The organism is Pseudomonas sp. LBUM1668 (genome assembly GCF_059695715.1).
The window spans coordinates 5184045-5241715 of record NZ_CP166787.1; the positions used below are offsets into that span (position 1 = coordinate 5184045).

52 protein-coding genes (2 of these 52 cut by a window edge) are annotated in these 57671 nt (G+C 59.7%); 25 read left to right on the forward strand and 27 right to left on the reverse strand.

Features of this window, described 5'->3' with window-relative positions:
- On the reverse strand, nucleotides 1-2178 hold the 5' portion of the coding sequence (locus tag ACA061_RS23325) for a hybrid sensor histidine kinase/response regulator (protein WP_497300114.1). The gene continues 177 nt to the left of window position 1, outside the view; 2178 of the gene's 2355 nt are visible here — the first part of the coding sequence; its start codon is at nucleotides 2176-2178; its stop codon lies beyond the left edge, outside the window.
- A 361-nt stretch (nucleotides 2179-2539) separates the two neighbouring features.
- On the opposite strand from ACA061_RS23325, the gene ACA061_RS23330 reads away from it, so the two are divergent.
- The 4 genes from ACA061_RS23330 to ACA061_RS23345 all read left to right on the forward strand — a co-directional run bounded on the left by ACA061_RS23330 (nucleotide 2540) and on the right by ACA061_RS23345 (nucleotide 6059).
- Nucleotides 2540-3337, forward strand: coding sequence for a hydroxymethylpyrimidine/phosphomethylpyrimidine kinase (locus ACA061_RS23330; protein ID WP_047303578.1), 798 nt, complete (start codon nucleotides 2540-2542; stop codon nucleotides 3335-3337).
- Nucleotides 3338-3355: 18 nt separating this feature from the next.
- Nucleotides 3356-3979: a thiamine phosphate synthase gene (gene thiE, locus ACA061_RS23335; protein WP_497300115.1), complete on the forward strand. Its 624-nt coding sequence runs from the start codon at nucleotides 3356-3358 to the stop codon at nucleotides 3977-3979.
- A gap of 17 nt (nucleotides 3980-3996) precedes the next feature.
- Nucleotides 3997-5280, forward strand: a complete 1284-nt coding sequence (gene hemL / locus ACA061_RS23340; protein ID WP_210554860.1) for a glutamate-1-semialdehyde 2,1-aminomutase — start codon at nucleotides 3997-3999, stop codon at nucleotides 5278-5280.
- Between the two features lie 224 nt (nucleotides 5281-5504).
- Complete coding sequence (locus tag ACA061_RS23345) at nucleotides 5505-6059, forward strand: tetratricopeptide repeat protein (RefSeq protein ID WP_042561233.1); 555 nt, start codon at nucleotides 5505-5507, stop codon at nucleotides 6057-6059.
- A gap of 262 nt (nucleotides 6060-6321) precedes the next feature.
- On the opposite strand, the gene ACA061_RS23350 is transcribed toward ACA061_RS23345, so the two are convergent.
- Complete coding sequence (locus ACA061_RS23350) at nucleotides 6322-6651, reverse strand: DUF1820 family protein (RefSeq protein ID WP_042561234.1); 330 nt, start codon at nucleotides 6649-6651, stop codon at nucleotides 6322-6324.
- A gap of 133 nt (nucleotides 6652-6784) precedes the next feature.
- Between ACA061_RS23350 and miaB the strand changes: the two genes are divergently transcribed.
- The 5 genes from miaB to lnt all read left to right on the forward strand — a co-directional run bounded on the left by miaB (nucleotide 6785) and on the right by lnt (nucleotide 12270).
- On the forward strand, nucleotides 6785-8113 hold the full coding sequence (miaB, locus tag ACA061_RS23355; RefSeq protein ID WP_150602134.1) for a tRNA (N6-isopentenyl adenosine(37)-C2)-methylthiotransferase MiaB: 1329 nt from the start codon (nucleotides 6785-6787) through the stop codon (nucleotides 8111-8113).
- A 288-nt stretch (nucleotides 8114-8401) separates the two neighbouring features.
- Nucleotides 8402-9400 (forward strand): PhoH family protein, encoded by a 999-nt coding sequence (locus ACA061_RS23360; RefSeq protein ID WP_150617312.1) that lies wholly within the window; start codon nucleotides 8402-8404, stop codon nucleotides 9398-9400.
- A complete protein-coding gene (gene ybeY / locus ACA061_RS23365; RefSeq protein ID WP_497300116.1) occupies nucleotides 9393-9887 on the forward strand; it encodes an rRNA maturation RNase YbeY in 495 nt (164 codons plus the stop codon). The genes ACA061_RS23360 and ybeY overlap by 8 nt, the downstream gene beginning before the upstream one ends.
- A gap of 5 nt (nucleotides 9888-9892) precedes the next feature.
- Complete coding sequence (locus tag ACA061_RS23370; RefSeq protein ID WP_150602131.1) at nucleotides 9893-10732, forward strand: CorC family transporter; 840 nt, start codon at nucleotides 9893-9895, stop codon at nucleotides 10730-10732.
- A gap of 14 nt (nucleotides 10733-10746) precedes the next feature.
- Nucleotides 10747-12270, forward strand: a complete 1524-nt coding sequence (gene lnt / locus ACA061_RS23375; protein WP_042561238.1) for an apolipoprotein N-acyltransferase — start codon at nucleotides 10747-10749, stop codon at nucleotides 12268-12270.
- 86 nt (nucleotides 12271-12356) lie between these two features.
- Here the strand turns inward: lnt and ACA061_RS23380 are convergent, their stop codons facing one another.
- Both ACA061_RS23380 and ACA061_RS23385 read right to left on the reverse strand, forming a co-directional pair.
- Nucleotides 12357-13118: a YdcF family protein gene (locus tag ACA061_RS23380; RefSeq protein WP_150617309.1), complete on the reverse strand. Its 762-nt coding sequence runs from the start codon at nucleotides 13116-13118 to the stop codon at nucleotides 12357-12359.
- 105 nt (nucleotides 13119-13223) lie between these two features.
- Complete coding sequence (locus ACA061_RS23385; protein ID WP_150602128.1) at nucleotides 13224-13547, reverse strand: hypothetical protein; 324 nt, start codon at nucleotides 13545-13547, stop codon at nucleotides 13224-13226.
- A gap of 254 nt (nucleotides 13548-13801) precedes the next feature.
- Here ACA061_RS23385 and leuS point away from each other — a divergent pair, with 254 nt between their 5' ends.
- The 5 genes from leuS to ACA061_RS23410 all read left to right on the forward strand — a co-directional run bounded on the left by leuS (nucleotide 13802) and on the right by ACA061_RS23410 (nucleotide 19903).
- The gene (gene leuS, locus ACA061_RS23390; protein WP_497300117.1) at nucleotides 13802-16408 is read left to right on the forward strand and encodes a leucine--tRNA ligase; all 2607 of its coding nucleotides are present in this window, start codon (nucleotides 13802-13804) and stop codon (nucleotides 16406-16408) included.
- Nucleotides 16409-16496: 88 nt separating this feature from the next.
- Nucleotides 16497-17102, forward strand: a complete 606-nt coding sequence (locus ACA061_RS23395; RefSeq protein WP_210554857.1) for an LPS-assembly lipoprotein LptE — start codon at nucleotides 16497-16499, stop codon at nucleotides 17100-17102.
- 39 nt (nucleotides 17103-17141) lie between these two features.
- Nucleotides 17142-18179: a DNA polymerase III subunit delta gene (gene holA / locus ACA061_RS23400; RefSeq protein WP_150602125.1), complete on the forward strand. Its 1038-nt coding sequence runs from the start codon at nucleotides 17142-17144 to the stop codon at nucleotides 18177-18179.
- Nucleotides 18180-18354: 175 nt separating this feature from the next.
- Nucleotides 18355-18519: an alternative ribosome rescue factor ArfA gene (gene arfA, locus ACA061_RS23405; RefSeq protein WP_007960579.1), complete on the forward strand. Its 165-nt coding sequence runs from the start codon at nucleotides 18355-18357 to the stop codon at nucleotides 18517-18519.
- Nucleotides 18520-18580: 61 nt separating this feature from the next.
- Complete coding sequence (locus tag ACA061_RS23410; protein WP_042561245.1) at nucleotides 18581-19903, forward strand: lytic murein transglycosylase; 1323 nt, start codon at nucleotides 18581-18583, stop codon at nucleotides 19901-19903.
- 101 nt (nucleotides 19904-20004) lie between these two features.
- Here ACA061_RS23410 and ACA061_RS23415 read toward each other — a convergent pair whose 3' ends face one another.
- From ACA061_RS23415 to ACA061_RS23475, 13 genes are all read right to left on the reverse strand, one after another.
- Nucleotides 20005-20955: a S66 peptidase family protein gene (locus ACA061_RS23415; RefSeq protein WP_497300118.1), complete on the reverse strand. Its 951-nt coding sequence runs from the start codon at nucleotides 20953-20955 to the stop codon at nucleotides 20005-20007.
- A gap of 172 nt (nucleotides 20956-21127) precedes the next feature.
- Nucleotides 21128-22126 carry a lipoyl synthase gene (gene lipA / locus ACA061_RS23420; RefSeq protein ID WP_426235045.1) on the reverse strand — a complete coding sequence of 333 codons (999 nt, stop codon included), beginning with the start codon at nucleotides 22124-22126 and terminating at the stop codon, nucleotides 21128-21130.
- Nucleotides 22127-22151: 25 nt separating this feature from the next.
- A complete protein-coding gene (gene lipB / locus ACA061_RS23425) occupies nucleotides 22152-22799 on the reverse strand; it encodes a lipoyl(octanoyl) transferase LipB (protein ID WP_150602122.1) in 648 nt (215 codons plus the stop codon).
- The gene (locus tag ACA061_RS23430; protein ID WP_042561249.1) at nucleotides 22799-23074 is read right to left on the reverse strand and encodes a DUF493 domain-containing protein; all 276 of its coding nucleotides are present in this window, start codon (nucleotides 23072-23074) and stop codon (nucleotides 22799-22801) included. Before ACA061_RS23430 ends, lipB begins: the two co-directional genes overlap by 1 nt.
- A gap of 85 nt (nucleotides 23075-23159) precedes the next feature.
- Entirely contained in the window at nucleotides 23160-24317 is a 1158-nt protein-coding gene (locus ACA061_RS23435) for a D-alanyl-D-alanine carboxypeptidase family protein (RefSeq protein ID WP_042561250.1), read from the reverse strand.
- A 170-nt stretch (nucleotides 24318-24487) separates the two neighbouring features.
- Nucleotides 24488-25498: a septal ring lytic transglycosylase RlpA family protein gene (locus tag ACA061_RS23440; protein WP_150602120.1), complete on the reverse strand. Its 1011-nt coding sequence runs from the start codon at nucleotides 25496-25498 to the stop codon at nucleotides 24488-24490.
- Nucleotides 25498-26508: a lytic murein transglycosylase B gene (gene mltB / locus ACA061_RS23445; RefSeq protein ID WP_150602119.1), complete on the reverse strand. Its 1011-nt coding sequence runs from the start codon at nucleotides 26506-26508 to the stop codon at nucleotides 25498-25500. Before mltB ends, ACA061_RS23440 begins: the two co-directional genes overlap by 1 nt.
- Before the next feature lie 17 nt (nucleotides 26509-26525).
- Nucleotides 26526-27629 (reverse strand): rod shape-determining protein RodA, encoded by a 1104-nt coding sequence (gene rodA, locus ACA061_RS23450; RefSeq protein ID WP_191627703.1) that lies wholly within the window; start codon nucleotides 27627-27629, stop codon nucleotides 26526-26528.
- 31 nt (nucleotides 27630-27660) lie between these two features.
- The gene (gene mrdA, locus ACA061_RS23455; protein ID WP_150602118.1) at nucleotides 27661-29556 is read right to left on the reverse strand and encodes a penicillin-binding protein 2; all 1896 of its coding nucleotides are present in this window, start codon (nucleotides 29554-29556) and stop codon (nucleotides 27661-27663) included.
- A 10-nt stretch (nucleotides 29557-29566) separates the two neighbouring features.
- Nucleotides 29567-30034 carry a 23S rRNA (pseudouridine(1915)-N(3))-methyltransferase RlmH gene (gene rlmH, locus ACA061_RS23460; protein WP_007937439.1) on the reverse strand — a complete coding sequence of 156 codons (468 nt, stop codon included), beginning with the start codon at nucleotides 30032-30034 and terminating at the stop codon, nucleotides 29567-29569.
- A gap of 9 nt (nucleotides 30035-30043) precedes the next feature.
- Nucleotides 30044-30538, reverse strand: a complete 495-nt coding sequence (rsfS, locus tag ACA061_RS23465; RefSeq protein WP_042561254.1) for a ribosome silencing factor — start codon at nucleotides 30536-30538, stop codon at nucleotides 30044-30046.
- Between the two features lie 72 nt (nucleotides 30539-30610).
- A complete protein-coding gene (nadD, locus tag ACA061_RS23470) occupies nucleotides 30611-31333 on the reverse strand; it encodes a nicotinate-nucleotide adenylyltransferase (RefSeq protein WP_224450915.1) in 723 nt (240 codons plus the stop codon).
- Nucleotides 31302-32573, reverse strand: coding sequence for a glutamate-5-semialdehyde dehydrogenase (locus ACA061_RS23475; protein WP_497300119.1), 1272 nt, complete (start codon nucleotides 32571-32573; stop codon nucleotides 31302-31304). The genes nadD and ACA061_RS23475 overlap by 32 nt, the downstream gene beginning before the upstream one ends.
- A gap of 177 nt (nucleotides 32574-32750) precedes the next feature.
- On the opposite strand from ACA061_RS23475, the gene ACA061_RS23480 reads away from it, so the two are divergent.
- On the forward strand, nucleotides 32751-33446 hold the full coding sequence (locus ACA061_RS23480; protein ID WP_497300120.1) for a DNA-3-methyladenine glycosylase: 696 nt from the start codon (nucleotides 32751-32753) through the stop codon (nucleotides 33444-33446).
- A 113-nt stretch (nucleotides 33447-33559) separates the two neighbouring features.
- Nucleotides 33560-34876, forward strand: a complete 1317-nt coding sequence (locus tag ACA061_RS23485; RefSeq protein WP_150602114.1) for a bifunctional DedA family/phosphatase PAP2 family protein — start codon at nucleotides 33560-33562, stop codon at nucleotides 34874-34876.
- 535 nt (nucleotides 34877-35411) lie between these two features.
- Here the strand turns inward: ACA061_RS23485 and ACA061_RS23490 are convergent.
- Nucleotides 35412-35612 carry a hypothetical protein gene (locus ACA061_RS23490; protein ID WP_497300121.1) on the reverse strand — a complete coding sequence of 67 codons (201 nt, stop codon included), beginning with the start codon at nucleotides 35610-35612 and terminating at the stop codon, nucleotides 35412-35414.
- Between ACA061_RS23490 and ACA061_RS23495 the strand changes: the two genes are divergently transcribed.
- The 3 genes from ACA061_RS23495 to ACA061_RS23505 all read left to right on the forward strand — a co-directional run bounded on the left by ACA061_RS23495 (nucleotide 35598) and on the right by ACA061_RS23505 (nucleotide 42935).
- Entirely contained in the window at nucleotides 35598-37247 is a 1650-nt protein-coding gene (locus ACA061_RS23495; protein ID WP_497300122.1) for a hypothetical protein, read from the forward strand. The genes ACA061_RS23490 and ACA061_RS23495 overlap by 15 nt on opposite strands.
- 110 nt (nucleotides 37248-37357) lie before the next feature.
- Nucleotides 37358-40840, forward strand: coding sequence for a calcium-binding protein (locus tag ACA061_RS23500; protein ID WP_497300123.1), 3483 nt, complete (start codon nucleotides 37358-37360; stop codon nucleotides 40838-40840).
- Between the two features lie 118 nt (nucleotides 40841-40958).
- Nucleotides 40959-42935, forward strand: coding sequence for a hypothetical protein (locus ACA061_RS23505; RefSeq protein ID WP_497300124.1), 1977 nt, complete (start codon nucleotides 40959-40961; stop codon nucleotides 42933-42935).
- A 55-nt stretch (nucleotides 42936-42990) separates the two neighbouring features.
- On the opposite strand, the gene ACA061_RS23510 is transcribed toward ACA061_RS23505, so the two are convergent.
- The 5 genes from ACA061_RS23510 to ACA061_RS23530 all read right to left on the reverse strand — a co-directional run bounded on the left by ACA061_RS23510 (nucleotide 42991) and on the right by ACA061_RS23530 (nucleotide 45668).
- On the reverse strand, nucleotides 42991-43569 hold the full coding sequence (locus ACA061_RS23510) for a hypothetical protein (protein ID WP_210554849.1): 579 nt from the start codon (nucleotides 43567-43569) through the stop codon (nucleotides 42991-42993).
- Nucleotides 43570-43643: 74 nt separating this feature from the next.
- A complete protein-coding gene (locus ACA061_RS23515; RefSeq protein WP_150602109.1) occupies nucleotides 43644-43874 on the reverse strand; it encodes a hypothetical protein in 231 nt (76 codons plus the stop codon).
- Nucleotides 43875-43988: 114 nt separating this feature from the next.
- A complete protein-coding gene (locus ACA061_RS23520; RefSeq protein ID WP_497300125.1) occupies nucleotides 43989-44579 on the reverse strand; it encodes an LON peptidase substrate-binding domain-containing protein in 591 nt (196 codons plus the stop codon).
- A gap of 10 nt (nucleotides 44580-44589) precedes the next feature.
- Nucleotides 44590-45306 (reverse strand): LrgB family protein, encoded by a 717-nt coding sequence (locus ACA061_RS23525; RefSeq protein WP_210554848.1) that lies wholly within the window; start codon nucleotides 45304-45306, stop codon nucleotides 44590-44592.
- Nucleotides 45306-45668: a CidA/LrgA family protein gene (locus ACA061_RS23530; protein WP_150602106.1), complete on the reverse strand. Its 363-nt coding sequence runs from the start codon at nucleotides 45666-45668 to the stop codon at nucleotides 45306-45308. Before ACA061_RS23530 ends, ACA061_RS23525 begins: the two co-directional genes overlap by 1 nt.
- 180 nt (nucleotides 45669-45848) lie before the next feature.
- On the opposite strand from ACA061_RS23530, the gene ACA061_RS23535 reads away from it, so the two are divergent.
- The 3 genes from ACA061_RS23535 (at nucleotide 45849) to ACA061_RS23545 (ending at nucleotide 48811) form a co-directional block, all read left to right on the forward strand.
- On the forward strand, nucleotides 45849-46304 hold the full coding sequence (locus tag ACA061_RS23535) for a MaoC family dehydratase (protein WP_150602105.1): 456 nt from the start codon (nucleotides 45849-45851) through the stop codon (nucleotides 46302-46304).
- A gap of 110 nt (nucleotides 46305-46414) precedes the next feature.
- Nucleotides 46415-48142, forward strand: coding sequence for a C13 family peptidase (locus ACA061_RS23540; protein WP_150602104.1), 1728 nt, complete (start codon nucleotides 46415-46417; stop codon nucleotides 48140-48142).
- A 27-nt stretch (nucleotides 48143-48169) separates the two neighbouring features.
- The gene (locus ACA061_RS23545) at nucleotides 48170-48811 is read left to right on the forward strand and encodes an oxidoreductase (RefSeq protein ID WP_150602103.1); all 642 of its coding nucleotides are present in this window, start codon (nucleotides 48170-48172) and stop codon (nucleotides 48809-48811) included.
- A 126-nt stretch (nucleotides 48812-48937) separates the two neighbouring features.
- On the opposite strand, the gene ACA061_RS23550 is transcribed toward ACA061_RS23545, so the two are convergent.
- From ACA061_RS23550 to ACA061_RS23565, 4 genes are all read right to left on the reverse strand, one after another.
- Nucleotides 48938-49222, reverse strand: a complete 285-nt coding sequence (locus ACA061_RS23550; RefSeq protein ID WP_497300126.1) for a YceK/YidQ family lipoprotein — start codon at nucleotides 49220-49222, stop codon at nucleotides 48938-48940.
- Entirely contained in the window at nucleotides 49215-49862 is a 648-nt protein-coding gene (gene ubiX, locus ACA061_RS23555) for a flavin prenyltransferase UbiX (RefSeq protein WP_150595227.1), read from the reverse strand. Before ubiX ends, ACA061_RS23550 begins: the two co-directional genes overlap by 8 nt.
- Nucleotides 49859-51208 carry a UDP-N-acetylmuramate:L-alanyl-gamma-D-glutamyl-meso-diaminopimelate ligase gene (gene mpl, locus ACA061_RS23560; protein ID WP_497300127.1) on the reverse strand — a complete coding sequence of 450 codons (1350 nt, stop codon included), beginning with the start codon at nucleotides 51206-51208 and terminating at the stop codon, nucleotides 49859-49861. Before mpl ends, ubiX begins: the two co-directional genes overlap by 4 nt.
- 162 nt (nucleotides 51209-51370) lie before the next feature.
- Nucleotides 51371-53287 (reverse strand): sigma-54-dependent Fis family transcriptional regulator, encoded by a 1917-nt coding sequence (locus tag ACA061_RS23565; protein WP_497300128.1) that lies wholly within the window; start codon nucleotides 53285-53287, stop codon nucleotides 51371-51373.
- A gap of 412 nt (nucleotides 53288-53699) precedes the next feature.
- Between ACA061_RS23565 and exaC the strand changes: the two genes are divergently transcribed.
- The 3 genes from exaC to ACA061_RS23580 form a co-directional block, all read left to right on the forward strand.
- Complete coding sequence (exaC, locus tag ACA061_RS23570; RefSeq protein ID WP_042561269.1) at nucleotides 53700-55220, forward strand: acetaldehyde dehydrogenase ExaC; 1521 nt, start codon at nucleotides 53700-53702, stop codon at nucleotides 55218-55220.
- 211 nt (nucleotides 55221-55431) lie between these two features.
- Entirely contained in the window at nucleotides 55432-56883 is a 1452-nt protein-coding gene (gene eat, locus ACA061_RS23575; RefSeq protein ID WP_497300129.1) for an ethanolamine permease, read from the forward strand.
- A 53-nt stretch (nucleotides 56884-56936) separates the two neighbouring features.
- Nucleotides 56937-57671: the 5' portion of an ethanolamine ammonia-lyase subunit EutB gene (locus tag ACA061_RS23580; RefSeq protein ID WP_150595224.1), read on the forward strand. 660 nt of this gene lie beyond the right edge of the window; the window shows 735 of its 1395 coding nt (coding positions 1-735); the start codon lies at nucleotides 56937-56939; the stop codon falls past the right edge of the window.

A 57671-nucleotide genomic window follows, 5' to 3' on the forward strand; every position in this document is an offset into this window, starting at 1 on the left:
CGCGCCGTCATGAGCAGGCAACTGGCAATCGATCAGCACCGCGTCGAAGCTTTCGCGCCGCAGGTAATCGAGCGCTGCCGGACCGTTGTCGGCGGTGCGCACGCGGAAACCGAGCTTGAGCAGCATGCCGCGCATCACCAGTTGATTGACGCTGTTGTTATCGACCAGCAGCACCGTGCAGTCCTGTGGTGCGCGCATGCAATCGCGGGCAGGCGTCGCTATTGGCGCAGGTTCGACCACCGGCAGTTCGAACTCCACGTCCAGTTGAAAGCGGCTGCCACTTCCCGGCTCGGAACGGTGGGTGAGCTTGCCGCCGAGCAACTCCACCAATTGTCGGCAAATCGCCAGCCCGACGCCCAGCCCGCCGTACTCACGGGTCATCGAACCGTCGAGCTGGAAGAAGCGCTGATACATCGTCGCCTCGCCCAGATCGGTGAAGCCGATGCCGGTGTCGATCACCGCAAACGACAGTGCCATACGATTGTCCGTCGACGGTTTGCCGGTAACGCGCAGCGCCAGACCGCCCACGCGGGTGAACTTGATCGCGTTATCCAGCAAGCATTCCAGACATTGCGCCAGTTTCGTGCTGTCGCCGTTCAGGCGATCCGGCAGGGTCGGCAGCACGTCGACCTTGAAGTCCAGCGACTTGCTCGCCGCATTACTTTCAAATTGCAGGCGTAATGCCTCGACCACGCCGCGCAGGCTGAAAGTGCCCGGTGTCGCCTTGAGCTTGCCGGCCTGCAACTCGGTAAGGGTGAGGATGCCATTGACCATGCGCATCATGTCCCGGGCAGAACTGGCAGCAGTTTGCTGGTACTGCTCAAGTTCCGGGTCCAGGTCGACGGTCTGCATCAGCTCCAGCGAGCCGATAACACCGTTCATCGGCGTGCGCAGTTCGTGGGTCAGGGTTGCGAGGAATTCATCCTTGAGCTTGTTGCTGTGGGCGAGTTGCTGGTTGAGGACTTCGAGTTTCTGCCCGGCATCGAACAGAGTCTGCGCCTGTTGCTCGCGCATCGCGTTGATGCGGTCGGCCAGCGCCAGCGACAAAAGCGCCACCTCGATGGCCGAGCCGATCTGGCTGGCGTACATGGTCAGGAATACGTTCGGCAGCAAACCGAGCACCATCAGCGTGTTGACGATGCCGCCGAGCAAGAACGCCGACCAGGCGATGATGAAGTAACGCGCCACCCGCAGGCCGCGGCACCAGGCCAGAATCCCGGCGGCGAAAATCACCACGGTGAAGGTCAGCGCCAACGTTGTTGCGAGGCGCAAGGCCAAGGCGTAACTGGCCATCAACGACAGACCGACCACCAGCGCACCGAATGCGATCAAGGCGATCAGCAAGCGGTCGAGCCAGCGGCTGTGCATCCTGGTCTGCAAAAAGCTGCGGGCGAACTGGCTGCCGAACAGCCCCGCGCAACCGATGAAGAACGGGGTGGCGGCATTGGCCCACCACGGATTGTTCGGCCAGAAATACTCGACCGCCGCGCCATTCACCGACAGTTGATAGAGGCCGAACGAGGCAATGTAGAAGATGTAATAGAGGTAGCTGGTGTCTCGCACACTCAGGTAAATGAACAGGTTGTAGACCACCATCCCCAGCAGTACGCCATAAATGATGCCCAGCACGTACAGGCGCACCGGCTGATCTTCGAGGTACGCAGTGCTCGACCACAATGTCACCGGCGCCTGGATCGAACCTTCGCTGGCGAGTCGCAGGTACACGGTCTGCTGTTGATCGGGCGCGAACGTCAGGTCGAACAGATAGTTGTTCTGGCGGATCTCACGACTGGCGAACGGCAAGGCATCGCCGGTTTGCCGGATCAGGCGAAAGTCGCCATGGGCGTCGGGCAGATACAGGTCGAGATGGTCGAGCGGCGGATACGCCAACTCCAGCAGCCAGGTGCGCTGGGCGGCCGGATTGCTCGGGCGGTAATGCAGGTCGATCTTCAGCCAGAACGCCGAGCGCGAGTACCCGGCATTGAGCGTGGCTTTGTCGTGGGTTTTGAAATTGCCGGCAGCGGCCTGCGCACGGACATCGGCAATGCTCGCCTGACCGCTCGGGTCTTCGAACACTTGCAGTGACCGGCCCAGAGGGAGGCTCTGGGTGAATTCGTCGAACTCGACAGCGCTCGCCATGAGGGGCAAGCAGAACAGCAACATCAGCAGATAGCGCATTGAAGCCCCAGCGTGGCTCGTCCGGTTGTGTCAGGAAGCCCCCCCATTCCTTTTGAGTAGACGTAAAACCGGTATTACCTGTTATTGGTTTGGATCCAGACTAGCATAGCCGTTGATGGCCATTGAGCACCATCGGAATTTTTCCTACAAAGGCTCTAGAACGGGCGTTCTAGAGCAAAGCACCGCGCTAGAGCTGTTGGGTTGGTCAGGTAGATCAAAAGATCGTACGAACGCGGCCCGAGCCTCCGGCAGCCCCTACACTGGAATGCGTTCCCTGTAGGAGCTGCCCAAGGCTGCGATCTTTTGATCTTGCTACGCCAGCCACACCCGAAAATCAGCTTTGGTGGTAAGCTCGCGCACCATGAATATCTACAGCTCCCGCCCCGTTGTCCTCTGTCTCTCCGGCCACGACCCCAGTGGTGGCGCCGGCTTGCAGGCAGATATCGAAGCCCTGCTCGCGCAGGGTTGCCATGCGGCTCCGGCCGTCACCGCCCTGACCGTGCAAGACACCGTCAACGTCACTGACTTCCGCGTCCTCGACCGTGAGTGGGTGTTGGCCCAGGCCAATGCCGTGCTCAACGATTCCGAAGTCGCTGCGGTCAAACTGGGCATGCTCGGTTCGCTGGAAATGGTCGACACCGTTGTCGAACTGCTGTCCGCGCACCCGCACTTGCCGGTGGTCTGCGACCCGGTGCTGCGCGCCGGCGGCGGCGGACGTCTGGGCAAGGACGAAGTCGGCTATGCGATGCGCGAGCGTCTGCTGCCACTGTCGATCATTGCCACCCCCAACCTTCCCGAAGCACGCATCCTCGCCGAACTGCCCGAAGGCACTGCGGACGAGTGCGCTGAAAAACTTTTGCCGTTCGTCAAGAACCTGCTGATTACCGGTGGCCACGGCGACGAAACTGAAATCCACAATCGCCTGTACAGCCGCGACGGCCTGCGTGAAACCTTTTACTGCCAGCGTTTGCCGGGCAGTTATCACGGTTCTGGCTGCACTCTCGCCAGTGCCTTGGCCGGTCGCCTGGCGCAAGGTGAAAACCTCGCCAGCGCCGTGCGCAGTGCACTGGATTACACCTGGCGCACCCTGCGCGATGCCGAACAACTGGGCAAAGGCCAGTTCGTCCCGCGTCGCCTGCCGCTGGATTTCTGTTCGTAAAGTCGTGAGGTCTGCCTGATGAAACTACGTGGCCTGTACGCCATTACCGACAGCCAGTTGCTGGCCGGTAAGTTCCTGTCGTATGTGGAGGCGGCGCTGGAAGGCGGCGTCACCCTGCTGCAATACCGCGACAAGAGCAGCGACGAGGCCCGCCGTCTGCGCGAGGCCGAGGCGCTGCGCGATCTGTGCGAACGCTACAAGACGCAGCTGATCATCAACGATGACGCCGAACTGGCTGCGCGCCTGAACGTCGGTGTGCATCTGGGCCAGACCGACGGCCCGCTGTCACCGACCCGCGCCCTGCTCGGCTCGAAAGCCATCATCGGCTCGACTTGCCACGCGCAAATCGAACTGGCCCAACAGGCTGCCAAGGAAGGTGCGAGTTACGTCGCCTTCGGTCGTTTCTTCAATTCCAGCACCAAACCCGGCGCGCCGACTTGCAGCCTCGATCTGCTCGACGAAGCCAAACATGCGCTGCATCTACCGATCTGCGCGATTGGCGGCATCACCCTCGACAACGCGGCGCCGCTGGTGGCCCACGGCGTCGACTTGCTTGCTGTGGTCCACGGTTTGTTCGGTGCCGACAGCACCGCCGAAGTGACCCGCCGCGCCCGCGCATTCAATGAATTGTTCAAATCCTGATTTTTGAGAGCCCGATCATGTCTCGTTCCGAAACCCTGTTTGCCAATGCCCAGAAACACATTCCCGGTGGCGTGAACTCGCCGGTTCGCGCGTTCAAGAGCGTGGGTGGCACGCCGTTGTTCTTCAAACACGCCGAAGGCGCCTACGTCACTGACGAAGACGACAAGCGTTATGTCGATTACGTTGGCTCGTGGGGCCCGATGATTCTTGGCCACAGCCACCCGGACGTGCTGGACGCGGTGCGCAATCAACTGCAACACGGCTTGTCGTACGGCGCGCCGACCGCAATGGAAACCGAGATGGCCGACCTGGTCTGCTCGCTGGTGCCGTCGATGGACATGGTGCGCATGGTCAGCTCCGGCACCGAAGCGACCATGAGTGCGATTCGTCTGGCCCGTGGTTTCACCGGCCGCGACAGCATCATCAAATTCGAAGGCTGCTACCACGGCCACTCCGACAGCCTGCTGGTCAAGGCCGGTTCCGGCGCACTCACCCAAGGCGTTCCGAGTTCGGCGGGTGTACCGGCAGCGTTCGCCAAACACACGCTGACCCTGCCGTTCAACGACATCGACGCGGTAGAAAAAATGCTTGGCGAAGTCGGCCAGGAAGTCGCGTGCATTATCGTTGAGCCAGTGGCCGGCAACATGAATTGCGTGCCGCCAGCGTCGGGCTTCCTCGAAGGTCTGCGCTCGCTGTGCGACAAGCATGGCGTTGTGCTGATTTTCGACGAAGTGATGACCGGTTTCCGCGTGGCCCTCGGTGGCGCACAGGCTTACTACGGCGTGAAGCCAGACCTGACGACCTTCGGCAAGATCATCGGTGGCGGTATGCCGGTCGGCTGTTTCGGCGGCAAGCGTGAAATCATGGAGCGCATCGCGCCGCTGGGCCCGGTTTACCAGGCCGGCACACTGTCGGGTAACCCGCTGGCCATGGCTGCCGGTTTGACCACTCTGCGCTTGATCAGCCGTCCGGGTTTCCACGACGAACTGACCGATTACACCACTCGCCTGCTCGACGGCCTGCAACAACGCGCCGATGCAGCAGGTATTCCGTTCGTGACCACTCAGGCCGGCGGCATGTTCGGCCTGTACTTCAGCGGTGCCGACGACATCGTCACCTTTGAAGACGTGATGGCCAGCGACGCTGCCCTCTTCGGTCGCTTCTTCCACCTGATGCTGGAAGGCGGCGTGTACCTGGCGCCGAGTGCATTCGAAGCCGGTTTCACCTCTATCGCCCACGGCGAAGCCGAGTTGAAGTTGACGCTGGATGCAGCCGAGCGCGCCTTCGCCAAACTGAAATAATCGCCGAACCGCTGACGTTGGCCATTGCCAGCGTCAGCTTTCACCTACACCCGAGCTGTTTTTCCGACGCCTCTGCTAAATATCCGCCTAAAGTGGGCGATATATTCCCCGCGCAGCAGAAAAACGAGTAAAGACTTTGTAAGGTTGGCCCTGCTTATTTCATAATGCGCGCTTATTGGATCCCTCGATGGGTCCGCGTGCCCTTCAGAGGTAAGTCGATTCCCATGAACCGCACCGGCCGCACCCTTGCCTTGGGCTGCCTGTTGCTCCTTCAGCCCCTGCTCGCGCATGCACAAGCAGGCGGCAACTCGTTGTTGATCCCGGCGATGGGTCGTTGCACCCTCAATACTCAGCCGCAAGACGTCACGCAGGCACTGGCTGCCTGCCAAAAGGCTGCGGATGAAGGGGATGCGCAAGCGCAATATGAGTTGGGTGAGTTCTACTACGACGGCAAGAATGCGCCGCGCGACCTCAATCAAGCCCTGAGCTATTTTGAAAAGGCCTCGCTGCAAGGCCACGCCCAGGCGCAATTCAAGCTCGGCACCATGTTTTTCCACGGTGAAGGCGTTCAGGCCAATAACATTCAGGCGTACATCGTGCTGAAGATGGCTGCGGTCAACGGCGCCGAAGAGGCGCTGGACACTGCCGACGAAGTCTCTGAAAAAATGTCCCGCGAAGACCTCGAAACTGCCACGCAGGTGCTCGGGCAAATTTTCCGTAAATACCTGATGGAATTGCAGAGCGCCGATGGGCGTACGCCGTTTTCGCCACTGCCCTGAGTTCTGCTGACCTCTAGGGTTCATATGGCTGATGGGATTTTGTGGCGAGGGGATTTATCCCCGATCGGCTGCGCAGCAGTCGCAAACCATTCGCTGCGGTGTGTCAGAAAGAGTTTGATTGCAGGTTTTGGGGCCGCTTCGCAGCCCATCGGGGATAAATCCCCTCGCCACAAATAAAACCTGTTCAGCCACTCAACTAAATCCTATTCAGCCACTGAATCCTGTTCAGCCACTAAATCTTCTTCAGCCACAGAAAAGGGTTTTACTTCTCAGGCATCGGCATCGGAAACGGCATCACATTGCCGACCGTGCCACGGGCTTCGCTGATTTTCGGTGTACCCAGACGCTCGACCTCGTCGATGCGCACGATCGAATGCATCGGCACAAAGCTGCGCACCACGCCTTCGAATTGTGCCTTGAGCTTTTCTTCGCTCGGATCGACGACCATCTGCGTGCGCTCGCCAAAGACGAACTCTTCCACTTCCAGGAAGCCCCACAGATCACTTTGATAGATCTGCTTGGCGTACATTTCGAACACCTGGCCCTGGTTGAGGAAAATCACCTTGTAGATTGGAGCTTCGCGTTTGGTCATGGCGGGCGGATAACATCGGGGATAAAAATGAGGGCGCGAACTATAGCATAGCCACCGGACGCACAACGGTAGGAACATGGAGACATGTTCCCTATAATGCGCGGTTCTTTGAATCACGTGACGATCCTAATCCATGGCCAAGAAGCTTTACATCGAAACCCACGGTTGCCAGATGAACGAGTACGACAGCTCGCGCATGGTCGATCTGCTGGGTGAACATCAGGCCCTGGAAGTCACTGCTCGCGCCGAAGATGCCGACGTGATTCTGCTCAATACCTGCTCGATCCGCGAGCGCGCCCAGGACCGGGTCTACTCGCAACTGGGCCGCTGGCGCGAACTGAAACTGGCCAACCCGGACATGGTGATTGCCGTCGGCGGTTGCGTGGCCAGCCAGGAAGGCGCGGCGATCCGTGATCGCGCACCGTACGTCGACGTGGTGTTCGGCCCGCAGACCCTGCACCGCCTGCCGGAAATGATCGACGCCGCACGCATCACCAAATTGCCGCAAGTCGACGTCTCGTTCCCGGAAATCGAAAAGTTCGACCACTTGCCCGAGCCGCGCATCGACGGCCCGAGTGCTTACGTGTCGGTGATGGAGGGTTGCAGCAAGTACTGCACGTTCTGCGTGGTGCCTTATACCCGCGGCGAAGAGGTCAGCCGCCCCTTCGACGACGTGCTCGCCGAGATCATTCATCTGGCCGAAAACGGCGTGCGTGAAGTGACTTTGCTGGGGCAGAACGTCAACGGCTATCGCGGCACCACCCATGACGGTCGTCTGGCCGATCTTGCCGAATTGATCCGCGTAGTCGCCGCCGTCGATGGCATCGATCGCATTCGCTACACCACCTCGCATCCGCTGGAGTTCTCCGACAGCCTGATCCAGGCCCACGCCGAAGTACCGGAACTGGTGAAGCACCTGCACTTGCCGGTGCAATCGGGGTCCGACCGGATTCTGGCGGCAATGAAACGCAACCACACGGCGCTGGAGTACAAATCCAAATTGCGCAAACTGCGCGCGGCGGTGCCGGGAATTTGCATCAGCTCGGACTTCATCGTCGGCTTCCCGGGCGAAACCGAAAAAGACTTCGAACAGACCATGAAGCTGATCGAAGACGTCGGTTTCGACTTTTCCTACTCGTTCGTTTACAGCCAGCGCCCGGGCACACCGGCCGCCGATTTGACCGACGACACGCCGGAAGCGCTGAAGAAAGAACGCCTGAACGCGCTTCAGCACCGCCTGAATCAGCAAGGTTTCGAAATCAGCCGACAAATGGTCGGCTCGACCCAGCGCATTCTGGTGACCGATTACTCGAAGAAAGACCCGGGCGAACTGCAAGGGCGCACCGAGAATAATCGGATCGTCAACTTCCGCTGCGACAATCCAACCCTGATCGGCCAGTTCGCAGATGTGCACATCGACGCGGCGCAACCGCACTCGTTGCGCGGCTCGCTGATCCAGTAACAACATATCTCCTCTGTGGGAGAAGGTTTTTGTGGCGAGGGGATTTATCCCCGATGGGGTGCGAAGCGCCCCCAAAACCTGCAACTGCGGTGCATCTGATATGCCGCACTGGATGGTTTTACGACGGCTGCGCCGCCGATCGGGGATAAATCCCCTCGCCACAGATGAATTCTTCAGCCATAGAGAAAGCGCTCGAGAGCGGCAGCGATATTTAAGAGCTTTCGCACCCAGGCCACTGGCGTTATCCTTGATTTCATCTTAATTGCCCCAGGGCGGCTAAATACGACCTTGAACGCTCCCATAGAACCACATCGTTTTATTCTCGAGCCCTTTGAGGCTCATCGCTTCGCCAATCTGTGCGGGCAGTTCGACGAGCATTTGCGCTTGATCGAACAGCGCCTGAGCATCGAGATCCGTAACCGCGGAAACCAGTTCGAGCTGATCGGCGACCCCAAGCACACCACGTCTGCGGAAAATCTGATTCGCCGCCTGTACCGCGAAACCAAGGGTACGGAGTTGTCGCCAGATATGGTTCACCTGTTCCTGCAGGAATCAGCCGTCGTCGAGCTGGACAACCACGCCCCCGCGGAAGCCTCCGTCGCCCTGCGCACCAAAAAAGGCATGATTCGCCCTCGCGGCTTGAATCAGTTGCGCTACGTGAAGGAAATTCTCGGTAACGACATCAACTTCGGCATAGGCCCGGCCGGTACCGGCAAGACCTATCTGGCCGTGGCCTGCGCGGTCGATGCACTGGAGCGCGAGCAGATCCGGCGCATCCTGCTGGTGCGTCCGGCGGTTGAGGCGGGTGAAAAGCTCGGTTTCCTGCCCGGTGATCTGTCGCAGAAGATCGACCCCTACCTGCGCCCGCTCTATGACGCTCTCTACGAAATGCTCGGCTTCGAATACGTGGCCAAGCTGATCGAACGTCAGGTGATCGAAGTCGCGCCGCTGGCCTACATGCGCGGTCGCACGCTGAACAACAGCTTCATCATTCTCGACGAAAGCCAGAACACCACCGTCGAACAGATGAAGATGTTCCTGACGCGTATCGGTTTCGGCTCTACCGCAGTTATCACCGGTGACATCACCCAGGTCGATCTGCCGAAAGGCACCAAGTCGGGCCTGCACCACGTGATCGAAGTGCTCAAAGACGTGCCGGGTATCAGCTTCACACACTTCATGCCTAAAGACGTTGTGCGCCATCCGCTGGTGCAGCGGATCGTTGAAGCCTACGAGCGCTTCGAAAACCGTGACGACGCGCCCAAGGACACTTCGCGAAATGCTTGAACTAGACCTGCAAATCGCTACCGAAGCGAGCGCCCCGAGTGAAGCCGACTTCCGTCAATGGTGCGAACTGGCCCTGCGCCAGCGCACCGCTGACTCGGAAATGACCATTCGTCTGGTCGACGAGGAAGAAGGTCGTGAGCTCAATCACACCTGGCGCCAGAAGGATTACGCGACCAACGTCCTGTCGTTCCCGGCTGACGTGCCCGACGAGTTTCTCGACATCCCGCTGCTCGGCGATCTGGTGATCTGCGTGGCCGTGGTTGAGCGCGAAGCTGCTGAACAAGGCAAGGAACTAAAGGCCCATTGGGCACATCTGGTCATTCACGGCTGCTTGCATCTGCTTGGTTACGACCATATAGATGACGAAGAAGCCGAAGAAATGGAAGCACTGGAACGCGAGTTGCTTGCTGAACTGGGCTATCCCGATCCGTACGCGGACGACGAAACCGAACCATCCCCTATCGTTATAACAAAGGATTCAGAGTAATCGCTATGAGCGAAGATCGATCGAGCAACGGGCAGAAGTCATGGCTGGGTAAACTGACCCAGGCTTTTGCCCACGAGCCGAAGAACCGCCAGGAGCTCCTTGAGCTGCTGCGCGATGCACATCAGAACAAACTGCTGGACAGCGAAGCGCTGGCCATCGTCGAAGGCGCCATTCAGGTGGCTGACCTGCAAGTTCGCGACATCATGGTGCCGCGTTCGCAGATGATCAGCATCAAGGCGACCCAGACACCGCGTGAATTCCTCCCGGCCGTGGTCGATTCCGCCCACTCGCGCTATCCGGTCATCGGCGAAAGCCATGACGACGTGATGGGCGTGCTGCTGGCCAAGGATCTGCTGCCGCTGATCCTCAAGGAAAACGGCGACAGCTTCAACATCAAGGATCTGCTGCGCCCGGCCACCTTCGTGCCGGAGTCCAAGCGTCTGAACGTGTTGCTGCGTGAGTTTCGCGCCAACCACAACCACATGGCCATCGTCATCGACGAATACGGCGGCGTGGCCGGTCTGGTGACCATCGAAGACGTGCTGGAACAAATCGTCGGCGACATCGAAGACGAGCACGACGTCGAAGAAGACAGCTACATCAAGCCGCTGCCCAGCGGTGACTTCCTGATCAAGGCACTGACGCCGATCGAGAACTTCAACGAGTTCTTCGACAGCGAGTTCTCCGACGACGAGTTCGACACCGTCGGCGGCCTGGTGATGAGCGCGTTCGGGCACTTGCCAAAACGCAACGAAACCACTGAAATCGGCGCCTATCGTTTCCGCATCCTGAACGCCGACAGCCGTCGGATTCACTTGCTGCGACTGTCGCCGATCGCTCGTTAATTCTAAGGACTGAAATGCGCTGGACAACCCGCCCCGGCTGGCCCGGTAACCTGCTGGCCGTGGCGGCCGGTGCAATCACCACGTTCGCTCTGGCACCCTTCGATATCTGGCCGCTGGCTCTGCTGGCGGTCGGTTTGTTCTATGCCGGTCTGCGCGAGCTGAGCCCGCGCCAGGCGCTAGGACGTGGCTGGTGCTTCGGTTTCGGCCTGTTCGGCGCCGGTACCAGTTGGATCTATTACAGCATTCATCATTTCGGCGGCGCTTCGGTGCTGTTGGCCGGATTCCTGATGCTGCTGTTCACCGCGGCGATTGCGTTTTTCTTCGCCCTGCCCGCTTGGCTCTGGGCACGCTGGCTGCGCCGTAACGAGGCACCGCTCGCCGATGCCTTGGCATTTGCTGCGTTGTGGGTCGGTCAGGAAGCCTTTCGTGGCTGGTTCCTCACTGGCTTCCCGTGGCTTTATTCCGGTTACAGCCAGCTCGACGGTCCATTGGCCGGTCTCGCGCCGGTGGGCGGGATGTGGCTGGTGTCGTTCGTTCTGGCATTGACGGCTGCGCTGATCTACAACGCGCCGCGTCTGCTGCAATCCGGTCGCAAGGCTTTTGTTGCGGTTGGCCTGCTATTGCTGGTCGGGCCTTGGGTGGCGGGGATTGCACTCAAGGGCCACGCCTGGACCAGCCCGTCAGGCGAGCCGCTGACCGTTGCTGCCATTCAGGGTAACGTCGAACAAAGCATGAAGTGGGACCCGGCGCAGCTCAACGCGCAACTGGCGCTGTACCGCGATCTGAGTTTTCGCTCCAAACCCGTGGATCTGCTGATCTGGCCGGAAACAGCGGTACCGGTACTCAAGGAGTCCGCCGAGGGCTACCTGAGCATGATGGGTAACTTCGCCGCCGAGCGTAAATCGGCGCTGATCACCGGCGTGCCGATCCGCGAGACGGTGCATCACGAAAGACGCTTTTACAACGGCATCACTGTGGTGGGCGAAGGCGATGGCACTTACCTGAAGCAGAAACTGGTGCCGTTCGGTGAATACGTGCCGTTGCAGGATGTGCTGCGCGGACTGATCGCATTCTTCGACCTGCCGATGTCGGACTTCGCCCGCGGCCCCGCTGATCAGCCGATGCTGCAAGCCAAGGGCTATCAGATCGCGCCGTTCATCTGCTACGAAGTGGTGTATCCGGAGTTCGCCGCCAGCTTGTCGGCGCGCAGCGACCTGCTGCTGACGATCAGCAACGACACGTGGTTCGGCACCTCGATCGGCCCGCTGCAACATTTGCAGATGGCGCAGATGCGCGCGCTGGAAGCCGGACGCTGGATGATCCGCGCCACCAACAATGGCGTGACCGGCCTGATCAACCCGTTCGGGCAGATCACCGAGCAGATTCCGCAGTTCGAACAGGGCATTTTGTATGGAGAAGTCGTGCCGATGCACAACCTGACGCCGTATCTGCAATGGCGTTCGTGGCCGCTGATCGTCCTGTGTCTGGGGCTGTTCGGTTGGGCGTTGATGGCTAGCCGGATGTCCAAAACCCTCTAAGCAAAAAGATCGCAGCCTGCGGCAGCTCCTACATGGGATTTGTATTCCCCCTGTAGGAGCTGCCGCAGGCTGCGATCTTTTGATCTTCAGCGATAGAAAAGCGAATACCCCACCTGCCCCACCGCTTCATTCAGCAACTGCCCGCTCTGCCAGATCGACTTGAACTCCGGCAGCCAGCCACCAAACGGCCGAGCGTTGTCTGTACCCAGGAAGCCCACTGGCGCTGGCACCACTTCAAATCCTGCCTGTTCAAAACTCCACACCGATCGCGGCATGTGCCAGGCCTGCGTCACCACAACTACGCGTTTGATCCCCTGCGGCAACAGCATATCGGCGCTGAATTTGGCGTTTTCCCAGGTGGTGCGGCTTGCCCCTTCCTGCCAACGCACGCTCACACCGAAATCGTCCAGCAATGAATCGGCCATCAACTTCGCTTCGGTCGGCGGCGTGCCGTAATGCAACCCGCCACTGGTCAGAATCGGCAGTCCCGACGCCTTCGCCAACCGCGCCGCATAGCGTTGACGCTCAAGCCCCACGCCGGTCGGCTGATCGTCGCCCCAGGCCAGATCACCCCGCTCACGCCCGGAACCCAGCACCACAATCGCATCGGCACGTTGCGCCAGTGTCGCCCACTCTTCGCGGGCCAGCGGGGGCTCGCGTTCGAGGGCTTTGGCGCCCCATTGCACCACCACCGGCAGGCTCATCAGCCAGAATCCGCCAAAACCGAGGGCAAAACACAATCCAGCCAGTCGCGGCCGTGAGCGGCGCAGCCACCACGCGGCCAGCAACAGCAGCAAAAGAATGCCGGGCGGCAATAGAAGTTGTTTGATGAAATAACGAAAAGGCATCGGGCATCTCCAAAGATGCCCGAAGCCTAAGTGGGTTAATACAACGCGACAACCGATAGGGTGGGATCCTGTTGAAAAAGATCCGTTTCTTGACCTGCCATGCGCTTACTTGGCCCGTAAAGCACGCACCTTGACGGTGTCTTTGCGGGGCGCCTTGTCCTTGAGCCAGATGACCTTGGCCGAATGTGTTGCATCGAGCTGCTTCACTGCTTGCGACAAGCATCCGTGCGTTTCACGTTCACTGCGATCCAGATAGGCCTTGACCAGTTTGAACTCGGCGGGGCTCAAGCCACGCAATTCCAGTTCCAGGGGGCGCTCGTCGCGCAGCCGGTCTGCGGTTTTTGCAGCGTCCAGGGCCATACCCAGACGGTCCATCAACCGCTCGTACAACTCAGGTTTCGTGATGTTTCTTTGCTGTTGCTCCACCATCCCTCACCTCATTGAAGATAAGACTCACTCCCCAGTTAGAGCTTAGCTTCGCTGCACAAACCGGCTGGATGCCGCGACCAACGGCCCTCGCCACCCACTGCGTGGGTCAAACAGCTGTAATCAGGGTTTCCCTAGGCCAAGCACGGTCATGTATGCTACGGCGCTTCCTGTCATTCCACTTCCAGCTCGTCCGGGCCGTCCCGAATGCCGCGTTGAAGAGGATTAGGCCACCCCTATCCAGTACAAAAGTAGCCATGCACGAACAATATCAGCCCCGTGAAATCGAAGCCGCCGCCCAGTCGTTCTGGGATGAGCAAAAGTCCTTTGAAGTCAGTGAACAGCCAGGCAAGGAGACTTTCTACTGCCTGTCGATGTTCCCTTACCCCAGCGGCAAGCTACACATGGGGCACGTGCGCAACTACACCATCGGCGACGTGATCTCCCGCTACCAGCGCATGCAAGGCAAGAATGTCCTGCAACCAATGGGTTGGGACGCCTTCGGCATGCCGGCGGAAAACGCCGCGATGAAGAACAACGTAGCGCCCGCCAAGTGGACCTACGAAAACATCGCCTACATGAAAACCCAGCTGCGCAGCCTGGGCCTGGCGGTGGACTGGTCGCGTGAAGTCACCACCTGCAAACCTGATTACTACCGCTGGGAACAATGGCTGTTCACTCGCCTGTTCGAAAAAGGCGTGATTTACAAAAAAAGCGGCACCGTCAACTGGGACCCGATCGATCAGACCGTTCTGGCCAACGAGCAGGTGATCGACGGTCGCGGCTGGCGTTCCGGCGCGCTGATCGAAAAGCGCGAAATTCCGATGTACTACTTCAAGATCACCGCTTATGCGGATGAACTGCTGGAGAGCCTCGACGAACTGACTGGCTGGCCTGAACAGGTCAAGACCATGCAGCGCAACTGGATCGGCAAATCCCGCGGCATGGAAGTGCAGTTCCCGTACAACGTCGACTCGATCGGCGCAGCTGGCACCCTGAAAGTCTTCACCACCCGTCCGGACACCCTGATGGGCGCGACCTACGTTGCCGTCGCCGCTGAACACCCGCTGGCCACCCAGGCCGCGCAGAACAACCCTGAGCTGCAAGCGTTCATCGCTGAGTGCAAGGGCGGCAGCGTCGCTGAAGCCGACGTCGCCACTCAAGAGAAAAAAGGCCTGCCGACCGGCCTGTTCGTCGAGCACCCGCTGACCGGTGAAAAACTCCCGGTCTGGGTCGCCAACTATGTGCTGATGCACTACGGCGACGGCGCGGTCATGGCTGTGCCGGCGCACGACGAGCGTGATTTCGAATTCGCCCACAAGTACGACCTGCCGATCAAGTCGGTGGTACGCACCAGCTCCGGCGAGTCCAACCTGGCCCCATGGCAAGACGCCTACGGCGAGCACGGCACGCTGATCAACTCCGGCGAGTTCGATGGTCTGGATTTCGCTGGCGCGTTCGATGCAATCGAAGTGGCGCTGATCAAAAAAGAACTGGGCGCCTCGCGCACCCAGTTCCGCCTGCGCGACTGGGGCATCAGCCGCCAGCGCTATTGGGGCTGCCCGATCCCGATCATCCACTGCGATGCTTGCGGTGACGTGCCGGTACCGGAAGATCAACTGCCCGTCGTACTGCCGGAAGACGTGGTGCCGGATGGCGCCGGTTCGCCGCTGGCACGCATGCCAGAGTTTTACGAGTGCAGCTGCCCGAAATGCGGCCAGCCTGCCAAGCGTGAAACCGACACCATGGACACCTTCGTCGAGTCTTCGTGGTACTACGCCCGTTACGCCTCGCCGCACTTTGAAGGTGGCCTGGTCGAGAAATCCGCGGCTGACCACTGGCTGCCGGTGGATCAGTACATCGGCGGTATCGAACACGCGATTCTGCACCTGCTGTACGCACGTTTCTTCCACAAGCTGATGCGTGACGAAGGTCTGGTGAGCTCCAACGAGCCGTTCAAGAACCTGCTGACCCAAGGCATGGTAATCGCCGAAACCTACTACCGTCGCGAAGCCAACGGTGCCTACACCTGGTTCAACCCGGCGGACGTAGAACTGGAGCGCGACAGCAAAGCCAAGGTCATCAGCGCCAAGTTGATCGCCGACGGCCTGCCGGTGGAAATCGGCGGTACCGAGAAAATGGCCAAGTCGAAGAACAACGGCGTCGACCCACAGTCGATGATTGATCAGTTCGGCGCAGACACCTGCCGCCTGTTCATGATGTTCGCCTCGCCACCTGACATGAGCGCCGAATGGTCCGACTCCGGCGTGGAAGGCTCGCATCGCTTCCTCAAGCGCGTCTGGCGTCTGGCGCAAGCCCACGTTACCCAGGGCCTGCCGGGCAAGCTCGACGTTGCCAGCCTGAACGACGAGCAGAAAGCCGTTCGCCGCTCGATCCACCTGGCCATCAAGCAGGCCAGCCACGACGTCGGCCAGAACCACAAATTCAACACCGCCATCGCTCAGGTCATGACGCTGATGAACGTGCTGGAAAAAGCCGCGCAAGGCACCGAGCAGGATCGTGCGCTGGTGCACGAAGGCCTGGAAGCCGTGACTTTGCTGCTGGCTCCGATCACACCGCACATCAGCCATGAGCTGTGGAATCAACTGGGCCACGCCGATGCCGTGATCGACGCCGGCTGGCCTGCTGTGGACGAAAGCGCACTGGTGCAGGACAGCCTGACCCTGGTCATCCAGGTCAACGGCAAGCTGCGTGGCCAGATCGAAATGCCGGCGAGCGCGACGCGCGAAGAAGTCGAAGCCGCCGCTCGCGTCAACGAAAACGTGCTGCGTTTCGTCGACGGTCTGACCATTCGCAAAGTGATCGTTGTGCCAGGAAAACTGGTCAACATCGTCGCCAGCTAAATTGGATTGGGCGTCAGGTTTGCCTGACGCACTGTAAAACCTTTCGGGCCGCCAGGTCGGCCCACATGGTTTCAAGGGGAGCAACACAATGATCAAACGCAATCTGCTGGTGATGGGCCTCGCTGTTCTGCTGAGCGCCTGCGGTTTCCAGCTGCGTGGCACTGGCAGCAACGAACTGACGATCAAGGAACTCGATCTGAGCGCCCGTAACGCCTACGGCGAGACCGTCACTCAAATGCGTCAGGTGCTGGAGTCCAGCGGCGTCAAGGTTTACAGCGGCGCGCCTTACAAGCTGTACCTGGCTGACGAACAGGAAAGCCAGCGTATCCTCAGCTATGCAGGTGCCGGTCGCACGGGCGAGTATCAGCTCAGCACTGTCCTGAGCTACGACATCCGCGGTGAAAAAAACCTGTCCCTGCTCAGCGACAAGCTTGAAGTGCAGAAAGTCTTCATCCACGACGGCAACAACCTCGTCGGCTCCGATCAGGAAGCCAACGACGCCCGTCGCGATATCCGTCGCGATCTGGTTCAGCGCATGATGCTGCGTCTGCAACAGCTGACCCCGGGTCAACTGGAGCAACTGCAGCAGGCCGCCAACGACCGCGCCAAGGCAGAAGCCGATGCGCTGGAAGCGGCGCAAAAGATTGAGGCGGAAACCCCGCGTCAGTCGCCGCTCGAAATCCCGCAGCAGTAAGAAGTTCGGGGCGCTCAGGCGCCCCGTTCGACCTCTCTTATGAAGCTAGCTCCCGCGCAACTCGGCAAACACCTGCAAGGCGCCCTCGCGCCCGTCTATATCATCAGCGGTGATGACCCGCTGCTGTGTCAGGAAGCCGCCGACGCCATCCGCAGTGCTGCCCGCCAGCAAGGTTTCGACGAACGCCAGGTGTTTGCCGCCGACGCCAATTTCGATTGGGGTACGTTGTTGCAGGCCGGCGCCAGCATGTCGTTGTTTGCTGAAAAGCGTCTGCTGGAACTGCGTTTGCCATCGGGCAAACCCGGTGACAAGGGGGCTGCCGCATTCATCGAGTACTGCTCGCGTCCCGCTGAAGACACGGTGCTGCTGATCAGCCTGCCCAAGCTTGATGGCAGCGCGCAGAAGACCAAGTGGGGCAAGGCGCTGGTTGAAGGTCAGCAGACGCAGTTCATCCAGATCTGGCCAGTGGATGCCAATCAGCTGCCGAGCTGGATTCGTCAGCGTCTGTCGCAGGCCGGGTTGTCGGCCAGCCAGGACGCCGTCGAACTGATTGCTGCACGTGTGGAGGGCAACCTGCTCGCCGCCGCGCAGGAAATCGAGAAGCTCAAGCTGATGGCCGAAGGTGGGCAGATCACTGTCGAAACCGTGCAGGCCGCTGTGGCGGACAGTGCACGATTCGACGTGTTTGGCTTGACCGACGCGGTCCTTAACGGTGAACCGGCCCACGCCCTGCGCATGCTCGAAGGGTTGCGTGGTGAGGGTGTCGAACCGCCAGTGATCCTCTGGGCGTTGGCGCGGGAGTTGCGCCAACTGGCCAATATCGCGCTGCAGTACAGCCAGGGCACACCGCTGGACAAGTGCTTCAGTTCAGCGAAACCGCCGGTGTGGGACAAGCGCAAACCCTTGATGAGCAAAGCCCTGCAACGATACTCGGCGCAACGCTGGGCGCAGTTGCTGCTCGAAGCTCAGCGCATCGATGCACAGATCAAGGGCCAGGCGGCCGGGTCGCCGTGGATGAGTTTGAGCCGCTTGGCACTGTTAATGGCTGGCCAACGTTTGTCATTGCCTGCCGAATAAAATCAAAAGATCGCAGCCTTCGGCAGCTCCTACACCAATCCCTGTAGGAGCTGCCGAAGGCTGCGATCTTTTGATCTTGCTTTCCTACAAAACGACCTGCATTTGCCCTATAGACAGACGCCCGACATCGGCAGATTATTTCCCCCGCAAAACCCACTCACTCGAGAGAACCCTCATGAGCAAAAAGCCATCGAAACATGGCCCGAACAAGGCCAAATCCATCATCGCCCAACCCCTGTTCCGCAGCCGCCAGGAACAACCAGCCAAGGGTAAAGGCAGCTACCGCCGCGAAGCCTTCCAGTCTAATAGCTGGGAGGCTTCTTACTTTCTGGCAGCTTAAAGCGCAGCACCCCCCGGTCATGTTAAGGTCTGCACCTGATTCGTATCCTCTGGAACTGTGCATGCCCTTTAGTCTTTCCCGTCGTTGGCCTGTTCGCCAATTGATCGCTGCCTCCAGCTTCATTCTGCTTGTCGCCTGTGCGGAAAAACCTACCGCCGCCGATGCGCAACCTCTTCAAGCCGCCCCTGTCGCCACGGCCCCAGCGATTATTCCGCCGGTAGTGCCGTCCGCCGACCCACTTGATCTTCAGCCGACCCAGACCTTTGCCGAATGGCAGGCAGGTTTTCGCAAGGATGCCTTGGCCGCTGGTATTCGCGCCGAGCTGTTCGACCGTGCGTTCGCCAATATCAGTTTCGACGCCAGCGTGATTCGCGCCGACCGCAGCCAGCCGGAGTTCTCCCGCCCGGTGTGGGAATACCTCGACGGCGCACTGTCGCCGCTGCGCGTGCGCAAGGGCCAGGCGTTGATCATTCAATACGCCGATATCCTGCAAAGCATCGAGCAGCGTTATGGCGTTGATCGCCAAGCGCTGGTGTCGGTTTGGGGCATGGAAAGCAACTTCGGGCAGTTCCAGGGCAGCAAATCGGTGATCAACTCGCTGGCCACCCTCGCCTACGAAGGTCGTCGCCCAGGCTTTGCCCACGCGCAACTGATCGCCGCCCTGCAGATTCTGCAACAGGGCGACATCACGCCGGAGAAGATGCTCGGTTCCTGGGCTGGCGCCATGGGCCAGACGCAGTTCATCCCGACCACCTACAACACCCATGCCGTGGATTTCGACGGTGACGGGCGCCGCGACATCTGGGGCAGCCCGGCCGACGCACTGGCCTCGACCGCACACTATCTGCAAAGCTCCGGCTGGCAGCGCGGCCAGCCGTGGGGCTTTGAAGTGCAGTTGCCCGGCAACTTCGACTACACGCTGGCGGATGGCACCCTGCGCAAAAGCGTCGCCGAATGGCGTCAGCTGGGCGTGATGCTGCCCAATGGGGCCCAGGCGCCCGCCGGAACCGAACAATTGTCCGCCGCCCTGTTGCTGCCGGCCGGTTATCGTGGCCCGGCGTTCCTGGTCCTCGACAATTTCCGGGCGATCCTCAAGTACAACAATTCTTCGTCGTACGCGCTGGCCGTGAGCCTGCTGTCCGAGCGCTTTGGCGGCGCTGGCTTGATCAATGGCTCTTGGCCTAAAGATGATCTGCCGCTGAGCCGCACCGAGCGAATCGAGCTGCAGACCTTGCTGAGTGCACGCAACTACGATGCCGGCACGGCAGACGGGATCATCGGCGCCAATACACGCAAGGCGATTCGCAGTGCACAGCAGTCGTTTGGCTGGCCGGCGGATGGGTATCCGACGCATAAGCTGCTGGAAAGCCTGCGTAACCAATAAAGCAAAATCAAAAGATCGCAGCCTGCGGCGGCTCCTACAGGGTTTACGTTAATCCCGTGTAGGAGCTGCCGCAGGCTGCGATCTTTTTGCATCACCCGCAATTATCGGCGGGTGACCACATCCTGCTCCAGCATCAGTTCCTGCTTCCCCGCATCCAGTCGAACCAATGCCCCCATCGGCAATGTCAGGTTCGGATCGCAATGCCCGCTGCGCCATCCTGAAAGCACCGGAATCCGTAACGGCTCAAACGTCTGCTTGAGCAGCCGGTTCAAAGCTTCGACGTCCACCCCCGCGACATCCCCAACCAGAACTCCGCGCAATTTGGCCAGTTTGCCGGCCAGGCGCATCTGGGTCAGCAGTCGGTCGATCCGATACAGGGGCTCGTTGATATCCTCGATGAGCAGAATCACCCCCTCCACATCGATTTCGTAAGGCGTCCCCAGAGTCGCAGCGATCATCGCCAGATTGCCGCCGAGCAAACGCCCGTGGGCGATGCCGGGCTCGACCGTCGTCAACGGATAAGCCGCCGGGTGGCTTAGCACACTGCCGCTCTTCAGTTGGCCACGCAGCATGGCGAAGAACGAAGTGACGGTTGGCGGCTCCTTGTCGCCCAACAGGTCAGCGTTGAGCAGCGGCCCGTGAAAGGTCACGAAGCCTGCGTATCGGCTGATGGCCAGGTGCAGCGCGGTGATGTCGCTGTAGCCAACGAATGGCTTGGCATGGCGGCTCAGCAGGTCGTAATCGATCCGGTCAAGCAGCCGTGGCGTGCCGTAGCCGCCACGCAGGCAAATAATTGCATCGACTTCGGGATCAGCGAACGCCGCATGAAGATCGCGCAAGCGCACGTCGTCGCTGCCGGCCAGATAGCCATCCTTTTCATAAACGCCGGGGAACACCTTAAGCCCATAACCCCGCGCGCGCATCCATTGCACCGCCTTATCGGTGTCCAATACACCCGGGCCGGCTGGTGCAATGACGCCGATCAGCCCTTCTGAGGGCAACGCGGGCACGGCTTTGTGCGGGCAAAGTGTGTGGGTTGGTCGAACGGTCATCCTTGGATCTCCCTGTGAGTCATGCACACACAGTAGTCAGGAACGGCGGTAAACAGAAGAGGCTCGGCCACGCCGCAGGTTGCAGGAAAAATCAGCATTGAATGTAAGACAGGCAAAAAAATGCCCGCCGGGCGTTAAAGCCTCGGCGGGCATTTTTTCATTCAGCGCCGGATCAAGAACCCATCAGCTCAGCCTTGACCAGCTTCGCCTGCTCATCGGCATGGTACGAAGAACGCACCAACGGCCCGGACGCGACGTTCTTGAAGCCCATCTTGTAACCTTCCTCGGCGAACCAGGCGAAGGTGTCCGGGTGCACGAAACGCTGCACCGGCAAGTGGCTGCGCGACGGTTGCAGGTACTGGCCGAGAGTCAGCATGTCGATGTCGTGTTCGCGCATGCGCTTCATGACTTCGATGACTTCTTCGTCAGTCTCGCCCAGACCCAGCATCAGGCCGGATTTGGTCGGAATGTGCGGCATCATCTGCTTGAAACGTTGCAGCAGAGTCAGCGACCACTGGTAATCCGAACCCGGACGCGCAGCCTTGTACAGACGCGGCACGGTTTCCAGGTTGTGGTTGAAGACATCTGGCGGCTCGGCGGCGGTGATTTCCAGGGCGACGTCCATGCGGCCACGGTAGTCCGGAACCAGGGTCTCCAGCTGCACGTTCGGCGACAACTTGCGGATTTCGCGGATGCAGTCGGCAAAGTGCTGGGCACCACCGTCACGCAGGTCGTCGCGGTCAACCGAGGTGATCACCACGTACTTGAGCTTGAGGTCGGCGATGGCGATAGCCAGGCTTGCCGGCTCGTTGACGTCCAGCGGCTTCGGACGACCGTGGCCCACGTCGCAGAACGGGCAGCGTCGGGTGCAGATGTCGCCCATGATCATGAAGGTCGCGGTGCCGCCGGAGAAGCACTCGCCCAGGTTCGGGCAGGACGCTTCTTCGCAAACGCTGTGCAGCTTGTGTTTGCGCAGCAGGCTCTTGATACGGTCGACTTCCGGGGAAACCGGGATACGCACACGAATCCAGTCGGGTTTCTTCGGCAGCTCGGTGGTCGGAATGATCTTTACCGGGATGCGTGCAACCTTCTCGGCACCGCGCAGCTTGACGCCGGCTTCAACCTTGGGACGCGGGGCCGGGCGCTCGGTCACGTCGAGCGTCGGGATCATGGTTTGCACTGCATCAGTAGTCATATCAGTCGATTCCGCCCGTCAGGGTCGTCTGCTCAGCATAGTCGAGGTGTTTGACGAGCTGCGCGCGCAGCCGGGCACTTACCTCGGCAAATTCAATCGATCCTGCGTGATCGCTCAGCTGGGTCATCGCCAGCCCGGCATAGCCGCAGGGATTAATCCGTCGAAACGGTTCCAGGTTCATATCCACATTCAGGGCCAGCCCATGAAAGGAGCAACCGTGGCGAATCCGTAAACCCAGAGAAGCGATTTTCGCGCCATCGACGTACACGCCGGGAGCGTCTGGCTTGGCCGCTGCGGTCACACCGTAGCTGGCCAGAAGTTCGATCAGGCATAGCTCCATGCGACTGACCAGATCACGCACGCCAAAACCCAGCTTGCGTACATCCAGCAACAGATAAGCCACCAGTTGGCCGGGGCCATGGTAAGTCACCTGCCCGCCGCGATCGACCTGCACCACCGGAATTTCACCCGGCAGGAGCAAGTGCTCGGCCTTGCCGGCTTGACCCTGCGTGAACACCGGTGGGTGCTCGACGAGCCAGATTTCGTCGGCGGCATCGCTGCCGCGTTCGTTGGTAAAACGTTGCATGGCATGCCAGACCGGCTCGTAAGCCATCTGGCCGAGTTCGCGAAAGCCCAGCGTGCCTGGCATCACAGCACCATGTGCACGAAACCGGTCGCCCGCAGTTCGCTGTTGATGTCGTACAGCTGGTCTTGACCGGTGGCGACGATGTGCAACTGGATCGTGGTGTATTTACCGTTGCTGCTCGAACGCTCGTCAATACGATCATCGTTGATGGTCGCGTGCTTCTTGACGATTTCGATGATCTTGTCTTTGTTGCCGACGCCCGTGTCGCTGATCACCTTAACCGGGTAATCGTTGGCAGGGAATTCGATCTTTGGCGCCTTTACTTCGGTATCGGTCATGGCGTAACGGCCTCTATAGCGCAAGCCGTGGTAACGCACATGGCCCCGCACCGGATCGGGGCGGGGCCATGCAGGTCAACACAAATCAGTTGAACAAGCCGTAGAAGAATAGACGGATGCTATCCCACATGCGGCGGAAGATACCACCCTCCTCGACGCCGTCCAGAGCGATCAGGTCAGCGCTGTGCACAACCTTGTCTTCCAGTTTGACTTCGACTTTACCGATTACGTCGCCCTTGGCGATTGGCGCGGTCAGTTGCGGGTTCATGGTCATGCTGGCAGCGAGCTTCTTCAACTGGCCTTTTGGCAGGGTCATGGTCAGGTCTTGCGCGAGGCCGGCCTTGACTTGACTGGTGGTGCCTTTCCACACCGGGGCCTGAGCCAGTTCGGTGCCCTTCTGATAGAAGGTCTGGGTTTCAAAGAAGCGGAAGCCGTAGGTCAAGAGCTTCTGGGTTTCAGCGGCGCGAGCCACATCGCTGTTGGTGCCGAACACCACGGCGATCAGACGCTGGCCATCACGGACAGCCGAGGACACCATGCAATAACCGGCTTCGTCAGTGTGGCCGGTTTTCAGACCGTCAACGGTCTTGTCGCGCCACAGCAACAGGTTGCGGTTAGGTTGTTTGATGCCATTCCAGAAAAACTCTTTCTGCGAGTAGATCGCGTAGTGAGCCGGGTCTTCGTGGATGATCGCGCGAGCCAGGATCGCCATGTCATGAGCCGACGAGTAATGGTCAGGGTTTGGCAGACCGGTCGGGTTCATGAAGTGGGAGTTGGTCAGGCCCAGTTCGGTGGCCGTCTTGTTCATCACGTCGGCGAAAGCGTCTTCGCTACCGGCGATGTGCTCGGACAGTGCCACGCTGGCGTCGTTACCGGACTGGATGATGATGCCGTGCAGCAGGTCGCTGACAGTAACTTGCGAACCGACTTTGATGAACATCCGCGAACCGCCGGTACGCCAGGCGTTTTCGCTGACGGTCACCGGATCGTTTTCACCGATCTGGCCACGACGGATTTCCAGGGTCGCGATGTACGCGGTCATCAGCTTGGTCAGGCTGGCCGGTGGCAGACGCTGGTCGCCATTGTTCTCAACCAGCACGTTGCCGCTGCTGGCATCCATGAGCACATAGGACTTGGCGGCCAGTTGTGGTGGCGAAGGCATCATCTCGACCGCGAACGCGGCGGGTGAGAGGAGCAGCGGGACTAGCAGGAAAAGGCGTTTGGCAAAGGTGGTGATGTTCATCCGTCTCTCGAAATCGCTAATGCAAAATTTAATCAGATGACTTTCTGACGAGTCATCGCGTGTTCAGCTGCTCACTCCAGTCACCCTTGCCGGGCTTTTGTTCTTCGACGAGCCAACAACCTGGTTCACCCCCCAATACCGCGGGTGAACCGTCAATCAAGTTCTACGTTTTACTCGGTGACCACACTTGGCGAACCAAGGTTGGCCAGGCGCACGCTGTTCTGCACCTGGGTGATTTCACCCGGCGAGCCGATCGGCCCCAGGCGAACCCGGTGCAGAGTCTGCTGATTGCGCACGATCGAGCTGATGAACACCGGAGCGCTCACCATCCCGCTGAGCTTCGACCTCAGCAGCTCTGCAGCGTCCGGGTTGGCGAAGGCGCCCACCTGCAGATACTGGCCAGACGCTGTTGCAGAAGCGTTTTTTTTTGCATCGATCTGCACTGGCACAACGGCCGCGGCGTGTTGCTGCGGCGGAGGGGTCCATTGCTCGACGGTGCCGGCCGACGCTGTGATAACCGGGGCGCTGTTCTGCGCAACTTGCGGCTCATTGAGCATCAACGGCGCCGGACGGCCCTTGGCGGCCCACCATTGCTGCGGGTCGATGCCCTCGACCTTGACCCGCGCAGTGCCGGTTTCGGCATAACCGAGTTTTTTTGCCGCCGCGTAGGACAAATCGATGATCCGGTCGGAATAGAAAGGACCGCGGTCGTTGACCCGCAGAATCACTGTGCGGTTGTTGTCCAGGTTGGTCACCCGAACATAACTTGGCAGTGGCAAAGTCTTGTGGGCGGCGCTCATGCCGTACAGGTCATAAACCTCGCCATTGGCGGTGTTCTGCCCGTGAAACTTGGTGCCGTACCAGGACGCCGTGCCGGAAGCGACGTAGGTCTTCGATTCCTGGATCGGGAAGTAGGTCTTGCCCAGCACCGTGTACGGGTTGGCCTTGTACGCACCGGTGTGCAGGGTTGGGGTGGCATCGGGGATACGCGAAACATCGACATCCCACCACGGTGCGCCATCTTTGTGCGCGCGGTTGATATCAAGAACCGGCTGCTTGCGCACAGCGGTTGTGGGCGCCTTCTGAGTCGGGGTACGGCTGGTCGAACAACTGGCAACCAGTACCGCCAACGCAGCAAATGCCACCAACTTCAGGGGTTTATTGTTAGGCAATGCCCGCATTACTTGACGCCCCGTGCTTGTACAAGCTGTTCAGACAGTTGATGTACGGCCATGGCGTACATCACGCTGCGGTTATAACGCGTGATCGCGTAGAAATTCTTCAGGCCCATCCAGTATTCGGGGCCGTTCTCGCCTTCAAGGCGAAATGCCGTAACCGGCATATCATCGCGCAGCGCATCATGACTTGACCAGCCCAGCGCCCGCAACTGCGCGACAGTCTTTGTCGGCTCGATACCAGTGGTCAGGCCTTCATCGGCCTGCTCGCCACGGACATCGGCGCGGCTGACCACCGGTTCGCCGGCGACCCAGCCGTGACGCTTGAAATAACTGGCGACGCTGCCAATCGCATCATCCGGGTTGTTCCAGATATTGATGTGGCCGTCACCGTCGAAATCCACTGCATAAGCGCGAAAGCTGCTCGGCATGAACTGCGGCAGACCCATCGCCCCGGCGTATGAACCCTTGAGCGTCAATGGATCGACCTGTTCTTCGCGCGCCAACAGGAGAAACTCACGCAGCTCCTTGCGGAAAAATTCGGCACGGGGAGGATAGTCGAAACCGAGCGTCGACAAGGCATCGATCACCCGATAATTGCCGGTATTACGTCCGAAAAAGGTCTCAACGCCGATGATCGACACGATGACTTGTGCCGGCACGCCGTATTCCTGCTCGGCACGGGCCAGCGTGGCCTCGTGCTGACGCCAGAAATCCACACCTCGCGCAATGCGCGCGTCAGTGATGAACATCGGGCGGTATTCTTTCCATTGCTTGACCCGCTCGGCAGGTCGGGAGATGGCGTCGAGAATCGCCTGTTTACGCTGAGCCTCGCGAAACACCCCCATCAGTTGCTCACCGGCGAAACCATAGTCGCGGGTCATTTCACCGACGAATTCGGCCACCTGGGGTGAGCCTTCGTATTCGCCGGCCAGCGCTTCCTGCACGCTGCCAAGGAGGCCAACCAGGCCAACCCATGGCGCGCATCGAGTCGCCCAGCCACGCATTACTTGCATTGAACTCTTCACCTTATTCAAACCTGTGCGATCCACTTGCGATGGGTATGGATCGACATCAAAACCCCAAACGCTGACAGCAGTGTCACCAGCGAAGTTCCTCCGTAGCTAATGAACGGCAATGGAACCCCTACAACCGGCAACAGGCCACTGACCATACCGATGTTGACGAAAACATAAACAAAAAACGTCATGGTCAACGCGCCGGCGAGCAATTTGCCGAACAACGTCTGCGCCTGAGCGGTGATGACCAGACCCCGACCAATCAACAGCAAATAAATCAGCAACAACGCGCAGATGCCCACCAGGCCGAACTCTTCGCCGAGCACGGCAATGATGAAGTCGGTGTGGCTTTCCGGGAGGAAGTCCAGGTGCGACTGGGTACCGAGCAACCAGCCCTTGCCGAATACGCCGCCGGAACCGATCGCTGCTTTCGACTGAATGATGTTCCAGCCAGTGCCGAGCGGGTCGCTTTCCGGATCGAGGAACGTCAATACGCGCTGCTTCTGGTAGTCGTGCATCACGAAGAACCACATCGCAACCGACACCGGAATGGCCGCGGCCAGCACGCTGACGATCCAGCGCCAGCGCAAACCGCCCATGAACAGCACGAACGCCCCGCCGGCCAGAATCAGCAGCGAAGTGCCGAGATCCGGTTGACGGACGATCAGCGCAAATGGCACGCCGATTAACATCAGGCTGATGCCAACATGCTTGAGCTGTGGGGGCAATGTCCGCTTGGACAGATACCAGGCAATGGTCGCTGGCATCAGGATTTTCATGAATTCCGAGGGCTGGAAACGGATCACACCGGGAATGTTGATCCAGCGTGTGGCGCCCATGGCGTTGTGACCCATGATGTCCACCACCAAAAGCAGCAGCACGCCGATCACGTAGCCGAGCGGCACCCAGCGCGCCATGAAACGCGGTTCGAACTGGGCGATGATGATCATCGACACCAGACCGATACCGAACGAAGTGGCCTGCTTGCCCAGCAGATCCCAGCTCTTGCCACTGGCCGAATACAGCACGAACAGGCTGCCGGCAGCCAGGATCAACAACAGGATCAGCAGCGGCCCATCGATATGCAGTCTTTGCAGCAGCGTCGCGCGGCGGCGCATCACATCCTCACTGGAGAGCATGCGATCAAAGTTATTCATCACGGGCCGTAGCCTCCGCACTGGTTGGGCTGGCGTATTCGGCCTTCAAACGTCCGTCCTGACCCAGAAGCCAGGCGTCCATGATCTGACGCACCACGGGCGCGGCGACGCCGGAACCGGACTCACCGTTCTCGACCATCACCGAAACAACAATTTTCGGGTCATCTGCCGGAGCGAAACCGACGAACAAGGCGTGGTCACGATGGCGCTCCTGAACCTTGGAGCGGTCGTACTTCTCGCCCTGCTTGATTGCCACGACCTGGGCCGTACCCGACTTGCCAGCAATACGATATTGCGCGCCAATGGCCGCTTTACGCGCGGTACCCCGGGCGCCGTGCATCACTTGCTGCATGCCGTGGTTGACCTTGGCCCAGTCAGACGGATCGCGCAGGATAATGTCCGGTATCGGATTTTCGTCCACCGGCTTCACTCCTTCGAGGGATTTAGCCAAGTGCGGCCGGTTCCACACGCCTTTGTTCGCCACCAGCGCCGTGGCCTGAGCCAGCTGCAGCGGGGTCGATTGCATGTAGCCCTGGCCGATGCCGAGAATCAGCGTTTCGCCCGGGTACCACGCCTGTTTGCGAGTCGCGCGCTTCCACTCGCGGGACGGCATCAGGCCGGGAGATTCTTCGAACATGTCCAGCGAGACCTTCTGGCCGATGCCGAACTTGTTCATGTAGGCCGACAACCGGTCAATGCCGAGCTTGTGGGCCAGGTCATAGAAGTAGGTGTCGTTGGACCGCATGATCGCCGTGTCGAGGTCGACAAAGCCGTCGCCCGTACGGTTCCAGTTACGGTATTTGTGATCGTAGTTGGGCAGCATGTAATAACCCGGGTCGAACACCCGGCTCGACGCTGTCACCACACCCGAATCGAGGCCGGCGATTGCCACGGCTGGCTTGATCGTCGAACCCGGCGGATACAGGCCGCGCAGCACGCGGTTGAACAGTGGCCGGTCGATGGAATCGCGCAACTCGGCGTACGCCTTGAAGCCGATGCCGGTGACGAACAGGTTCGGGTCGAAGCTCGGCTGGCTGACCATCGCCAGCACTTCCCCGGTCTTCGGATCGAGCGCAACCACCGCGCCACGACGACCGCCCAGCGCAAGTTCGGCGGCTTCCTGCAATTTGATGTCCAGGCTCAGGACGATGTCCTTGCCGGGAATCGGATCGGTACGCTTGAGTACACGCAGAACGCGGCCCCGAGCGTTGGTCTCGACTTCTTCGTAACCCACCTGCCCGTGCAGTTCCGGCTCGTAGAAACGCTCGATGCCGGTCTTGCCGATGTGGTGGGTGCCGCTGTAGTTGACTGGGTCGAGGGTTTTCAGCTCTTTCTCGTTGATCCGCCCCATGTAACCCACCGAGTGCGCAAAATGCGCACCCTGCGGATAGTGACGGACCAGTTGCGCAACGACTTCCACGCCCGGCAGACGGAACTGGTTCACCGCAATCCGGGCGATCTGTTCTTCGCTGAGTTCGAACAGGATCGGCACCGGCTCGAACGGCCGGCGCCCCTGGCGCATGCGCTTCTCGAAGATCACCCGGTCTTCTGGCGTCAGCTCCAGCACCTCGACGATCACGTCGAGCACTTGCTGCCAGTCGCCGGAACGCTCGCGGGTCATGCTCAGGCTGAAGCTCGGCCGGTTGTCCGCAACCACCACGCCGTTGCGGTCGAAAATCAACCCACGGGTCGGCGGAATCGGCTGCACGTGAACACGGTTGTTTTCCGAAAGCGTCGAGTGGTACTCGTACTGGATCACCTGCAAGTAATACAGCCGCGCAATCAACACGCAGATCAACAGCACGACTGCAATGGCCCCGAACACGACGCGGCTACGCACCAGGCGTGCGTCCTTTTCGTGGTCCTTGATGCGGATCGGCTGAGACATGAGGGCAGGATTACTTGTGGTAAGGGTGACCGGACAGCACGGTCCAGGCACGGTACAGCTGTTCGCCGATGAGGATCCGCACCAGCGGATGCGGCAAGGTCAGCGGCGACAACGACCAGCGCTGATCAGCGCGGGCACAGACTTCCGGCGCCAGCCCCTCGGGGCCGCCAACCATGAAGTTGACCGTGCGCGAATCCAGCCGCCAACGGTCGAGTTCGACCGCAAGCTGCTCGGTGCTCCAGGGTTTGCCGTGGACTTCCAGCGTGACCACCCGCTCGTTCGGCCCGACCTTGGCCAGCATGGCTTCGCCTTCCTGGCGGATGAAACGGGCCACGTCGGCATTCTTGCCACGGGTATTGAGCGGTATTTCCACCAGTTCCAGCGCCAGCTCGGACGGAAGACGCTTGGCATATTCATGCCAGCCTTCTTCCACCCACTTGGGCATGCGTGAACCGACGGCGATCAGTCGCAGTCGCACAGCAATCCCTTACAGCTGGTCTTTGTTGAGCTTGGTGAAATGCTCGTGGGTGTTTTCCGGGCTGTGGTGCTTGGCGTCTGCCGCACGGCTTTGCTCGGCACCGGCCCACAGGCGCTCCAGGTCGTAGAACTGACGCGCCGAGGCGGTCATCATGTGCACGATCACCAGGTCGAGGTCGAGCAGCACCCAGTCGCTGTCGCCCTTGCCTTCTTCGCCCAGCGGCTTGGCGCCCTGCTTTTTGACTTCTTCGCGAACCTTGTCCAGCATCGCGTTGATCTGGCGATTGGAAGTACCGGTGGCGATGATCATGTAGTCAGTGATGCTCTGCTTGTCGCGAACATCGATGATCTGGATGTCTTGCGCCTTGACGTCTTCAAGAGCGGCAACAGCAAGCTTGACCAGTTCGTCGCCTTTGAGCGGCTCGTTGGTGTTGGCCACTTCCGGCAACGGCGCGCTTTTGAATGTGCCTTTACGTTTTACTTTAGGTAGGTCTTTGTCAGTCATATAAAACTCGTTTTGCTCATATATTCGGCGGCTTGGCGACACGTGGATTCGTATCAGTTAAGCACGCCTTGTTCAGTTCGACGCACGATACAGACCGTGCGCATCGATGTAGGCCAGGACCGCGTCGGGCACCAGGAAACGTACCGACTTACCGCTGGCCAGCAGTTGACGGATCTGGGTGGCAGAGACCGCGAGCGGTGTCTGCCAGACGAATGCAATCTGTCCGCTCGGCCCTTTCAGGGCCAGCGGGTCGCTCACCGAACGCGCTGCCAGCAGGTTGCGCAAGGCATCCGGCGGTTCGCTGTCGGCGTCCGGGCGCTGTAGCACCAGGATGTGGCAATGCTGGAGCAACTCTTCCCAGCGATGCCAAGTGGGCAGGCCGCAAAATGCGTCCCAGCCCAAAAGCAGAAAAACCTGGGTCTCGGCGGCCATTTCGGCACGCATCAACTCCAGGGTATCAATGGTGTAGGACGGTTTGTCCCGCTGCAATTCGCGGGCATCCACCACCAGCGGCGGCACTCCTGCCACCGCGCACTCGACCATCGCCAACCGGTCCTGCGCCGACACCTGCGGCGTACCGCGATGCGGCGGGCGCGCGCTCGGCGTCAAACGCAACTCATCCAGCCCCAGCGCTTCGGCGACTTCCAGCCCACCGCGCAAATGGCCGATGTGCACCGGATCGAACGTGCCACCCAGTACGCCAATGCGCCGAGGACGGGGTTCGCTGCCGGGCGCCGGCGTTGTCAGGTCGAGGTTGGTCAAGTCAGACCGTCGCCTGGCCGCGCAACTGGCCATCACCGACCACGATGTACTTCTCGCAGGTCAGTCCTTCGAGACCCACCGGGCCGCGGGCGTGCAGCTTATCAGTAGAAATGCCGATCTCGGCACCCAATCCGTATTCAAATCCATCGGCGAAGCAGGTCGGGGTGTTGATCATCACCGACGCCGAGTCGACTTCAGCCACAAACCGCCGGGTGTCAGCGAGGTTTTCGCTGACGATCGAGTCGGTGTGGTGCGAGCCATAATGGTTGATGTGTTCGATCGCCTGGTCCAGACCATCAACGACGCGGATCGACAGAATCGGCGCCAGATACTCGGTGCTCCAGTCTTCTTCGCTGGCAGCCACGGCATCGATGATCGCCCGGGTGCGCTCGCATCCACGCAGCTCGACGCCTTTTTCGCGGAACTGCGCCGCCATCGACGGCAGGAAATCCTTGGCGACCGCTTGATCGACCAGCAGGGTCTCCATCGCACCGCAGATGCCATAACGATAAGTCTTGGCGTTGAACGCGATGCGCTGGGCTTTTGGCAGATCGGCGTGGGCACTGACGTAAACGTGGCAGATGCCGTCCAGATGTTTGATCACCGGCACGCGGGCATCGCGACTGATGCGCTCGATCAGGCCACGACCACCGCGCGGTACGATCACATCGACGTACTCGGGCATGGTGATCATGGCGCCAACGGCGGCACGGTCGGTAGTTTCAACCACTTGCACCACGGCAGCAGGCAGTTCGGCTTCGGCCAGACCGCGCTGGATGCACGCAGCAATCGCACGATTGGAATGAATCGCCTCGGAGCCGCCACGCAGGATGGTCGCATTGCCGGACTTCAGGCACAGGCTGGCGGCATCGATGGTCACGTTGGGCCGGGATTCGTAGATGATCCCGATCACACCCAGCGGCACGCGCATCTTGCCGACCTGAATCCCCGACGGACGAAAGCTCATGTCACGGATCGCACCGACCGGATCCGGCAGCGCAGCCACCTGACGCAAACCGACGATCATGCCGTCGATGCGCGCCGGGGTCAGTTCCAGACGCTCCAGCAATGCAGGCTCCAGACCACTGGCGCGACCGGCAGCCAGATCCTGTTCATTGGCTGCCGCAAGCTCGGCGCGAGCCGCATCCAGAGCATTGGCAGCAGCCTGCAAGGCGCGGTTTTTCTGCGCGGTGCTGGCACGGCCGATGACCCGGGAAGCTTCGCGGGCGGCGCGACCCAATCGGGTCATGTAGTCAAGAACGGACTCAGTCATGGTCTGCTGGGGTCTTGGCAAAGAGGAAAGCGGCAGATTATAGCTGTCGCGTCCCGGGACTAACAGCGGTGACGGGCGGATGGTCGAAATGGACTACAAATTGCCAACGTTCAGCGGTGATTAAGACTCAAATTGTTATCATCGCGACCTCTTCAGCCTGGATAAACGTTGCCTGCCATGTCCAACCTGACCACTCCCACCCAAGCCGAACGCCTGCCACAGGGACTTGCGGACAGTTTTTTCGACCGTGACGCGCAAACACTGGCGCAGGATCTGCTCGGCAAAGTCATCCGCCATCGGGTCGGCGATCTGTGGCTGAGTGCGCGAATCATCGAAACCGAAGCCTATTACTTCGAAGAAAAAGGCAGCCACGCCTCCCTCGGCTACACAGAAAAGCGTAAGGCTTTGTTTCTGGATGGCGGCCACATCTATATGTATTACGCACGTGGCGGCGATTCGCTGAACTTCAGCGCGCAGGGGCCGGGCAATGCCGTACTGATCAAATCGGCTTATCCGTGGGTCGATGAAATCAGCGGCCCGGCGAGTCTGGCGCAGATGCTGTTGAACAATCCTGATGCGCAAGGTCGGCCGCGGCCATCGCAGAAGCTCTGCGCCGGGCAGACTTTGTTGTGCAAGGCGCTGGGTTTGAAGGTGCCGATGTGGGACGCCAAGCGTTTTGATCATGAACTGCTGTTGGTGGAAGATACCGGGCCGGCGCCCACGCACATTATTCAAACGACGCGTCTGGGTATTCCCCATGGCCGTGACGAACACCTGATGTACCGCTTCGTCGACGCCGCGTATGCGCAGTGGTGTACGCGGAACCCGCTGCGTCGGGGTCAGGTCGAAGGTCGCGACTATTTCCTGCTGTAACTAAAAACCCCTGTAGGAGCTGCCGAAGGCTGCGATCTTTCGCTTTGAAGATCAAAAGATCGCAGGCTGCGGCAGCGCCTACAGGTGGCAATCATTGAAATGGAGTTTTTGGTATGGGCCCATGGCTCGATAGCGTGACCGGGTGGCTGGCGGCCAATCCAGAGTGGCTGGCCGTTGCGGTATTCATTGTGGCGTTTGTCGAATGCCTGGCGATTGCCGGTTTGATTGTGCCCGGCACGGTGTTGCTGTTTGCCGTCGCTGCACTGGCCGGCAGCGGCGCACTGTCGTTGAGCGAAACCCTGCTGCTGGGTTTTCTTGGCGGCATTCTCGGCGATGTGATTTCGTACTTCGTCGGTCGACATTTCCACCAGAACATCCGCAGACTGCCGGGGCTGCGCCATCATCCTGAATGGATGAGCGGCGCCGAAAGTTATTTCCAGCGCTACGGCATCGCCAGTCTGTTGGTCGGACGCTTCATCGGCCCATTGCGGCCAATGCTGCCCATGGTCGCCGGGATGTGCGACATGCCCTTTCCGCGTTTCGCCGCCGTCAGCCTGTTGGCCGCCGCTGGCTGGAGCCTGGCCTACCTGCTGCCGGGCTGGGCCACTGGTGCGGCATTCCGTCTGCCGCTGCCCGAAGGTTTCTGGCTTGAGGCCGGGATCGTTGCTGGCGCCATCGCGGCCATGGTCGGCCTCAGCGTAAACAGCAGTTTGCGCCGCCACCGCCGGGCAACGGTGTGGATCAGCAGCATGAGCCTGTTGATTCTTATTGGTCTGTTTATTGGTTATCCGTATCTGAGCGCGCTTGATCAAGGCGTGATGACTCTGGTGCAGGAACATCGCCAACCGCTGCTGGATGAAATCGCGGTCACCCTCACGCTGATCGGTGAATTCCGCAACATGTTGCTGTTCAGCATCCTGCTCACCGTTTTGCTGCTGCTGTGCCGGCAGTGGCGTCAGGCGATCTTCGCCGGCAGCACCCTCCTCGTCACGGCACTGGCCAATACCGGAACCAAAATGTTTTTTGCCCGGGTACGCCCGGAAGTGCTGACCGATCCGATTACCAGTTACAGCATGCCCAGCGGCCACGCCTCGGGCGCGTTCGCGCTGTTCCTGACCCTGGCCGTCCTCGCCGGACGCGGGCAGCCGCCACGCATGCGTCTGACATGGCTGTTGATCGGCTGCATTCCGGCCCTGTCTATTGCGCTGTCGCGGGTTTACCTCGGCGCACATTGGCCAACGGACATTATCGCGGGCGCGATGCTGGCCGCTGGCGTATGCGCGGCGAGCCTGTGGCTGAACCAACGCCAGTCGCCGCTCCCGGCGATGCCGTTCAAGGTCTGGTGGCTGATACTGCCGGCGATGGTGGCGCTGTTTGGCTTTTTCGTCCTGCGTCATTTGCCGCATACGCTGTTGCGTTACGCCTATTAAGCTCGCTGCTTAATTCGACATACCCTCTCCCCCCACTCACTCTCCGAGGATTCTTCCGACGAGAGTGCAGCCAACTTCTTATTTAAACTTACCTGTTTTCCTGCACAACTTACCCCGCACTGCCTCGCATCACCCACAATCAATTTCAAGTTACATATCCAACTGAATATATCCCCTCACACACCTTCCAACCCCGACGATTTCATTTAGATTGGGCGAGCAAACCCGCCTGAAACTTTAACTTCAGTACATTCAACCAATACAAACTTGTATTACATCCATAGTTAATACAAAAACATCACCCCCGCCTCGGACACTATAAAAATTTTAAACAAGTTTAGTCCCCACGGAATAATCAATGAGCCCGAAAATACCCAGAAAGCCGTCAGCATCCACAACGGACAGTGCCAACCCCGCCGCTCGACCGTCCATAGATGCCCAGTTGCTCTCGCCATCCACCTCAAGATCGTCATTTACAGCGAACATCTCCAATGAGCCAAATCACTTCACGGCGGCGCACGTCCACAGCCATGCATTACGCCAACCCGACATAGTCGTCAGAGAAATACCCGGCAGCAGAATTGCCAATGCAAGGACAGACAACTCGATCAGCCGGTACGGCCTGTCCACCGAATTCCTGCGGGGCCTGCAAGCCGCCAATGCGGACGGTTTCCGCTTCATTGTCGGGCGCCGATTCGTCGACATCGAACATGACGGCGCAGTGTTGACTGCACATGTCCAGTTCGATGAAAACCTGGGCACCTGTCAGGCGAAACTGCTGACTGAACGAGTAGCTTCCGGGCCGCATCTGCTGAAAAATGCCGAACGTCCAACCTGGCGCCTCGCCACACCGGCCGCCGAGGCGCTGGCACAGGTTTCGCCACCCAAGCGCCCGGCCGCGACGGATGACGTTCAGCCAGGCCTTGCGCCCAAACGACCACGCGGTTCCGGGAGCGGGACCAGGGTTCGGCAATTTCTTTACGACGCCTCCAGACGATCTCCCGACGCGCAAGGTTATTTCGAACTCTCGCCCAGGAATACATGGGATCAACACCCGACAACGTTTGCATTCAAGGCAAGCGGTGGCGACTGGATTCTGGTGGATGCACCGCAGGGCGGATTCGGCGCACAGCCCACTCATCTGCAACGCTGGACCGACATGGAAATCTGGGAGCTGTACGGCATTCACGGCGAGGACATCAGACACTTTCGCAGCGAAGCGCAGACACTCGGCAAGCCGCCGCAATGGGTCGAAGCCGATGTAGCGCGCAACGCCACGACCGACCTGCTGCGCAATGCCTTTCGCTGGCTGAGTCCAACCCTCGACGCGAAGGCACGCGCGGCACAGTTGCAATCCTACAACTTGTTGCCGAGCCAGTTGCTTCAATTGCAGTTGCACTTGAAAACAGATCTGAGCATTCCGCAATGGGTGCTCGCGCACAAACAGCGAAGCGAAGACCTGAGCGATCCCCAGAGCCTGACGAAATGGGGTGAGGCTTTGATCAATGAATTGAGTCTCAAACGTGGCAACGGGTATCACTGGTATGACCCGGAAACATGCATGACCAGCGCGTTTCGCGAAGCGCTTCTACTGAAAATGGGTTATCGGCACAACCTCAACAACTGCCTGTACCGCACTGACGTGCCCGCGTTGTTCAGAGGTGATGATCGCACTCCGTTCGAACTCGCGAACGACGATGCGATGCTCCCTCGTTATCACCACCAGCGAGGAGGCACCACCCACAAACCGCTGAGCGCAACCTTCAGCCTCAATGAGGCCCTGATGTATGGCAGCGCTCCGGATCCGGAATACCTGCTGTACAACACTCAAAAGAACAAATATCCCGGCAAAAGCGCCGCTGTAACAGACTCGGACAACCACTCAAGCGACAGTGACAGTAGCGCATCTTCCGACTGGTCGGATGCAGATAATCCGGTCTCCCTCGATAACGAGCGCAACTATGAAACGGTTCGCGAACGACAGTCTGAAATGTTCATCTACGCGCTGGATACGCGAACCCTTGAAGTCGTGCCAAACCAGGAAAACCGCTTGTTCAACTGGTCGGCACAGGACACCGGTGCCAGGTTTCCCGACGATGACTTTGAAGGTTTGATTTCAGTAACCCGCTCGGGTCTGGACAGCGACCGGATCTGGTTGCTGAACTCGTCACTGACAAAAGGCGCAGCAGTTCAGGACATTGCAGATATGGCCGGCGATAGCGCCGGATACATCGAGCGAAAAACGCATGCGGGGCATGCCACCCAGCATGAATACGATCGACTGATCGATGAAGCCGAGGCAGCGGGACGGCCGATACTTTCACTGTCCGGCAACAAAACCGAGTGGGGCGATGACATCCATTGGCCTTGAATCAAAACGTCAACTGACACACTAGTTGATACGCGCCACGCAATACGATTGATTACTTTTTTGTTCATCCACCGGTACGGAAACCGGCGTATTTTTCAAGGATTGAAACCGTGTCAAAACTTATCCAGCCCGCTATTGAACTACTCGCTTACCGCCCCCTTCAAGTAACGCCTATTACCAGTTCGGCCAACAGCCATGCACCCCGAATCGAGCCCCCCAGCGCTGCAGTGGTAACGCCGGGCAAAGTCGATAAATCCACCCCGCCCACGCTCGAATCCCTCGACAAGCGCCATGGCCCGCTAACCCTTGGCAAGTTCACGATTTCCCGGGTTGAGCTGGAGGCCATGGGCGCCAGGATCGGCGGGCAAAATGTCAGCCCGCAGAACGTCAATATCAAGGTGGCTGACCAGGCGTTTCTCGATTCCATGAGCTTCCACCCGGCCAAAGTCCTGGCCCGCATGGCCTCAGCCGAGATAGCCGACGCCAGCCTCGTCGGCACCCTGATGTTCGAGATCGCCACCTTGCGTTCGGTAGATGCACCGCCGCTGATGGTCAGCGCGGATCCGATCACTCCCGGCAGTTCAATGGAACGCCTGGACAAACTGACCCGTGCGGCGCAGCAGATCGATATCCACCGCGTCGATTCACTCGACCACTTGCCGGGCTGGATCAACAGGAGCAAAAGCTACCTCACCAGCGGCGCTGGCGTTGGCCTGCAAGCTTACGGAATCTACAGCGGGCTCATGGGGATAGTGGACGCCGTCAAGGTTCGCGACTGGGGCGAGGCAGCATTCAACGGTGGTTCCGTTGTGGCTGAAGTCGAATCGTTGATTATCGAGCGCGGCTTGAGCATAACGGGTGAAAAGATGCTCAGAAGCGGTGGCATGGTATTCAACCGCTTTCCCGCCACCTCTGCCGGTAAATTCCTGTCCCGCGGCGCCGGCCTGTTCGCCAGCGCAATCACCTTGCCGTTCGACATCATCAGCGCCGTCAAATCGTTCAACGCAGCGGCCACCACCACCGGCAAGGAACAGCAGGACCATTACGTCGCCGGCGCTACGGCCGTGGCCGGTGCGACCGTCAGCATTACCTTGGGCATCGCCGCTCTGGCAGGTTTTGGCAGCGTCGCCGGCCCGGCCGGCCTCGTGGCTGCTGCCGTGCTGATCCTTGGCTCCGAAATTTATCGGGCGGCAAGGGTCGTCGACGACATCGATGACTACATCGAGCTGACCGCCCTTGAGCGCCTGCGCTCCGGCTGGTTTGCCTTTACCCGGCAGGAACTCGACGAAGACGTCATGGATCGCTTCAAAATCTCCAAATACACCGCCGACTACACCAGGCTGCTGCAGACCTCGGCCCAGGCACTGCTCGAGGGCGCCTACAAGCATTACGTGGCCCATGTGGTCAACGGCAGCTTCAACGTCGAGCTCGAACCGGTGAAAGTCTGGCGCTACCAATGGGACGCGGCGAAAGGCGAGAAGCCGTACAAAATGGACAAGGAAACCATCGTTGTCGAGGGCAACGACATCATCGACGCTCGCGACGGGCTGCCCGCTGACCTTCAGGGCGTGGTCACCGGCACCGCCGACGCGGACAAGGCCGTGTTGTGGAACCTGGGCGCGGGTGATGATCAGGTCACAGGCGTCAAGGCCAGGCCCAATCTCTTCACTTACAAGAAAGGCATCAAGCTTCTGACCGGTGGCGACAAGGACGATACCTTCTACTTTGAATCGGCCGCCAGTGAGCTCGACCGAGGTACTCCACCGGCGACACTGAGCATGATCGACGGCGGTGAAGGAAGTGACACACTGACCTTCGAAGGCGCCCGCCCTCCCGGCGATACCCGCTACGTGGGTTACGACGTGAATCTGCAGACCGGCAAAGTTGCCCTGCGCAGCCACGATGCCACGGTCGATCCGGTTGACGTCGCACAAGTCAAATCCGTGGAAAACGTTTTGACCCTGCGCAATGGCTCGAACCGAATCACTGGCAGCGACGGCGACAATCAAATCTCGGCCAATGGCAGCGACCAGGTCATGGCGGGCAGCGGAAACGATGTGATTGCCATTCGCGGCACGGATTGCCGGGTTGACGGTGGATCCGGAATGGATCGCTACATCATCCCGGCTACGTCTACCCGACCGGTGATAATCGACGACGGTGAGGAAGTCAGTGTCATCGAGTTCACCTGGGCGCTGGAGCGGATTCAGCGCTGGCAGATCATCGGCACCTCGATGGTGATCACTTCATTGCATGGACCAGACGGCGAAGACCTCGATCATGAGCTGACGATTGAAGCGGTGTATCAGCAAGTCGACAGCAAGCGCGTGCTGAAAAACAGCCGGTTGCTGTTCAAAACCCAGGATCGTTATGAGCTGGAAGCCCTCTTGCCGCTGGAACTCAATGACCCCGCTGATCACGACTTCGAGTGCCGAGTGATCGTCATCGGTGATGCACCTCCCGCGCCATACATAGTCAACAGTGATTCCGCGGCCATTTTCACGCATCCGGCCGTGCACCATTTCGCTCCCCGCTCCGGCCAGCGGATCAACTTTTTCGCCCCCGCCAACAGCCCTGCCGCCGCGAAAACCCTCTATCTGGATTACGACGCATGGGAGATCCATGACGTCAGGGTCAGCTACGACGTGACGGTCACGCGCAATGACGCCGGCGTTCGCTATCTGCGCTACGAACAGATCAACCTCTGGATTTTTCTGCCGTCGAAAACGCTTAACTTCACCGGCGTCATAAAAGCCACAAGCGATCCACGCGGCTCAACCGGTATCAACGGCATCAAGACCACCATCGTGCAAGTCAGGCACCCGGTTGTCCTGATCATGCGCGATGGAACCTCATACAACGTCGCGGCACCTCGCGTGCCTTACCGCGAGGACGCCGACACTCCTGGCGCCAAAACCCTTACCGCTCGCGAGTGCCTGAAACTCAGGCACGGCAAGTACAAGTTCGTAAGACCGGGGCTGCTCAAGCCGTTCTTGTTGAAGGCCACTCCCCATGAAATCAATTTCCCTGCTCTGCCGCACAATGGCACTTACGTCCTTCACGGCCAGGCCTCGACTTACGATGTCTATCCCGTCAGCAACAGCACGTTCAGCCTTGTAACGCCGGGCGCTGTTGCGCAAACGTCCAATGCCTCGACATGGACGATATTCACGACAAAAATGCACGAAAAGGTCACCCGCAACGACATCCGCCTGGACGCGAAAAATCTGTACATCGGCAGCGTCACGATGCTACTGCCGAATATGGAACACGAAGGCCCGGTGGAATCCATCAGCGTGGCGACGTCTGCCGGTAACATCTACGCCGTCGAACTGTTGTTCGACCTGCTGCAACTGACCGTCATCGATGCCCGGGGTTACGCGAACCTGGCTGAACTGCTGGCAGATATCCGCGCCCACCGCGATCGTAACGAGTTGTCCACCACCGTCGTGGTCAAACATCTGGACGTCACACCCGCGATCAATGGCACCGTGCACTACCACTCAGCGCAGGATTACTGGGGTGTCGACACGAACCCGACCCTACGCATCGCAACTGAAAACCTGACCATAAAGCCCAGTAAGGCCACCTGACCGCAATTGAGCAGAACGAGCACCAGAACAGTTCGGGATGACGTTTACCTGCATCCCGAACCTGTTTCATTCAGCCAACGGACCGGCTGATTCACACAAAACCGAAAGGACACAACTTATGCGTAACAAGCCTAAAAACCCTCGGCTCTCACCGGAGCCCGCTACCCCCGGCCCTTCGACCTCTCGACCACATTCGCCCGACGATGGACGAAGCGATCTGGACTTCACCCTGCCCGGCCGCGTCCGGGCCGACGCTGCTGAAATTTCATCAGGCGTGACGAGCGACAACCTCACACCAGGCACCTCGCACGGCAAAGCCAGTGTGTCAGTCACGCCCATGGACGCTTCCGCCACGACGCGTCCGGTAGTAGGCCAATCACCGCTGCAGCCCTACGTTCAGATGCCTTCGAGCAAGTTGTCCTTGCACGATGTCGACGGACTGCGTTCGTACAAAGGCAGATTCTTCGCCGACGTTGCCAGCGATGATGCCCAAACCGGCATCGAAACGGTGATGGTAGTGTTCCACGATGCAATGAAAGCCTATCGGGCGAAATTGCCCACAGAGCGGGCCCCTTCCGGCCCCCCGCTTTATCGCATTGCCGACACCAACACCTGGAGTTCGCAAAAGCCGATCGCGTACTACGAAAACAGCAGGGATCGCGTGTACTTCGCGCCTAATCCTGCCGATGCCCAAGGCTACTATGCCGTCCACGAACGACTCACTCCTCAGCACGATGCTCCCTACAGCTATCTCCCCGAATACGAGATGACAAACAGGGCCATCGGTTTCGCCCTCAAGGATGCCCGCGCCAAACTGGTCCGGGTCGACCCACTTGAGGCCCGGGGAGATCCGTCAGTGCCATTGAAGCTTGCGCATTGGACCGATGGCGATATCTGGAGTGCGTACCGCTTGCGGGAGTCAGAGGCCTTGGTTTTCCGCAGTGAGGCAGAAGCTCAGGGGCGCCCGCCCACCTGGGCAACACGCTTCGAAGACCCGGATACCCACCAGTACCTGACCCATTCCTTGCGCTGGTCCCATCCGCACAAATCCCCGGCCGAACGCACAGAGATCCTGCGATCCTACAATTTGACCATCGCCCAACAGAGCAGACTGCGAAAGGACATGGAACACGGTGTGTTTCCGGAATGGGCCGAGCAACACAAGCGACTGACGCAGAGTAACGACGATCAGCGTTTCAGCCAGATTGCCGCAGAGCTGGATCCGTATATTCTCAGGTTGCGAAATGAAGGCCAGCGTCTGAGGAACGCGCTACCCAATGTTGAGCTGCGTTACGAAAGCGAGTTTCTGGAAGGCTATCTGAAGCGCGCAGGCTATAAGCGAAATATGCACGGAATGTTATACCGAACCGACATCGCTGGCATGTTCCGCGCCGATCTGCGCACGCCCTTTGAACTGGCGCGGGACAAACGCCTGTTCAGACTGAAGGGCAACGACCCCGAGTCGACGACCAAATTGGCTTTTAGCACGACATTCGGTCTAGACGACGCCTCGAATTACATGGCATTCGATTACTATTCCGAACCTCGGCGGTACAACAGCCAGGCCAATCGGTATCCGGGAGATGCCAGCTCTGACAGCGATTCGTCGACAGGATCGCGCTATGGTACTGGGAACGAATCAGATAATTCGTTTGAATTGGATTATTCGCGTGACTATCCATTGCGCCGGCGCAATCAGGGCCTGAGCTTTCTTTATGTCATCGACACCCGCGGCGTCGAGGTGGTACCCCAAGCAGAAAACAGGCATCTGGGTAACATGGATTTTGAGGGAGATCCAATGGAAGGCCAGATATCAATGCCCTCACGAGGAATCAGCGCCGAGAGAATCTGGCTGGTGCACTCGGACAAACGCCGGGCTGCGCGGGTTGAGGATATCTTTCGAGCAGCCGGAGAGAATGCTGAGGCTATCGAGCAAGCAACGTGGGATGGAACTGTCTCTCGTCACCCTTCTCCCTACGACGATCTGATAGAGAAAGTCGCCAGCTCAGGCGGCGTTATTCTGGACTTGCCGAAGGGTACGGAAACTTTCGCCAACGACATCATCTGGCCTGTTCCCGAGCACTACCGCCCTTGATGCAGTAACCCCTTGAAAACGCGCTATTCATCACCGCGATGAATAGCGCGTCTTATCATGCGACGAGGGGAAGTTGATCAATGATCTTGAGTACAAAGGTCACCGGTTTATTATTAAAAGCATTATGCCCCGTGATATTGGGATCAACGCTTTTAAAGATATTCATTCTATCGGCTGTACTTCGATACAACGGCTTCTTGTTTGATTCGCTTTCAATTCCGATATAAAGCGGCCCAGGCTCAAGATCGCTGGATACTGCACGTAGCAAACCCGCCTTGCTGATCGAAAACAACTCGCCGCGCTCTTCCTGACCCGCCAGCACATTGCGCGTGGAACTTTCAATGACCAGCCGCGCACCGTCGTGAACACCGCGCAATGCAATAGTGATCGCGAAGCTGTCACCGTGGGGCGTAAAGGTCAGCAACAATGGCTTGTCGTCTTCGTGATCGGCGAGAGTGAGAAAGCTGGTCTCGCGGTTGTCCGCCAGTGCCGCCTCCACGTCCAGCTTTTCACGCCGGGTGATGCGCGGATCGCGCAGGCGCAGGCGCAAACGTTGCAGATTGAGCACCACCGGCAGACCATCGACATATAGATTTGCGGTAAAGGACTTGTTTTCTTTTTTATTCGTAGACATGTAACCACCTCTGTGCGGGCGCCCGCCGTCAATAAACTCTGCACGGCAGACCGTGGCGCACATCACAAAATAATTCAGGCCATTGGGGCTGCAACCACAGATTCGGCGGTCGCGGTCACTCGGGGGATATCGCCAGCAGGAATTTTGGCGGCTTTACGTTTGCGCCGTGCGAGCACCATCATGTCGGAGTAAGTAGCAGCGGCATCAACAATATATTTGGCGTTATGATCCATGCCGGCATTCTTGAGAATATATTTACCGGCAATGTCGTCCCAGAAGCCCCATTCATCTTCGTAAACAGTCATGATTTATTCCTTATTATCATTCAAGTCACCCGCGTCCTGCGGGCAACTTGAAGTTAAGTCAAAGAACGCTTCACGACAATGCTGGCAAGTGCCAGTATTTAATTCAAATAACAACTACGCAAATAACTCACCCTGCAACTCATCGAGCAAGGCCTGAATGGCATCGAGGCGCTGCTGGGGATCGTCGAGTTGCAACAGGTCGATCTTGTCCTCCTCGGCAAACGGCAACAGGTAGGCCAACTGATTGGCCAATGACTGCTGGCCAACGGCTTCGGTGCCCATGTTCAACGCTTCGACCATCGGGTGCTCGGCCAGCGCCTTGAGCAGCGCCACCAGATCGGCGTCTTCGTCCTGCAACGGTTGCTCGGGTTCGTCGTCCAGCCACTCGACGTCGGCGAGGATCAGCTGGTCGCGCTGCACTTCGGTGCGCAATACATGGAAGCGCCGCCCGCCTTGCACGCGAATGCCCAGCAGGCCGTTGTCCTGCTGCTGGAAATCGGTGATCCGCGCTTCACAGCCCACCAGCGCATAACCTGCGGGGGCGACGCCGACTTCATGGCCTTCAAGAATGCACACCACGCCAAAGCCACCGCCCTGCTTCATGCAGCGGCCAATCATGTCCAGGTAGCGCGCCTCGAAGATCTGCAAGTCGAGGTTGCAGCCGGGAAACAGCACTGTGTTCAACGGAAAAAGCGCCAGACTCATAGACATTTCCTTACACCACCATCGACACCGCCAACGGCAGGAACACCGCCGTGGCCACGCCCATCAGACTCATCGCCAACGCCGCGAAGGCACCGGTCTCATCACTTTCCTGCATCGCCACCGCCGTGCCGACGGCATGCGCGGTCATGCCCAGCGCCATACCGCGTGCTTCGGGGCTGTGCACGCCGAGGCGGGTCAACAGTGTCGGGCCGAAGATCGCGCCGATGACCCCGGTGATCAGCACGAACACCGCCGCCAGCGCCGCGACGCCACCGATCTGCTCGGCCACCAGCATCGCAATCGGCGAGGTCACCGATTTCGGCGCCATGGTCATCAGGATCATGTGATCAGCGCCGAACCACCACCCCAGCAACACGCCCATGCCCGTGGCGACCACCCCGCCTATCACCAGCGTAGTAAAAATCGGCCAGAACAATTGGCGAATGCGCCGCAGATTCAGATACAGCGGCACCGCCAGCGCCACCGTCGCCGGCCCGAGCAGAATGCTGAGGATCTCGGTGCTCTTGCGATACTCGGCGTACGTCAGGCCGCAGCCGACCAACACGCCGATCACCAACAGCATGGAGACCAGCACCGGTTGCAGAAAGATCCACTTGGTTTTCTCGAACGCCGCCAGCACCAGTTGATAGGCACCGAGGGTGATACCGATGCCGAACAGTGGATGGTGAATCACCGACGTCCAGGCGCCGTGCCAATCGAAGAACATCAGGACTCCTCCGACGGCGGCGCGTGACGCTTGACCAGGCGTTGCATCAGCACACCGGCAAAGGCCATCGACAGAATCAGCGACACCACCAACGCGCCCACAATCGCCCAGAAATCTGCAGCAATGGCCGAGGCGTAAACCATTACGCCCACTGCCGGCGGCACCAGCAATAACGGCAGATAACGCAGCAGGCTGCCGGCCGCCAGATTCAGCGGCTCGCCGACTTCACCGCGAATAATCAGGAACACCAGCAACAGCAGCAGACCGATGATCGGCCCCGGCAGCACCGGCAAAAGTAAATGATTAAGTGCCGTGCCGAGCAATTGGAACAGCACCAGCAGGGTCAGGCCACGTAACAACATCTGACATCTCCAACAAAAAGCGCCCGGCATTATAAGCACGCCTGCGCTATGGATCGGCATTCGCCAAAAGCATGGTCGGTTGACCTGAGCAAATTGCCATGATGATCTACAGTGGTTCGCAGGGCGGTCAAATCCCCCACCTGAAAAACTATAAAACAGATGAACCCAAGGAGAGTCTCAATGCCCTATGTTCCAGTTGCAGAGCTCAAAGATTATGTCGGCAAGGAACTCGGACGTTCCGAATGGCTCACCATCGATCAGGAACGCATCAACCTGTTCGCCGAAGCCACCGGTGATTATCAGTTCATTCATGTCGACCCGATCAAAGCCGCGCAAACGCCTTTTGGCAGCACCATTGCCCACGGTTTCCTGTCGCTGTCACTAATGCCCAAATTGATGGAAGACATCCTGATCCTGCCCGAAGGCGTGAAGATGGTCGTCAACTACGGCCTGGACAGTGTGCGTTTCATCCAGCCCGTGAAGGTCAATTCGAAAGTCCGACTCAAGGTCGACATGGTTGAAGTGACCGAGAAGAAACCTGGTCAGTGGCTGCTCAAAGCCACCGCAACACTTGAGATAGAAGGCTCGGACAAACCGGCCTACATCGCTGAACCGCTGTCGCTCTGCTTCGTTTAAGCGCCGGGATGCGAACCGGCGCACGCTGTTTCGCATCCGCTCCCCTTCAGCGGCTGTATAAGGTCACATAGCTGCGGCATACTCGGTCGCCTAATTGCCCGGATCCCGCTATGCGCTCACTCGCTTGTCTTGCACCCCTTGCCTTGACCCTGTTGCTTGCCGCTTGCGGCGATGGCGAATCGCTGTTGCCCCCGGATGCGCGCCTGCCGGACGGCGGACGCTATCGCGGCGAGTTGGTCGATGGCTTGCTGCAAGGTCAGGGACGTGTCGACTATCCCAACGGCAGTTGGTACGCCGGGCAGTTCGACAAAGGGCAGTGGCATGGGCAGGGCGAATGGCATGGCAGCAATGGCGAGATTTATCGCGGCCAGTTCCAGCAGGGTTTGTTCGACGGTCAGGGCAGCCTGACCACCAATGCCAGCAGTTACACCGGCGGCTTCAAACAGGGCCGGCGTGACGGCGAAGGTACATTGAAAGAAAACGCCATGACCTACCGTGGCGAATTCAAGGCTGATCAATATTCCGGGCTCGGCCGTCTCGAAATGGATGACGGCAGCTCCTATCAAGGCCAGTTCGCCCACGGCAAACCCAATGGCGAAGGCCAGCGCGGTGATTCCAGCGGCAACTCGTTCACCGGTCATTTCGTCAACGGTCAGCTTGAAGGCAACGGTACGTTCAACAGTGCTGACGGCGACATCTATGTCGGTGGCTTCAAGAATAACCAACTGCACGGTAAGGGCCGCTACGAAAACGCTGACGGCGACGTCTGGCTGGGCCAATTCAAGGAAGGCGCGCTGACCGGCAAGGGCGAACTGATCGGTGCTGACGGCAGCCATTACATCGGTTCGTTCAGCGACTGGCGCTTCAGCGGCCAAGGGCGCTTGAACCTGTCCGATGGCAGCTTTTATATCGGCGGATTCGACAACGACAGTTACGCCGGACGCGGCACACTGGTGCTGACTGATGGTAGCGTAATGAGCGGCACCTGGATCAACGGCCAGCGCGTGCGCGACGCCGATGGCAAGTTGCTGCCCGACACCCTCGAACTCGGCTTGCTCGCTCAGGGCCGTTTGCTTGATGAGGCATTGGCGGCGATTCCGCCCTCCACGCCTGCGGTCGAGCTGTACACCCTGACCCTCGGCGGCGACGGCAAGCAGAGCGTGTTCCTGCGCGAATCCGACTATGTCGCCAACATGCTCAATACGCGTTTCGGCGCGCATGGCCAGATCCGTCTGGTCAACCACCGCGACCACCTCGGCGACCGGCCGATGGCCACGCGCGAGAACCTGCGCCGCGCTGCACTGACCCTAGCCGAACGCAGCGGCCCGGAAGATTTGCTGTTCATCTACCTGACCAGTCACGGCACCGCCGAACACGAACTGGTGCTCGACCAGCCGCGCATGGAACTGGCCGACCTGCCCGCCGACGAACTTGCCGCCGTGCTCGCACCGCTGAAAAACCGCGACAAGATCATCGTGATTTCCGCGTGTTATTCCGGCGGCTTCATCCCGGCGCTGAAAGACGAACGCACGCTGATCATGACCGCCTCGCGCGCTGACCGCGTGTCCTTCGGGTGCTCCGAAGAAGCCAACTTCACCTACTTCGGCGATGCGCTGTTCGCCCAGGCACTGAACCAGACCGACGATCTGGAGCAAGCCTTCAAACTGGCCAAGGCTACCGTCGCCGAGCGTGAACTGGCGGACAATTTCGAAGCCTCGGAGCCGCAGATCTGGGCACCGAAAACCGTGCTGTCGCACTGGCAGCAACTGCGTAAACAGCAAGCGCGAAAAGCTTTGCAAAGTGCTGCGTTGAACGACGGAGCGACAAAGAGCAACTAAGCTGAACAGTATCAAGGGAGAGACACTATGTACTTGACGCCTCAGCACGTATTGCTTGCCGGAGCCACCGGTTTGACCGGTGAACATCTACTCGACCGTTTGCTCAACGAGCCAACGATTTCTCGCGTCCTCGCCCCTTCCCGTCGGCCACTGGCCGAACATCCGCACCTGGAAAACCCGGTCGGCGACCCACAGGCATTTCTGCCGCAGCTCAGCGGCCGCGTCGACATCGCCTATTGCTGCCTCGGCACCACCATCAAGCAGGCCGGCTCGGAAGCTGCGTTTCGCGCCGTCGATCTGGACATGGTAGTGGCGTTTGCCAAGCGCGCGCGGGAGATGGGTGCGCGGCATCTGATCGTGATCAGCGCCATCGGCGCCGATCCGAAATCCTCGGTTTTCTACAATCGGGTCAAAGGTGAAATGGAGCAGGCATTGCGCGCGCAAGACTGGCCGCAACTGACCATTTGCCGGCCGTCGCTGTTGCTTGGTGAACGATCAGAGCCACGCTTGGGCGAACAGCTTGCTGCGCCGTTTTCGAAGTTGATTCCGGGTAAATACCGGGGGATCGAAGCGTGCCAACTGGCCCGGGCGATGTGGCGGTTGGCGCTGGAAGAGCAGGATGGGGTGCGGGTGATTGAGTCGGATGACCTGAGGAAGTTGGGCAAATAACGTTGTGGTGTCCGGGCCGGCCTCTTCGCGGGCAAGCCCGCTCCCACAATGTTCTTCAGCGAGCACAGTATTGGTGAACGACATCGAAACCTGTAGGAGCTGCCGAAGGCTGCGATCTTTTGATCTTTACAACCCGCCAGTCGCCTGAAAACTCACGCCTATCACCGTCAGCAATGACAACGGCAACAACAGCGTATCGAGCAAAGCACTCCCCGGCAGATCCACCCCCGGATAACTCGGCGCCTCAGCCCCGAATCGATCCATCGCACAACACCCGCCATTCAACGCATACAAATCCAGCCGTGTCCCGGAATACACCACCGGCGCCCCCGGTTTGGCCGCGTCCAGCGTGCGCGCAGTGGCGCACCCGCCCAGTTGCAGCGCCAGCACAATCGCCAGCAGCTTATTCATCGCTGCTCAGATGATGCTCGCCCCAACGCGGCAGCATGTCCTGGGGAATGCCCAGCAGATTGAGAATCCGCGCGACGACGAAATCGATCAGGTCATCGATGGTCTGCGGCTGGTGATAGAAACCGGGTGAGGCCGGCAGAATCGTCACGCCCATGTTCGACAGCTTGAGCATGTGCTCCAGATGAATGCTCGAATACGGCGCCTCGCGCGGCACCAGAATCAACTGGCGACGTTCCTTCAAGGTGACGTCTGCAGCGCGTTCGATCAGGTTGTTGCAGGCCCCCGTGGCGATGGCCGACAGCGTCCCGGTCGAGCACGGCACTACCACCATCGCCGCTGGCGCACCGGAGCCCGAGGCCACCGGCGACATCCAGTCTTCCTTGCCGTACACGCGGATCTGCCCGGCGGCAGCCCCGGTGTATTCGGTGAGGAACGCCTGCATCATCTGCGGCTTGGGCGGCAGCGAGACGTCGGTCTCGGTGGCCATCACCAGTTGCGCGGCTTTGGAGATGAGGAAGTGCACCTCGCGATCTTCCCGCACCAGACAATCAAGCAGGCGCAAACCGTACTGCGCGCCCGAAGCACCGGTCATCGCCAGCGTGATGCGTTCCGGTCCGCCGTTCTGCGAAAAAGTGTTCATTGCAGCGCCTCGGCGAGTTTGCCGTGCAGACCGCCGAAACCGCCGTTGCTCATGATCACCACGTGAGTGCCGGGCTGAGCCTGGCTTTTCACGCGTTCGATGATGCCCTCCAGCGTCTCGCTGACAATCGATGGCACTTTGCACAGCGCAGCGGTGGCGGCCAGATCCCAGCCAAGGTTGGCCGGGGCGTACCAGATCACCTGATCGGCATCGTTCACACTGTCCGGCAAACCGTCACGGTGCGCGCCGAGCTTCATCGAGTTGGAGCGTGGTTCGATGATCGCGATCAACGGTGCATCACCGATGCGCTTGCGCAGGCCATCAAGCGTGGTGGCGATCGCAGTCGGGTGATGGGCGAAGTCGTCGTAGATGGTGATGCCGCGTACTTCAGCGACTTTCTCCATTCGGCGTTTGACGTTCTTGAACGCGCTCAACCCGGCGATGCCCATCGATGGCACCACGCCAACATGACGCGCAGCCGCCAGTGCAGCCAAGGCGTTGGCGACGTTGTGCTGGCCAGTCAATTCCCACTCGACCGTGCCTTGGGACACACCTTCGAACATCACTTCAAAGGCCGAGCCGTCTTCGCTGAGCAATTTCACCTGCCACTGACCGCCAGCGCCGGTGGTTTGCACCGGGGTCCAGCAGCCCATCTCGATTACCCGCTGCAAGGCAGGCTCGGTGGTCGGATGGATGACCAGGCCTTCGCTCGGAATGGTGCGCACCAAATGGTGGAATTGCCGCTCGATGGCCGGCAGATCGGGGAAGATGTCCGCGTGATCGAACTCAAGGTTGTTGAGAATCGCGGTGCGCGGGCGGTAGTGCACGAACTTCGAACGCTTGTCGAAGAAGGCGCTGTCATACTCGTCGGCCTCGATCACGAAAAACGGCGTACCGCCCAGACGTGCGGACACCGAGAAGTTCTGCGGCACGCCACCGATCAGGAAACCCGGGCTCATGCCGGCATGTTCCAGCACCCAGGCGAGCATGCTGCTGGTGGTGGTTTTGCCGTGAGTACCGGCAACAGCCAGTACCCAGCGACCTTGCAGCACGTGATCAGCCAGCCACTGCGGGCCAGAGACGTACGGCAGGCCTTTGTTCAGCACATATTCCACCGCCGGATTGCCGCGCGACATGGCGTTACCGATCACCACCAGATCCGGTGCCGGATCGAGCTGAGCTGGATCGTAGCCCTGCGTCAGCTGAATGCCTTGGGCCTCGAGCTGCGTGCTCATCGGCGGATAGACGTTGGAGTCGGAGCCGGTCACGTGATGGCCCAGCTCTTTGGCCAGAACCGCCATCGAGCCCATGAAAGTCCCGCAGATACCCAGAATATGAATGTGCATAGTCGACCTCGTAAAACATGGCCGCAGGTTAGCGTAGGGAGGGGGAAATCGCACTCTTTAGGTGATGGGGCGGGATTGGTTGGGCGCAACATTTCGGTATGGCCCAGGATTGCTACCCACCCCAGCCCTCTGCCGGAGGGAGAGGGTTAGGGTGAGGGCCTTCTAACTGACACACCGCTCAATCCCATGTTTGCGCAGCTTTCTATAAAGGGTGTTCCGGCTGACGCCGAGCTGCAGCGCGGTTTGGGTCATGTGCCAACGGGTCTGCTCCAAAGCATTGAGCAAGGCCAAGCGCTCGGCATCCTCCAGCGGATGATCGGATTGCATAACCGCCAACTCTACCGCCGGCCGCACCTGCCGGATCATCACCGGCAAATCCTCCAGCCCGATCCGCCCCTCATCACACAAAGCCGCCAGCGTGCGCAGGACATTGCGCAACTGCCGCACATTCCCCGGCCAGTTGAACGCCAGCAACGCCTGACGCGCCTGCTCATCAATCACCACCGCATCCCCGCCCGCCTCTTCGGCCAGCAGAAAATCCAGCAACTGCGATTTATCACTGCGCTCCCGCAACGCCGGCAACGCCACTTCCAAGCCGTTGAGCCGGTAATACAGATCCTCGCGGAAACTGCCGTTCTCCACTCGCTCCAGAAGATTGCGGTGAGTCGCACTGATGATCCGCACGTTGACCGCTTCCGGCTCACCGCCGATCGGCACCACTTGCCGGTCCTCAAGCACCCGCAAGAGACGGGTCTGCAAGGCCAGCGGCATGTCGCCGATTTCATCAAGGAACAATGTGCCGCCATCGGCCTGCTGAAGTTTGCCGCGCATACCGTCCTTGCGTGCGCCGGTAAAACTGCCACCACGATAGCCGAACAGCTCACTTTCGATCAGGCTCTCGGGAATCGCCGCGCAATTGAGCGCTACGAAGGCTTTGCTCGAGCGCTGACTGGCCTGATGCACAGCCTTGGCAAAAGCCTCTTTGCCGGAGCCCGTTTCACCATTGATCAACAGCGGCACATCACGTTCGAACACCCGCAGCGCTTTGCGAAAATCGGCCTGCAACGCCGCGTCGCCAAGGCAAATACCCGACAGACGCGGAGCCTGCGCCACGACCGGCGCGGGCGTGATCGGTATCGTTTTGCGCGACTCGCCGCGCAACACGGCAAACAGATTTCGCCCATCGCGGGTGCGTAACGGCCAACTGGCGCTGGCATTGGCGCTCGCACGACCGAGCAACTCATCCAGCGAACAATCGAAAAACGCCTCGACCGGTTTACCGAGCAAGCCGCCGCGAATATGCCCGAGCAGGTTCAGCGCGCTCTGGTTGACTGCGCTGATCCGCCCTTCTCCATCAAACGCCAGCAGCCCTTCGCTGAACAGCCCGACGGACTCGGCCTGCAAATGAAAGCGCAGCAACCATTGATTGTCGAAACAGCGCAGGAAGTAGCAGCTCTCGATCATCTTCGCCGACAGATTGACCAGTGCCATGGTGTGGAACTGGCTTTGGCGCGAGACGTCGTGACGTGCCGAGGACACATCAAGTACCGCCAGCAATTCGCCGTGCGGATCGAACACCGGGCTCGCCGAGCAGGTCAGGCCAGTGTGGCGCCCGCGGAAATGTTCATCCTGATGAATGGTCAGCGCCTGGCGCTCGACCAGGCAGGTGCCGATGCCATTGGTGCCTTCACAGGCTTCGCTCCAGTCGGCGCCCAGCCACAGGCCGGCACGCTCAAAAATCTTCCGTTCGGCCGGCGCGGTGACGCAGTTGAGGATCACCCCACGGGCATCGGTCAGCAGCACCGCGTGTCCGGCGCCGGAGAGTTGCTGATGCAGGCTGCTCATTTCATTGCCGGCAATCTGCAACACCTGTTGCAGACGTTCTCGGCTTTCAAGAACGCGCCCGTGCTCGAGCACGGTAGGCGCCATGCTCAGGGCAGGGTCGAGGTGGTAATCCTCAAGACAGCGCAGCCATGAGCGGGCAATCGACGGATCGGCTCCGGGCCCGTGCAGGTGCGGTTTGCCTTGGGTGGCGGTAAGAACCTGTTGGGCATGGCGATTCAAATGGTTGTCGTGCATTTCTTATTGTTCTCCCCGAAAGGTCGACTCGTTCCCCATGTAGGAGCTGCAGAAGGCTGCGATCTTTTGATCTTGATCTGCAAAAAAGCAGAATCAAAAGATCGCAGCCTTCGGCAGCTCCTACAGGTTTCGGTAGGGACCATCAAACCGATGATGCCCAGAGCATCCTCCTGCCGCTGCACCATTGCAATGCTGGCCAGACTGCCCGGTCACGGGCTGTGCCAAAAGCGGTACAAACTGTCCTCCCATCTGTACCGAAACCATAACAGTGGTAATCCGCCCGTCCGACATAAACCTCGCAACGCCTTGATTTACCTGACCTGCACGGCAGTGGCCCGACCTTTGCTCTACGCTTATAGCAAGCGCACTTGCGCGTTTCTCTAATAAGTACAAAGCCAAGGAGAACATCATCATGCGTTACGCTCACCCCGGTACTGAAGGCGCCAAAGTCTCGTTCAAGAGCAAGTACGGTAACTACATCGGCGGCGAGTTCGTCGCGCCTGTCAAAGGTCAGTACTTCACCAACACCTCGCCAGTCAATGGCCAACCGATTGCCGAATTCCCCCGCTCCACTGCCGAAGACATCGACAAGGCACTGGACGCCGCCCACGCCGCCGCTGACGCCTGGGGTGCAACCTCGGTGCAGGCGCGTTCGCTGGTCCTGCTGAAAATCGCCGACCGTATCGAACAGAACCTCGAACTGCTGGCGATCACCGAAACCTGGGACAACGGCAAAGCCATCCGCGAAACCCTTAACGCCGACATCCCGCTAGCCGCCGACCACTTCCGTTACTACGCCGGTTGCATCCGCGCCCAGGAAGGCAGCGCTGCCGAAATCGACGGCAACACCGTTGCTTATCACATCCATGAACCACTGGGCGTGGTCGGCCAGATCATTCCGTGGAACTTCCCGATCCTGATGGCCGCGTGGAAACTCGCGCCAGCGCTAGCGGCGGGTAACTGCGTGGTGCTCAAGCCTGCCGAGCAGACTCCGCTGGGTATTTCCGTGCTGGTCGAACTGATCGGCGACCTGCTGCCGCCGGGCGTGCTGAACGTCGTGCAGGGCTTCGGCAAAGAAGCCGGCGAAGCGCTGGCGACCAGCAAACGCATCGCCAAGATTGCCTTTACCGGCTCGACACCGGTTGGCTCGCACATCATGAAATGCGCCGCCGAAAACATCATCCCATCCACCGTGGAACTGGGCGGCAAATCGCCGAACATCTTCTTCGAAGACATCATGCAGGCCGAGCCGACCTTTATCGAAAAAGCCGCCGAAGGTCTGGTGCTGGCGTTCTTCAACCAGGGCGAAGTCTGCACTTGCCCGTCTCGTGCGCTGGTTCAGGAATCGATCTACGACGAATTCATGGCCGTGGTGATGAAGAAAGTCCTGCAAATCAAACGTGGCGATCCGCTGGACACCGACACCATGGTTGGCGCCCAGGCGTCCGAGCAGCAATTCGACAAGATCCTGTCCTACCTGGAAATCGCCAAGGGCGAAGGCGCGGAGCTGCTGACCGGCGGCAAAGTGGAAAAACTCGAGGGCAATCTGTCGACCGGCTATTACATCCAGCCGACCCTGCTCAAAGGCACCAACAAGATGCGTGTGTTCCAGGAAGAAATCTTCGGCCCGGTGGTGAGCATCACCACGTTCAAGGACGAAGCCGAAGCCCTGGCCATCGCCAACGACACCGAGTTCGGTCTCGGCGCCGGCCTGTGGACCCGCGACATCAACCGCGCCTACCGCATGGGCCGGGCGATCAAGGCCGGTCGTGTGTGGACCAACTGCTACCACCTGTACCCGGCGCATGCCGCGTTCGGCGGGTACAAGAAGTCCGGCGTTGGTCGTGAAACCCACAAAATGATGCTCGATCACTATCAGCAGACGAAAAACCTGCTGGTGAGCTACGACATCAATCCGCTGGGTTTCTTCTAAAGCCCTTGGGCGACACAGATATTTCTGTGTCGCCCTCTCGTCCGCTTTCGCGAGCAAGCTCGCTCCCACAGGGATCTGTATTAGATCTCAATGTTGAGCTAACCACGGAAATCTGTGGGAGCGAGCTTGCTCGCGAAAGCTGCGTGCCATTCAACCCGACAGTTCCTGACGGAACAGCCGGGCCAATACAACAATAAAAATGGTGAACCCTATGCCTGGCGAATCCCCTGCTGGCGCTCCGGCGACCGGCTCTTCCGTCGACTTTGAAAAAGTCGGCTCGGACTACTTCCAACAACGCGAATTGAAAAAAGGCGCCGCCGGCTGGGTTCTGCTGGTGGGGCTTGGCGTTGCTTATGTGATTTCAGGCGACTATGCCGGCTGGAACTTCGGCTTGGCGCAGGGCGGCTGGGGCGGGATGTTCCTGGCGACCTTGCTGATGGCCACCATGTATCTGTGCATGTGCTTTTCCCTGGCCGAACTGTCCTCAATGATTCCTACCGCCGGTGGCGGCTATGGCTTTGCCCGCAGCGCGTTCGGCCCGTGGGGCGGCTTCCTGACCGGTACCGCGATCCTCATCGAATACGCCATCGCACCTGCGGCGATTGCGGTGTTCATCGGCGCTTATTGCGAGTCACTGTTCGGCATCGGCGGCTGGATGATTTATCTGACGTTCTACATCATCTTCATCGCCATCCACATCTTCGGGGTTGGCGAAGCGCTGAAGTTGATGTTCGTCATCACGGCCATCGCCGCTCTGGCGCTTGGCGTTTTTCTGGTGGCGATGGTGCCGCACTTCGACGTCGCCAACCTGCTCGACATCCCGGTGACCAGCGCTGCCGGCGCCAGCCCTTTCCTGCCGTTCGGCTATGTCGGCGTCTGGGCGGCGATTCCCTACGCAATCTGGTTTTTCCTCGCCGTTGAAGGCGTTCCGTTGGCCGCTGAAGAAACCAAAAACCCAAAACGCGACCTGCCACGTGGACTCATCGGCGCCATGCTCGTGCTGCTGGCCTTTGCCCTGCTGATCCTGATCGTCGGGCCTGGTGGTGCGGGAGCCAACTCGCTGCTGACGTCGGGCAACCCGCTGGTTGAAGCGCTGAGCAAAGCCTATGGCGGCTCGACCTGGATGGGCAGTTTCGTCAATCTCGTGGGTCTGGCCGGGTTGATCGCCAGTTTCTTCTCGATCATCTATGCCTACTCGCGGCAGATTTTCGCCTTGTCCCGCGCAGGCTACCTGCCACGAAAACTCTCCCAGACCAACAAAAGCAAGGCGCCCGTGCTGGCCCTGATCATTCCAGGGATCATCGGCTTTGGTCTGTCGCTGACCGGCCAGGGCGACCTGCTGATTCTGGTGGCGGTGTTCGGCGCGACCATTTCCTACGTACTGATGATGGCGGCGCACATCACGCTGCGCATCCGCCGCCCCAAAATGGATCGGCCGTACCGCACGCCTGGCGGCATTTTCACCTCCGGCGTGGCGCTGGTGCTGGCTTGCATCGCCGTGATCGCGGGTTTCCTCGTCGATCCACGGGTGGTGATCGGTGCCGCTATCATCTATGGAGTGTTAATTGCTTACTTTGCTTTCTACAGTCGACATCACTTGGTAGCAGGTACGCCGGAAGAAGAATTCGCGGCGATTCAGAACGCTGAAAAAGCCCTGCACTGACTGCCGAAAACCACGGCGCAGGGGCATACCTGCGCCGTCACGGAGAATTCTGTATGGCGAGTTTCGCTCACACGGTCGGCGCCCAGACCTACCGCTTCGACAGCCTCAAGGACGTCATGGCCAAGGCCAGCCCGGCGCGTTCCGGGGACTTTCTCGCGGGTGTTGCCGCACTCAACGACGGCGAGCGCGTGGCCGCGCAAATGGCACTGGCCGACATTCCACTGACGCATTTCCTGCAGGAAGCGCTGATCCCCTACGAAGCCGATGAAGTCACCCGGCTGATCATCGACACTCACGACAAACCGGCCTTCGCCGTGGTCAGCCACCTCACCGTCGGCGGTTTTCGCGACTGGCTGCTCAGCGACGCCGCCGATGAAACTAGCCTGCGCGCCCTCGCCCCCGGCCTGACCCCGGAAATGGTTGCCGCCGTGTCGAAGATCATGCGCGTGCAGGATCTGGTGCTGGTGGCGCAGAAGATCCGCGTGGTCACAAAGTTTCGCGGCACCCTCGGTCTGCGCGGGCGCCTGTCGACGCGCCTGCAGCCCAATCACCCCACCGACGAGCCCTCCGGCATCGCCGCGAGCATTCTCGACGGTCTGCTGTACGGCAATGGCGACGCGATGATCGGCATCAACCCGGCCACCGACAGCATCGCCTCGATTTGCGCGATGCTGGAAATGCTCGACGCGATCATCCAGCGCTACGACATCCCGACCCAGGCCTGCGTGCTGACCCACGTCACCACCTCGATCGAGGCGATCAACCGTGGCGTGCCATTGGATCTGGTG

Coding starts and splice junctions, on each gene's coding strand:
- ACA061_RS23380 (WP_150617309.1), bottom strand. CDS start 13,118: ATGCCTTTTCGTTATTTCATCAAACAACTTCTATTGCCGCCCGGCATT.
- ACA061_RS23485 (WP_150602114.1), top strand. CDS start 33,560: ATGGGCCCATGGCTCGATAGCGTGACCGGGTGGCTGGCGGCCAATCCA.
- lipA (WP_426235045.1), bottom strand. CDS start 22,126: ATGATCCCGACGCTCGACGTGACCGAGCGCCCGGCCCCGCGTCCCAAG.
- ACA061_RS23330 (WP_047303578.1), top strand. CDS start 2,540: ATGAATATCTACAGCTCCCGCCCCGTTGTCCTCTGTCTCTCCGGCCAC.
- ACA061_RS23550 (WP_497300126.1), bottom strand. CDS start 49,222: ATGAATAAGCTGCTGGCGATTGTGCTGGCGCTGCAACTGGGCGGGTGC.
- ACA061_RS23415 (WP_497300118.1), bottom strand. CDS start 20,955: ATGACCGTTCGACCAACCCACACACTTTGCCCGCACAAAGCCGTGCCC.
- miaB (WP_150602134.1), top strand. CDS start 6,785: ATGGCCAAGAAGCTTTACATCGAAACCCACGGTTGCCAGATGAACGAG.
- ACA061_RS23435 (WP_042561250.1), bottom strand. CDS start 24,317: ATGAACATCACCACCTTTGCCAAACGCCTTTTCCTGCTAGTCCCGCTG.
- hemL (WP_210554860.1), top strand. CDS start 3,997: ATGTCTCGTTCCGAAACCCTGTTTGCCAATGCCCAGAAACACATTCCC.
- ACA061_RS23545 (WP_150602103.1), top strand. CDS start 48,170: ATGTACTTGACGCCTCAGCACGTATTGCTTGCCGGAGCCACCGGTTTG.
- ubiX (WP_150595227.1), bottom strand. CDS start 49,862: ATGAACACTTTTTCGCAGAACGGCGGACCGGAACGCATCACGCTGGCG.
- ACA061_RS23515 (WP_150602109.1), bottom strand. CDS start 43,874: ATGACTGTTTACGAAGATGAATGGGGCTTCTGGGACGACATTGCCGGT.
- rsfS (WP_042561254.1), bottom strand. CDS start 30,538: ATGACTGACAAAGACCTACCTAAAGTAAAACGTAAAGGCACATTCAAA.
- ACA061_RS23430 (WP_042561249.1), bottom strand. CDS start 23,074: ATGACCGATACCGAAGTAAAGGCGCCAAAGATCGAATTCCCTGCCAAC.
- lnt (WP_042561238.1), top strand. CDS start 10,747: ATGCGCTGGACAACCCGCCCCGGCTGGCCCGGTAACCTGCTGGCCGTG.
- mltB (WP_150602119.1), bottom strand. CDS start 26,508: ATGCAAGTAATGCGTGGCTGGGCGACTCGATGCGCGCCATGGGTTGGC.
- ACA061_RS23440 (WP_150602120.1), bottom strand. CDS start 25,498: ATGCGGGCATTGCCTAACAATAAACCCCTGAAGTTGGTGGCATTTGCT.
- ACA061_RS23520 (WP_497300125.1), bottom strand. CDS start 44,579: ATGAGTCTGGCGCTTTTTCCGTTGAACACAGTGCTGTTTCCCGGCTGC.
- ACA061_RS23395 (WP_210554857.1), top strand. CDS start 16,497: ATGATCAAACGCAATCTGCTGGTGATGGGCCTCGCTGTTCTGCTGAGC.
- mrdA (WP_150602118.1), bottom strand. CDS start 29,556: ATGTCTCAGCCGATCCGCATCAAGGACCACGAAAAGGACGCACGCCTG.
- ACA061_RS23540 (WP_150602104.1), top strand. CDS start 46,415: ATGCGCTCACTCGCTTGTCTTGCACCCCTTGCCTTGACCCTGTTGCTT.
- ACA061_RS23525 (WP_210554848.1), bottom strand. CDS start 45,306: ATGTTCTTCGATTGGCACGGCGCCTGGACGTCGGTGATTCACCATCCA.
- exaC (WP_042561269.1), top strand. CDS start 53,700: ATGCGTTACGCTCACCCCGGTACTGAAGGCGCCAAAGTCTCGTTCAAG.
- holA (WP_150602125.1), top strand. CDS start 17,142: ATGAAGCTAGCTCCCGCGCAACTCGGCAAACACCTGCAAGGCGCCCTC.
- ACA061_RS23475 (WP_497300119.1), bottom strand. CDS start 32,573: ATGACTGAGTCCGTTCTTGACTACATGACCCGATTGGGTCGCGCCGCC.
- eat (WP_497300129.1), top strand. CDS start 55,432: ATGCCTGGCGAATCCCCTGCTGGCGCTCCGGCGACCGGCTCTTCCGTC.
- ACA061_RS23410 (WP_042561245.1), top strand. CDS start 18,581: ATGCCCTTTAGTCTTTCCCGTCGTTGGCCTGTTCGCCAATTGATCGCT.
- ACA061_RS23350 (WP_042561234.1), bottom strand. CDS start 6,651: ATGACCAAACGCGAAGCTCCAATCTACAAGGTGATTTTCCTCAACCAG.
- ACA061_RS23535 (WP_150602105.1), top strand. CDS start 45,849: ATGCCCTATGTTCCAGTTGCAGAGCTCAAAGATTATGTCGGCAAGGAA.
- ACA061_RS23510 (WP_210554849.1), bottom strand. CDS start 43,569: ATGTCTACGAATAAAAAAGAAAACAAGTCCTTTACCGCAAATCTATAT.
- ybeY (WP_497300116.1), top strand. CDS start 9,393: ATGCTTGAACTAGACCTGCAAATCGCTACCGAAGCGAGCGCCCCGAGT.
- ACA061_RS23505 (WP_497300124.1), top strand. CDS start 40,959: ATGCGTAACAAGCCTAAAAACCCTCGGCTCTCACCGGAGCCCGCTACC.
- thiE (WP_497300115.1), top strand. CDS start 3,356: ATGAAACTACGTGGCCTGTACGCCATTACCGACAGCCAGTTGCTGGCC.
- nadD (WP_224450915.1), bottom strand. CDS start 31,333: ATGGCCAGTTGCGCGGCCAGGCGACGGTCTGACTTGACCAACCTCGAC.
- leuS (WP_497300117.1), top strand. CDS start 13,802: ATGCACGAACAATATCAGCCCCGTGAAATCGAAGCCGCCGCCCAGTCG.
- lipB (WP_150602122.1), bottom strand. CDS start 22,799: ATGCCAGGCACGCTGGGCTTTCGCGAACTCGGCCAGATGGCTTACGAG.
- ACA061_RS23345 (WP_042561233.1), top strand. CDS start 5,505: ATGAACCGCACCGGCCGCACCCTTGCCTTGGGCTGCCTGTTGCTCCTT.
- mpl (WP_497300127.1), bottom strand. CDS start 51,208: ATGCACATTCATATTCTGGGTATCTGCGGGACTTTCATGGGCTCGATG.
- rodA (WP_191627703.1), bottom strand. CDS start 27,629: ATGCGCCGCCGCGCGACGCTGCTGCAAAGACTGCATATCGATGGGCCG.
- ACA061_RS23530 (WP_150602106.1), bottom strand. CDS start 45,668: ATGTTGTTACGTGGCCTGACCCTGCTGGTGCTGTTCCAATTGCTCGGC.
- ACA061_RS23370 (WP_150602131.1), top strand. CDS start 9,893: ATGAGCGAAGATCGATCGAGCAACGGGCAGAAGTCATGGCTGGGTAAA.
- ACA061_RS23480 (WP_497300120.1), top strand. CDS start 32,751: ATGTCCAACCTGACCACTCCCACCCAAGCCGAACGCCTGCCACAGGGA.
- ACA061_RS23565 (WP_497300128.1), bottom strand. CDS start 53,287: ATGCACGACAACCATTTGAATCGCCATGCCCAACAGGTTCTTACCGCC.
- ACA061_RS23490 (WP_497300121.1), bottom strand. CDS start 35,612: ATGTGCAGTCAACACTGCGCCGTCATGTTCGATGTCGACGAATCGGCG.
- arfA (WP_007960579.1), top strand. CDS start 18,355: ATGAGCAAAAAGCCATCGAAACATGGCCCGAACAAGGCCAAATCCATC.
- ACA061_RS23385 (WP_150602128.1), bottom strand. CDS start 13,547: ATGGTGGAGCAACAGCAAAGAAACATCACGAAACCTGAGTTGTACGAG.